The organism is Sphingomonas elodea ATCC 31461, assembly GCF_000226955.1.
In the GTDB taxonomy this organism is placed as follows: domain Bacteria; phylum Pseudomonadota; class Alphaproteobacteria; order Sphingomonadales; family Sphingomonadaceae; genus Sphingomonas; species Sphingomonas elodea.
Window position 1 is genome coordinate 1 of record NZ_AGFU01000025.1, and the last position, 57671, is coordinate 57671.

The 57671-nt window shown below is 66.4% G+C and carries 51 protein-coding genes and 1 tRNA gene (1 of these 52 running past the window's edge); 34 read left to right on the plus strand and 18 right to left on the minus strand.

The genetic code is table 11. The features are described 5' to 3' along the window. Positions 1 to 54 precede the first annotated feature (54 nt). Complete coding sequence (locus tag KK7_RS0108330) at positions 55 to 1512, minus strand: carbohydrate porin (protein ID WP_010544188.1); 1458 nt, start codon at positions 1510 to 1512, stop codon at positions 55 to 57. A gap of 98 nt (positions 1513 to 1610) precedes the next feature. Further along, positions 1611 to 2618, minus strand: coding sequence for a LacI family DNA-binding transcriptional regulator (locus KK7_RS0108335; RefSeq protein WP_010544189.1), 1008 nt, complete (start codon positions 2616 to 2618; stop codon positions 1611 to 1613). A 127-nt stretch (positions 2619 to 2745) separates the two neighbouring features. On the opposite strand from KK7_RS0108335, the gene KK7_RS0108340 reads away from it, so the two are divergent. The 9 genes from KK7_RS0108340 to KK7_RS0108380 are packed head-to-tail and all read left to right on the plus strand — an operon-like array spanning position 2746 to position 11412. After that, a complete protein-coding gene (locus KK7_RS0108340; protein ID WP_010544190.1) occupies positions 2746 to 3993 on the plus strand; it encodes an MFS transporter in 1248 nt (415 codons plus the stop codon). Further along, the gene (locus KK7_RS0108345; RefSeq protein ID WP_010544191.1) at positions 3990 to 5054 is read left to right on the plus strand and encodes a sugar phosphate isomerase/epimerase family protein; all 1065 of its coding nucleotides are present in this window, start codon (positions 3990 to 3992) and stop codon (positions 5052 to 5054) included. The genes KK7_RS0108340 and KK7_RS0108345 overlap by 4 nt, the downstream gene beginning before the upstream one ends. Then, positions 5051 to 6199 (plus strand): Gfo/Idh/MocA family protein, encoded by a 1149-nt coding sequence (locus KK7_RS0108350; RefSeq protein WP_010544192.1) that lies wholly within the window; start codon positions 5051 to 5053, stop codon positions 6197 to 6199. The genes KK7_RS0108345 and KK7_RS0108350 overlap by 4 nt, the downstream gene beginning before the upstream one ends. After that, the gene (locus KK7_RS0108355; protein ID WP_010544193.1) at positions 6196 to 6561 is read left to right on the plus strand and encodes a c-type cytochrome; all 366 of its coding nucleotides are present in this window, start codon (positions 6196 to 6198) and stop codon (positions 6559 to 6561) included. Before KK7_RS0108350 ends, KK7_RS0108355 begins: the two co-directional genes overlap by 4 nt. Then, complete coding sequence (locus KK7_RS0108360) at positions 6558 to 7463, plus strand: hydroxypyruvate isomerase family protein (RefSeq protein WP_010544194.1); 906 nt, start codon at positions 6558 to 6560, stop codon at positions 7461 to 7463. Before KK7_RS0108355 ends, KK7_RS0108360 begins: the two co-directional genes overlap by 4 nt. 14 nt (positions 7464 to 7477) lie before the next feature. Then, positions 7478 to 8305 carry a 3-keto-disaccharide hydrolase gene (locus KK7_RS0108365; RefSeq protein ID WP_010544195.1) on the plus strand — a complete coding sequence of 276 codons (828 nt, stop codon included), beginning with the start codon at positions 7478 to 7480 and terminating at the stop codon, positions 8303 to 8305. Beyond that, positions 8302 to 8865, plus strand: coding sequence for a gluconate 2-dehydrogenase subunit 3 family protein (locus tag KK7_RS0108370; protein WP_010544196.1), 564 nt, complete (start codon positions 8302 to 8304; stop codon positions 8863 to 8865). Before KK7_RS0108365 ends, KK7_RS0108370 begins: the two co-directional genes overlap by 4 nt. Continuing rightward, a complete protein-coding gene (locus KK7_RS0108375) occupies positions 8862 to 9707 on the plus strand; it encodes a sugar phosphate isomerase/epimerase family protein (protein WP_010544197.1) in 846 nt (281 codons plus the stop codon). Before KK7_RS0108370 ends, KK7_RS0108375 begins: the two co-directional genes overlap by 4 nt. Positions 9708 to 9738: 31 nt before the next feature. Further along, positions 9739 to 11412, plus strand: coding sequence for a GMC family oxidoreductase (locus KK7_RS0108380; protein WP_010544198.1), 1674 nt, complete (start codon positions 9739 to 9741; stop codon positions 11410 to 11412). Positions 11413 to 11427: 15 nt separating this feature from the next. Here KK7_RS0108380 and KK7_RS0108385 read toward each other — a convergent pair whose 3' ends face one another. After that, the gene (locus KK7_RS0108385) at positions 11428 to 13611 is read right to left on the minus strand and encodes a penicillin acylase family protein (RefSeq protein ID WP_010544199.1); all 2184 of its coding nucleotides are present in this window, start codon (positions 13609 to 13611) and stop codon (positions 11428 to 11430) included. 27 nt (positions 13612 to 13638) lie between these two features. On the opposite strand from KK7_RS0108385, the gene KK7_RS0108390 reads away from it, so the two are divergent. The 11 genes from KK7_RS0108390 (at position 13639) to KK7_RS0108445 (ending at position 29498) form a co-directional block, all read left to right on the plus strand. Then, positions 13639 to 14922, plus strand: coding sequence for a metal-dependent hydrolase family protein (locus KK7_RS0108390; RefSeq protein ID WP_010544200.1), 1284 nt, complete (start codon positions 13639 to 13641; stop codon positions 14920 to 14922). Beyond that, positions 14919 to 16628, plus strand: coding sequence for a GH39 family glycosyl hydrolase (locus KK7_RS0108395; protein ID WP_010544201.1), 1710 nt, complete (start codon positions 14919 to 14921; stop codon positions 16626 to 16628). Before KK7_RS0108390 ends, KK7_RS0108395 begins: the two co-directional genes overlap by 4 nt. Before the next feature lie 263 nt (positions 16629 to 16891). Beyond that, a complete protein-coding gene (locus tag KK7_RS0108400) occupies positions 16892 to 18967 on the plus strand; it encodes a multicopper oxidase family protein (RefSeq protein WP_051121288.1) in 2076 nt (691 codons plus the stop codon). Then, positions 18957 to 20963 carry a tyrosinase family protein gene (locus KK7_RS0108405; protein ID WP_010544203.1) on the plus strand — a complete coding sequence of 669 codons (2007 nt, stop codon included), beginning with the start codon at positions 18957 to 18959 and terminating at the stop codon, positions 20961 to 20963. The genes KK7_RS0108400 and KK7_RS0108405 overlap by 11 nt, the downstream gene beginning before the upstream one ends. Positions 20964 to 21002: 39 nt before the next feature. Further along, the gene (locus KK7_RS0108410; protein ID WP_010544204.1) at positions 21003 to 23648 is read left to right on the plus strand and encodes a LodA/GoxA family CTQ-dependent oxidase; all 2646 of its coding nucleotides are present in this window, start codon (positions 21003 to 21005) and stop codon (positions 23646 to 23648) included. After that, positions 23645 to 24061 carry a hypothetical protein gene (locus KK7_RS0108415; protein ID WP_010544205.1) on the plus strand — a complete coding sequence of 139 codons (417 nt, stop codon included), beginning with the start codon at positions 23645 to 23647 and terminating at the stop codon, positions 24059 to 24061. Before KK7_RS0108410 ends, KK7_RS0108415 begins: the two co-directional genes overlap by 4 nt. Then, entirely contained in the window at positions 24042 to 25139 is a 1098-nt protein-coding gene (locus KK7_RS0108420) for an NAD(P)/FAD-dependent oxidoreductase (protein WP_010544206.1), read from the plus strand. The genes KK7_RS0108415 and KK7_RS0108420 overlap by 20 nt, the downstream gene beginning before the upstream one ends. After that, the gene (locus KK7_RS0108425; RefSeq protein ID WP_010544207.1) at positions 25136 to 25780 is read left to right on the plus strand and encodes a DJ-1/PfpI family protein; all 645 of its coding nucleotides are present in this window, start codon (positions 25136 to 25138) and stop codon (positions 25778 to 25780) included. The genes KK7_RS0108420 and KK7_RS0108425 overlap by 4 nt, the downstream gene beginning before the upstream one ends. Continuing rightward, entirely contained in the window at positions 25777 to 26433 is a 657-nt protein-coding gene (locus tag KK7_RS0108430) for a copper chaperone (RefSeq protein ID WP_083836062.1), read from the plus strand. Before KK7_RS0108425 ends, KK7_RS0108430 begins: the two co-directional genes overlap by 4 nt. Before the next feature lie 719 nt (positions 26434 to 27152). Further along, positions 27153 to 29159, plus strand: a complete 2007-nt coding sequence (locus KK7_RS0108440) for a site-specific integrase (RefSeq protein ID WP_010544210.1) — start codon at positions 27153 to 27155, stop codon at positions 29157 to 29159. A gap of 99 nt (positions 29160 to 29258) precedes the next feature. Then, positions 29259 to 29498, plus strand: a complete 240-nt coding sequence (locus KK7_RS0108445; RefSeq protein ID WP_010544211.1) for a hypothetical protein — start codon at positions 29259 to 29261, stop codon at positions 29496 to 29498. 296 nt (positions 29499 to 29794) lie between these two features. Here the strand turns inward: KK7_RS0108445 and KK7_RS0108455 are convergent, their stop codons facing one another. The 4 genes from KK7_RS0108455 to KK7_RS0108470 form a co-directional block, all read right to left on the minus strand. Further along, positions 29795 to 32386, minus strand: coding sequence for a DEAD/DEAH box helicase (locus KK7_RS0108455; RefSeq protein WP_010544212.1), 2592 nt, complete (start codon positions 32384 to 32386; stop codon positions 29795 to 29797). Then, a complete protein-coding gene (locus KK7_RS0108460) occupies positions 32386 to 33891 on the minus strand; it encodes a site-specific DNA-methyltransferase (protein WP_010544213.1) in 1506 nt (501 codons plus the stop codon). The genes KK7_RS0108455 and KK7_RS0108460 overlap by 1 nt, the downstream gene beginning before the upstream one ends. Positions 33892 to 34166: 275 nt before the next feature. Beyond that, positions 34167 to 36368 (minus strand): plasmid recombination protein, encoded by a 2202-nt coding sequence (locus KK7_RS0108465; protein WP_083836063.1) that lies wholly within the window; start codon positions 36366 to 36368, stop codon positions 34167 to 34169. A gap of 123 nt (positions 36369 to 36491) precedes the next feature. Beyond that, positions 36492 to 37187, minus strand: a complete 696-nt coding sequence (locus KK7_RS0108470) for a DNA-binding protein (protein ID WP_010544215.1) — start codon at positions 37185 to 37187, stop codon at positions 36492 to 36494. A 545-nt stretch (positions 37188 to 37732) separates the two neighbouring features. Between KK7_RS0108470 and KK7_RS21515 the strand changes: the two genes are divergently transcribed. From KK7_RS21515 to KK7_RS0108490, 4 genes are all read left to right on the plus strand, one after another. Further along, the gene (locus tag KK7_RS21515) at positions 37733 to 38572 is read left to right on the plus strand and encodes a 3'-5' exonuclease family protein (protein WP_010544216.1); all 840 of its coding nucleotides are present in this window, start codon (positions 37733 to 37735) and stop codon (positions 38570 to 38572) included. 86 nt (positions 38573 to 38658) lie between these two features. Next, positions 38659 to 39303 (plus strand): hypothetical protein, encoded by a 645-nt coding sequence (locus KK7_RS0108480; protein ID WP_138983934.1) that lies wholly within the window; start codon positions 38659 to 38661, stop codon positions 39301 to 39303. A gap of 90 nt (positions 39304 to 39393) precedes the next feature. Beyond that, positions 39394 to 39933, plus strand: coding sequence for a hypothetical protein (locus KK7_RS0108485; RefSeq protein ID WP_010544218.1), 540 nt, complete (start codon positions 39394 to 39396; stop codon positions 39931 to 39933). A 72-nt stretch (positions 39934 to 40005) separates the two neighbouring features. Next, positions 40006 to 40719 (plus strand): MobA/MobL family protein, encoded by a 714-nt coding sequence (locus KK7_RS0108490; RefSeq protein WP_010544219.1) that lies wholly within the window; start codon positions 40006 to 40008, stop codon positions 40717 to 40719. 284 nt (positions 40720 to 41003) lie between these two features. On the opposite strand, the gene KK7_RS0108495 is transcribed toward KK7_RS0108490, so the two are convergent. Next, positions 41004 to 44783: a hypothetical protein gene (locus tag KK7_RS0108495; protein WP_029623093.1), complete on the minus strand. Its 3780-nt coding sequence runs from the start codon at positions 44781 to 44783 to the stop codon at positions 41004 to 41006. Between the two features lie 578 nt (positions 44784 to 45361). On the opposite strand from KK7_RS0108495, the gene KK7_RS20390 reads away from it, so the two are divergent. From KK7_RS20390 to KK7_RS22520, 3 genes are read left to right on the plus strand one after another with little or no spacing between them, the layout of a single operon-like run. Continuing rightward, entirely contained in the window at positions 45362 to 45574 is a 213-nt protein-coding gene (locus tag KK7_RS20390; protein WP_010544221.1) for a hypothetical protein, read from the plus strand. An 11-nt stretch (positions 45575 to 45585) separates the two neighbouring features. Further along, positions 45586 to 46044 (plus strand): hypothetical protein, encoded by a 459-nt coding sequence (locus KK7_RS0108505; RefSeq protein WP_010544222.1) that lies wholly within the window; start codon positions 45586 to 45588, stop codon positions 46042 to 46044. A 1-nt stretch (position 46045) separates the two neighbouring features. After that, complete coding sequence (locus tag KK7_RS22520) at positions 46046 to 46360, plus strand: hypothetical protein (RefSeq protein ID WP_138983935.1); 315 nt, start codon at positions 46046 to 46048, stop codon at positions 46358 to 46360. Here KK7_RS22520 and KK7_RS0108510 read toward each other — a convergent pair. The 3 genes from KK7_RS0108510 to KK7_RS0108520 form a co-directional block, all read right to left on the minus strand. Further along, on the minus strand, positions 46357 to 47001 hold the full coding sequence (locus KK7_RS0108510) for an SOS response-associated peptidase (RefSeq protein WP_029623095.1): 645 nt from the start codon (positions 46999 to 47001) through the stop codon (positions 46357 to 46359). The genes KK7_RS22520 and KK7_RS0108510 overlap by 4 nt on opposite strands. A 290-nt stretch (positions 47002 to 47291) precedes the next feature. Further along, a tRNA-Gln gene (locus tag KK7_RS0108515) sits at positions 47292 to 47366 on the minus strand. 23 nt (positions 47367 to 47389) lie between these two features. Then, positions 47390 to 48487, minus strand: coding sequence for a branched-chain amino acid aminotransferase (locus KK7_RS0108520; protein WP_010544224.1), 1098 nt, complete (start codon positions 48485 to 48487; stop codon positions 47390 to 47392). A 70-nt stretch (positions 48488 to 48557) separates the two neighbouring features. Here KK7_RS0108520 and KK7_RS0108525 point away from each other — a divergent pair, with 70 nt between their 5' ends. Continuing rightward, positions 48558 to 49043: a MarR family transcriptional regulator gene (locus KK7_RS0108525; RefSeq protein WP_010544225.1), complete on the plus strand. Its 486-nt coding sequence runs from the start codon at positions 48558 to 48560 to the stop codon at positions 49041 to 49043. A 128-nt stretch (positions 49044 to 49171) separates the two neighbouring features. Here the strand turns inward: KK7_RS0108525 and KK7_RS0108530 are convergent, their stop codons facing one another. The 5 genes from KK7_RS0108530 to KK7_RS0108550 all read right to left on the minus strand — a co-directional run bounded on the left by KK7_RS0108530 (position 49172) and on the right by KK7_RS0108550 (position 52151). After that, a complete protein-coding gene (locus tag KK7_RS0108530) occupies positions 49172 to 49789 on the minus strand; it encodes a hemerythrin domain-containing protein (RefSeq protein ID WP_010544226.1) in 618 nt (205 codons plus the stop codon). 72 nt (positions 49790 to 49861) lie between these two features. Beyond that, positions 49862 to 50665, minus strand: coding sequence for a pyrroline-5-carboxylate reductase (gene proC, locus KK7_RS0108535; protein ID WP_010544227.1), 804 nt, complete (start codon positions 50663 to 50665; stop codon positions 49862 to 49864). Between the two features lie 2 nt (positions 50666 to 50667). Further along, a complete protein-coding gene (locus KK7_RS0108540; protein ID WP_010544228.1) occupies positions 50668 to 51177 on the minus strand; it encodes a type III secretion system chaperone family protein in 510 nt (169 codons plus the stop codon). 112 nt (positions 51178 to 51289) lie between these two features. Next, complete coding sequence (locus KK7_RS0108545; protein ID WP_010544229.1) at positions 51290 to 51571, minus strand: accessory factor UbiK family protein; 282 nt, start codon at positions 51569 to 51571, stop codon at positions 51290 to 51292. 16 nt (positions 51572 to 51587) lie between these two features. Further along, the gene (locus tag KK7_RS0108550; RefSeq protein WP_010544230.1) at positions 51588 to 52151 is read right to left on the minus strand and encodes a TspO/MBR family protein; all 564 of its coding nucleotides are present in this window, start codon (positions 52149 to 52151) and stop codon (positions 51588 to 51590) included. Between the two features lie 97 nt (positions 52152 to 52248). Here KK7_RS0108550 and KK7_RS20395 point away from each other — a divergent pair, with 97 nt between their 5' ends. Then, a complete protein-coding gene (locus KK7_RS20395) occupies positions 52249 to 52710 on the plus strand; it encodes a hypothetical protein (protein WP_040598131.1) in 462 nt (153 codons plus the stop codon). 44 nt (positions 52711 to 52754) lie between these two features. Here the strand turns inward: KK7_RS20395 and KK7_RS22525 are convergent, their stop codons facing one another. Both KK7_RS22525 and KK7_RS0108565 read right to left on the minus strand, forming a co-directional pair. Next, complete coding sequence (locus KK7_RS22525) at positions 52755 to 53201, minus strand: hypothetical protein (RefSeq protein WP_138983936.1); 447 nt, start codon at positions 53199 to 53201, stop codon at positions 52755 to 52757. A gap of 247 nt (positions 53202 to 53448) precedes the next feature. Then, positions 53449 to 54186 carry a TlyA family RNA methyltransferase gene (locus tag KK7_RS0108565; protein ID WP_010544232.1) on the minus strand — a complete coding sequence of 246 codons (738 nt, stop codon included), beginning with the start codon at positions 54184 to 54186 and terminating at the stop codon, positions 53449 to 53451. 135 nt (positions 54187 to 54321) lie between these two features. Between KK7_RS0108565 and KK7_RS0108570 the strand changes: the two genes are divergently transcribed. The 5 genes from KK7_RS0108570 to dxs all read left to right on the plus strand — a co-directional run. Then, a complete protein-coding gene (locus KK7_RS0108570) occupies positions 54322 to 55044 on the plus strand; it encodes an RBBP9/YdeN family alpha/beta hydrolase (RefSeq protein ID WP_010544233.1) in 723 nt (240 codons plus the stop codon). Positions 55045 to 55249: 205 nt separating this feature from the next. Beyond that, positions 55250 to 56203, plus strand: coding sequence for an alpha/beta hydrolase (locus tag KK7_RS0108575; protein ID WP_010544234.1), 954 nt, complete (start codon positions 55250 to 55252; stop codon positions 56201 to 56203). A 58-nt stretch (positions 56204 to 56261) separates the two neighbouring features. Then, entirely contained in the window at positions 56262 to 56648 is a 387-nt protein-coding gene (locus tag KK7_RS0108580) for a MerC domain-containing protein (protein WP_051121289.1), read from the plus strand. Positions 56649 to 56701: 53 nt separating this feature from the next. Then, positions 56702 to 57160 carry a Fur family transcriptional regulator gene (locus tag KK7_RS0108585; protein WP_010544236.1) on the plus strand — a complete coding sequence of 153 codons (459 nt, stop codon included), beginning with the start codon at positions 56702 to 56704 and terminating at the stop codon, positions 57158 to 57160. 73 nt (positions 57161 to 57233) lie between these two features. Continuing rightward, on the plus strand, positions 57234 to 57671 hold the beginning of the coding sequence (gene dxs, locus KK7_RS0108590; RefSeq protein ID WP_010544237.1) for a 1-deoxy-D-xylulose-5-phosphate synthase. Its footprint extends 1488 nt past the window's final position; 438 of the gene's 1926 nt are visible here — the first part of the coding sequence; it begins with the start codon at positions 57234 to 57236; its stop codon lies beyond the right edge, outside the window.

The window sequence follows — 57671 nt, forward strand, 5'->3', positions numbered from 1 at the left end:
AGACACAGCCCCACCCCAACCCCTCCCCTGAAGGGGAGGGGCTTTAGCAGTACTCTACAACGTCACCGCGAACTTCAAGCCCAGCACGCCGACATCCTTGGCGTTCTTCACCCCGCCCGGCTGGTGGATCCACTGCACGTTCGGCTGCACCACCAGCCATTCGGTCGGCGAGACGCTGTAATAGAGTTCGGCCGCATATTCCGCATCGCGCGCCGGCCTGCCGGCGAGGCGATCGGCCGTCTCCATCCGCCCGTTGACGTTGGTCCGTGCGACCGCCAGCCCGATCACGTCGCCCGGCAGGCTCGGCGCCAGGCCCTTGTAGAACAGGCCCAGCGACACCTGGTTGTCGGTCAGCGTCGTAGCGCGATCGGCGACGGTGACGTTGGCGAACATGCTGAAGCCGGTCAGCGCGCGCCCGTCCTTCGAGCTGCCGGTCAGCTGCTGCTGCACGCTGGCGAACATGCCGTAGCGGCTGGAGCGCTGGAGCGGCGCGAGCCCGGTCACCGCACGCGGCCGGCGGTTGACGTCGCGCACCAGATCGTCGCCGTCCGCGGTCGAGATCCAGCCGCCCAGCTTGTACGAGCCGACCCCTCCCTGGTCGCCGCCACGCGTCCAGCCGATCTCCGCGGGCAGCAGGACGCCCGTCGCGCCCTTGAAATGGCCGATGAAGAAATCATTCTCCAGATTGCGCGGGTTCACCTCATAGGCGCCGCCCTGCACATAGACGCCGGGCGCCACGTCGACATGAACGTTCGCGCCCCATTGGCTGACCGGCCAGTTGTACCAATAATCGCCCGCCAGATTGCCCGGCTGCGCGCCGCAGAAGCTGAGGTTTTGGAAATGGCAGGAAAACACCGCGAAGTCCTCTCCGGGATTGGTGCGGCCCAGCTTCACTTCCACCTTGTCGCCCAGCTTCTGCTGCAGCCAGAACTGCGTCAGGCGGACCGTCTGGCCACGGCCATAGACTTCCTGCACCTGCTGGAGCGTATCGAGGCCCGCGGTGGTCGTCAGGTCGATGCCGCGTCGCCAGGTGACGGTGGTCTGGAGCGCCGCCCCGCCCCAGCCGACCAGCTTGTCGAGGTCGAGCAGCGCGCCGACATCGAACTGGCCGGTTTCGGCCACCAGGCGGCGATCCCCGCCGGTGAAATTATACGCGGTCTCCGATGCATAGCGCGCCGACAGGCCGATGCCGCGCGCGCCCAGCCGGGTGCGGATTTCCTGCCAGTCGCCGATCAGCCCCGGCGGCGGCGAACGCTGCGTGTCACCGGCCAGCGATGAGGGTGAGGGATCGCGCGGGTGCAGAAGATGGCTGCGGACGCGGCGCTGGGTATCGGCGCGCGGACCGGCGCCGGCATCCTGCCGGGTGGCATCGGGCTTGGGGGTGTCGATCTCGTCGGCAGGCGGCGGCGGCGCGCCGACATCGACCTGCTGGGCCAGCGCCGGCCCCGCCATCGCCATCGCCATGAATGCGAACAGGGCCGCCTGCCCCGCCCGCCAGTTTCCACGCTTCATCCCGGGCCCCTTTCGATTGCGGCGCATCAAAGGGCCGAGCGGCCATTTGGTTGCGCGCCACCGCAGATGCAGGTGCCGAGGGCGGATCGCGCGTCGTGTTACCGGGCGTTCGGCGCGGGGCCCGTGCTCGCCCGGCGGATCAGTTCGTGCGCCAGCGTCACCTGTTGCCCGGCCGGCTCCGCGCCGGCCAGGATACCGACCAGCAGTTCCACGGCACGTTGCCCGATCATGCCCTTCGGCTGGGCGATGGTGGTGAGCGCGGGGTGGAAGAAGCGCGCGAGGGGCAGATCGTCGAAGCCCATCACCGAAACGTCGCCGGGGCAGGACAGGCCCGCCATGCTCACCGCGCTCATCGCCCCCAGCGCCATCTCGTCGCTGAAGCAGAAGATCGCGGTGACGCCCTTCGCCAGCAGCGCCTGCGCGCCGCGATGCGCGGACTCCGCGCCGTAATCGCCCTCGTACAGCTCCAGGTGCGCCGCCATGCCGTGTCGCGCGACGGCGCGCACTGCGCCCGCGAGGCGATCGCGGCTGATCGGACTGATCGGCGGCCCGGTGATCACGCCGATCGCACGATGGCCGAGTTCGACGAGATGCGCGATCGCGTCGGCGCTGGCCGCCGCATTGTCGATATGCACGCTCGGCACGCCGAGTTCCGGGCTGTACTCGCAGCCGTTGACGATCGGCGCCGCCGCCCCCTGCCGCGCGACCAGCGCCTCCAGGCTGGCCGGCAGCCGGTGGCCGAGAAAGACCAGCCCGTCGACCTCGCGGCGCAACAGCATCTCGGCATATTGATCCTCCACCTCCGGATCGTGGCGCGTGTCGCCCAGCACCACGGCATAGCCGGCGTCGCGCGCCGCTTCCTCGGCGCCGCGGATGACGCTGGCGAAGAAGGGGTTGGAGATGTCCGGCACGGTCAGCAGGATCTTGGCGGCACGCAGCGTCCGCAGCGTCCGCGCGGCGACGTTCGGCCGATAGTCCAGCGCCTCGACGACCTCGAGTACGCGTCGCCGCGTCGCCTCCGCCACCCGCCCGGGCTGGCTGAGCACACGCGAGACCGTGGCGGTGGAAACGCCCGCGGCCGCGGCGACCTCGATAATCGTCGTCATGCAGATCTCTTTGTCGCTTGCGGCGAACCGTGTCGAGCCCCGACGATGTAATCCTTTACATCATTACTCCGTGTGCATAGGCTGCGATTCGAACGGCGGCAACGCCGCATCCAGGGAGAGGGCGCGCATGGTCGCTGCTGAAGGTTTCGTCGCGCAGGGCGCACAGCCAAGTTCGGGGTTGCTCACGGGACGCCTCAGCGCGCTGATGTTCCTGCAATTCTTCGTCTGGGGGGCGTGGAACGTCACGCTCGGCCTGGTGATGCAGACCGTCGGCCTCGGCAGCCTGATCGCCAACGCCTTTTCGGTAGGCCCGATCGCGTCGATCGTCGGATCCTTCCTGCTCGGCATGGCCGCGGCGCGGTTCCTCAGCCCCAAGATGCTGATGGTGGTGCTCCACCTCGTCGGCGGCGTGCTGCTGTTCGTGCTGCCGACGCTGCTCACGCCCGAGCACGGTGCCAGCTTCGTCTGGCTGCTGCTCGGCTACATGATCCTCTACATGCCCACCGTGGGCCTGGCGAACACGATCGCGCTGAAGAGCTTCGGCGAGCGCGTCGATCGCTTTCCCTTCGTCCGCGCCTTCGGCACGCTCGGCTGGATCGTGGCGGGGCTGATCGTCGGGTGGGCGGGCCTGTCCGCCAGCCCCCAGATCTTCCAGATCGCCGGCGTCGCCTCGATCGCGCTCGGCCTGTACAGCATCACCTTGCCCAACGTTCAGCCCGATGCGCCGCAGGGCAACAGCCTGATCGCCGAGGTGTTCTGCACCGAAGCCTTCGGCTTGATGCGCAACCGCTCGTTCCTGATCTTCATCCTCTGCGCGACACTGATCTCGATCCCGCTGGCGATGTATTATGCCTATGCCTCGCCCTATGTGGGTGCGGCGGGGATCGAGAATGTCGGCGGCACGCTGGCGATCGGCCAGATGTCCGAACTGGTCTTCATGTTCTCGATGCCCTGGCTCTATCGCCGCTTCGGGGTGAAGCCGCTGCTGCTCGTCGGCATGATCGCCTGGGCGCTGCGCTACGCGCTGTTCGCGATCGGCGACGGCGGCGCGGGGATCTGGGCGATCTATCTCGGCGTCGCGCTGCACGGCGTGTGCTACGATTTCTTCTTCGTCGCCGGCGCGATCTATACCGGCACGATCGCGACGCCCAAGGGCGTCAACGCCCAGGCGCAGGGCATGCTGACGCTGTTCACCTATGGCGTCGGCATGCTGCTCGGCTCGCAGATCGGCGGGCTGCTCTATGCCCAGCTGCCGGTCACGCCGACGATCGCCGACTGGCAGCATATGTGGTGGTACCCGGCCATCGCCGCAGCGGTGATCGCGCTGCTGTTCCAGTTCACCTTCAAGAACAACGCCAAGGAGGCACGCGCATGACCGCGATGCAGGGCCCCGGCATCTTCCTCGCCCAGTTTCTCGGCGACACCGCGCCGTTCGACACGCTGGACCATTTGGCCGAATGGGCCGCCGGGCTCGGCTATGTCGGCGTGCAGATCCCCTGCGACCCGCGCCTGATCGACCTGAAACAGGCGGCCGAGAGCCAGGCCTATTGCGACGATCTCCGTGCCCGGCTCGACAGGTTCGGCATCCAGCCGACCGAGCTTTCGACGCACCTGCAGGGCCAGCTGGTCGCGGTCCACCCGGCGTACGACACGCTGTTCGACGGCTTCGCGCCGGCCGCGCTCCACGGCAAGCCCGCCGAGCGCCAGGCCTGGGCGGTGGAGCAGGTGAAGCTCGCCGCCCGCGCCAGCGCCCGACTGGGGCTGAAGGCGCACGCCACCTTCTCGGGCGCGCTTGCCTGGCCCTATGTCTATCCCTGGCCGCAGCGCCCGGCGGGACTGGTCGAGGAGGCCTTCGCCGAACTCGCCCGCCGCTGGCTGCCGATCCTCGACGTGTTCGAGGAGGCCGGCGTCGACTGCGCCTATGAGATCCATCCCGGCGAGGACATCCATGACGGCGCGACGTGGGAGCGTTTCCTGGAAGCAGTGAACCACCACCCCCGCGCGCGCATTCTGTTCGATCCGTCGCATTATGTGCTGCAGCAGCTCGACTATCTCGACTTCATCGATCGCTATCACGAGCGGATTTCGTGCTTCCACGTGAAGGACGCCGAGTTCAACCCGACCGGGCGCAGTGGCGCCTATGGCGGATATGAGAGCTGGGTGAACCGCGCCGGCCGCTTCCGCTCGACCGGCGACGGCCAGGTCGATTTCGTCGGTATCTTCAGCAAGCTTGCCCAATATGGCTATCGCGGCTGGGCCGTGATCGAATGGGAATGCGCGCTGAAGAACAGCGAGGACGGCGCCCGCGAAGGCGCCCCGTTCATCCGCGACCATATCATCCGCGTCACGGGTCGCGCGTTCGACGATTTCGCGTCGAGCGGCGTCGACAAGGGCGCGATCCGCAGCGTGCTGGGATTGGGAAGCGCGGAGGCATGATCCGGCACCCGCTGAAACTCGGCATGGTCGGCGGCGGCGAAGGCGCGTTCATCGGCGCCGTGCACCGCATGGCCGCCGCGCTCGACGGCGACTGGCGGCTGGCCGCCGGCGCGTTCAGCACCGATGCGGGCAAGAACGCGCGCACCGGCGACCTGCTCGGGCTCGATCCGGCGCGGGTCTATGCGACCTATGACGCGCTGTTCGCGGGCGAAGCGGCGCGGCCCGAAGCGGAGCGCATCGACGCGGTGGCGATCGTCACCCCCAATCATCTTCACGCCCCCGTCGCGATCGCCGCGCTGAACGCCGGTTTCCACGTCTTCTGCGAAAAGCCGATGGCGATGAACGGCGACGAGGCCCGCGCCATCGCCGCCGCCGCGCGCGACAGCGGCAAGCGCTTCGCGCTCGCCTTCACCTATAGCGGCTATCCGCTGGTCGAGGAGGCGCGCGCCCGTGTCGCCCGCGGCGATTTCGGCGCGATCCGGCTGGTGCAGGTGGAATATATCCAGGGTTGGCTGAGCGCACCGCTGGACACCAAAGGCAACAAACAGGCCGAGTGGCGCACCGATCCGGCCCGTGCAGGCATCGGCGGCTGCCTCGGCGACATCGGCACCCATGCCTTCCATCTGGCCGAGCTGGTCTCCGGCCTGCGCGTGGAACGCCTGTCCGCCGAGCTTGCCACCCATGTCCCCGGCCGGCGACTGGATGACGACGTGAGCGCGCTGCTCCGCTTCGAGGGCGGTGCGCGTGGGGTCCTGAAGGCGACGCAGGTCGCCGCAGGCGAGGAAAACGGCCTGCGCCTGCGCATCCATGGCGAGCGCGGCGGGCTGGACTGGACGCAGATGGAGCCGAACACGCTCACCCTGCGCTGGATCGATCGCCCCGCGGAGATCCTTCGCGCGGGCGGGCCCGGCCTGGGGGCGAGCGCTACCCCCCTGCTCCGCACCCCGGCCGGGCATCCCGAAGGCTATATCGAGGCGTTCGCCAACCTCTATCGCGGCTTCGCGGCGCTGCTGCGCGGCGATGCCGAGGCCCAAGTGCCCGGCGTCGCGGATGGCCTGCGGACGATGGCGTTCGTCGAGGCGATGATCGCCAACGCCACCGGCGATCACAAATGGACCGACATTCCCAACGGAGAGCGTGCATGAAACTCTGGATGGCCCTTACCGCGACCGCGGCGCTGACGGCGTCCGCGCCTGCCTGGGCGCAGACGGCCGCGCCGCCGGCCTTCGCCGCGTGCAAGGCGTGCCACACCGTCGAAAAGGGCGGCAAGAACGGCGTCGGCCCCAATCTGAACGGCGTGGTCGGCCGGCCCGCCGCCTCGGCGCCCGGTTTCAGCTATTCGACCGCGCTGAAGAATGCGAAGCTGAGCTGGGATCCCACGACGCTCGACCAGTTCCTGACCGCGCCGATGAAGAAGGTGCCGGGCACCCGCATGCCGATCGGCATGGCCGATCCCGCCAAGCGCGCGCAGATCATCGCGTACCTCAAGGCGGTGGGCGGCAAATGAGCGTGTCGCGCCGCTCCGTGCTGGCCGGCGCCGCAGCAGCGCCGCTGATCGCCGCCTCCGCCGCGCGCGGCCAGTCGAACGCGGCGCGCTTCTCGCTTCATTTCGCGCCGCACGAGGGCAGCTTCGCCAGCCGCGGCAATCGGCTGGAGCAGATCGCCTTCGCCGCCGACCAGGGCTTCACCGCCTGGGAGGACAACGAGGCCGCGAGCCGCCCGATCGACGAGCAGGTGGCGATGGCCAAGGCGCTGTCCAGCCGCGGCATGAAGATGGGCGTGTTCGTCGCCGCCATGCCGAAATGGGCACAGTCCCGCCCGATCCTGGGTGCGAACGACGGCGCCGAGCGCGACGCGTTCCTGGCGGACATCCGTGCCTCGATCGACGTTGCCAAGCGGCTGAACGCCACGCGGGTAACGGTGGTCACCGGCTTCCTCGATCCCAAGGTGCCGCTGGACATCCAGACCGCGCGGGTGATCGACACGATGCGCCGCGCCGGCGACATCGTCGCACCGCACGGGTTCGCGCTGGTGATGGAGCCGCTCAACACCCGCACCAACCATCCGGGCGTCTACATGCAGAGCATCGCGCAAGGGTTTGCGGTGGCACGCGGGGCGAACAGCACAGGCGTCAAGGTCCTCGCCGATCTGTACCACGAGCAGATCCAGTCCGGGAACCTGATCCCGACGCTCGACATGTGCTGGAGCGAGATCGGCTATATCCAGTTCGGCGACAATCCGGGCCGCAAGGAGCCGGGCACGGGCGAGGTGAACTACGCCAATATCGTCCGCTGGCTGCGGGCGAAGAGTTATGCCGGCGTGATTGGCATGGAACACGGCAATTCGGTGGCCGGGCGCGCGGGCGAGGAGCGGCTGATCGCCGCCTATCGCACGATCGACGCCGGCTGAAGGGGAAGAGAGCGATGTCGAAACGCAGCACCCTGCTGCTCGCCGGCCTGGCGGCACTGGCTGCAACGCCCGCAGCCGCGCAGGAAAAACCGGGCTTCAAGGATACGCCGACGCTGCCGGGCGGGAACTGGCACGTCCATGACTCGGACCGCCCCGCCCCCGATGTCGTCACCCCCGCCGCCCGGCCCGGCGGCGCGCCGTCGGATGCGATCGTGCTGTTCGACGGCCGCTCGCTCGATGCCTGGACGGCGCAGCGCAAGGCCTGGCCGGTCGAGGGCGGCGTGCTCACCGTACCCAGCCGCGCCAGCAGCGGCGGCGAGAACGCGCTGATCACCAGGCAGAGCTTCGGCGACGTTCAGCTGCATCTCGAGTTCCGCTCGCCCACCCCGCCGACCAAGAACTCGCAGGATCGCGGCAACAGCGGCATCTGGTTCATGCAGCGCTACGAGATCCAGATCCTCGACGGCTATCAGAACCCCACCTATGCCGACGGCACGGTCGGTGCGGTCTATGGCTGGAAGCCGCCGCTCGCCAACGCCTCGCGCAAGCCCGGCGCGTGGCAGAGCTACGATATCGTCTTCGAACGCCCCCGCTTCGCCGCCGACGGCAAGCTGCTGCGCCCGGCCTATATCACCGCGTTCCTGAACGGCGTGCTGGTGCAGAACCATCAGGCGATGCTCGGGACCACCATCTGGCGCAAGGTGGCCAGCTACGAGGCGCATGCCGATGCGCTGCCGATCCAGCTGCAGGACCATGATTCACCCGTCTCGTTCCGCAACATCTGGGTGCGTCCGCTGCCGGAGCGCGCGATCGCCCAGGATCTTCCCGGAGAAGGCAAATGAGGATCGATCGCCGCGCCGCGCTCACCGGCGTGCTCGCCCTGTTCGGCACCAGCGTGTTCGCGCCGCTCGCCCGCGCCGCGCAGATGACGGCCGCACAGCTGATCCCCGATGGACCGCCCAGCGTCGCCGTGTTCAGCCCCGCCCAGCGCGCGCTGATGACCGCGCTCAGCGAGCGGGTGATCCCCACCACCGATACGCCGGGCGCGATCGCCGCGGGCGTGCCGGACTTCATCGAGAAGCTGCTCGCCGACTGGGCATCGCCCACGGATCGCGTGCCGATCCTCGCCGGACTCGACGCGCTCGAGGCACGGTCGCAGCAGGACCATAAGGTCGCCGCCGACAAGGCGACGCCCGAGCAGCAGGATGCGCTGCTCACCCTGGCGATGAACGGGGGCTTCCCCGGCGGCAAGACCTTCTTCGAGGCGTTCCGCCAGCTGGTGATCACCGGCTACTACACCTCGGAGATCGGCATCACCCAGGAACGCGAATATCTGCCGGTGCCGGGCGAGTATAACGGCGCCTTCCCCTATGCTCAGGTCAACAAGGTGTACAGCGCATGATGCTCGATCGTCGCACTCTGCTCGCCGGCGCGGGCAGCGCCACCACCCTTGCCGTGATGGGCCGCCTGGTGCCGGCCGCGCACGCCGCCCGGATCCAGGCGGTGGGCATCCAGCTCTACACCGTGCGCGACATCTTCCAGAAGGATCCCGCCGGCACGCTCGAGGCGATCGCGAAGATCGGCTATCGCGAGGTCGAGTTCGGCGGGGGCGGCTATGACAGCATGGACCCGGCGATGCTCCGCCGGGCCATGGAAAAGGCGGGCCTGCGCTGCCCCTCGCTGCACATCGGCTACGACGCGCTGCTCGGCCAGTTCGACAAGTCGGTGACGATGGCGCGCACGCTCGGCGCGCAGACCGTGGTGCTGCCCTACATGACCGACCAATATCGCACCGAAGCCGGCTGGAGCGGCGCGGTGCCGAACTTCACCAAGTTCGCCACGCAGCTCAAGCAGGCCGGCATCGGCTTCGCCTATCACAACCATGATTTCGAGTTCACCACCAAGCCCGGTGGCGTGAGCCTCTACGACCGACTGCTCAAGGAAACCGATCCCGCGCTGGTGAAGGTCGAGCTCGACCTCTACTGGGCGAAGCGCGCGGGCCAGGACCTCGCCGCGCTGATCGATCGCCTGAACACGCGCCTCTATTCGTATCACGTCAAGGACATGCGGGCCGATGGCAGCATGGCCGCGGTCGGCACCGGCACGATCGATTTCGCCGCGCTGTTCAAGCGCAGGGCGAGCGCGGGCGTGCGCCATTTCTACGTCGAGAACGATCAGGCGCCCGCGCCCTATCTTCCGGACATCACCACCAGCTTCAAGACGCTGCAGACGCTGCGCTTCTGACCAAATAACCATCCCTTGGAGAGGGAACATCATGGCTGCAACCAACAGGTTCGACGCGATCGTGATCGGCTCGGGCGTCAGCGGCGGATTTGCCGCGAAAGAACTCACCGAGAAGGGACTTCGCGTGCTGATGCTCGATCGCGGCCGCATGGTCGAGCATGGCGAGGACTATCCGTACGACGGTAAGCCCGCCTATGACGTGCCGGCGCGCAACGTCATGCCCAAGGGCCTGCAGGAGCGCGACTATTTCATCGCCAAGCGCGGCTATGTGCAGCCCAGCAACATGGGCTTCTACAACAACGATCGGCTGAACCCCTATGCCTTTGACGAGGGCAGCAAATTCTACTGGATCCGCCCCGGCGCGGTGGGCGGCAAATCGCTGATTTGGGGCCGCTGGAGCTTCCGCTGGAGCCCGCAGGATTTCGAGGCGAACCAGCGCGAGGGCGTCGATGGCGCCTGGCCGATCGGCTATGACGATCTCGCACCTTGGTACGCCCGCGTCGAGGACTATATCGGCGTCTCCGGCTCGCGGGAAAATCTGCCCTATCTGCCGGACAGCAATTTCCAGCCGCCGATGCCGATGAACGTCGCCGAGAAGTGGCTGAAGAGTCAGCTGGAAGCCAAGTTCCCGGGCCGCAAGCTGATCCACACCCGCCTGTCGAACATGACCGAGGACAAGCCCGACCAGGGCCGCACCAAGTGCCAGTTCCGCAACCAGTGCGGCAATGGCTGCTCGTTCGGCGCCTATTTCTCGACGCAAGCCGTCACCCTCCCCGCCGCCCGCGCCACCGGCAGGCTGACGCTCCAGTCGGACGCGGTGGTGACCAGCATCGAATATGATGCGGCGAAGAAGCGCGTCACCGGCGTGCGCTATGTCGATGCCAAGACCGGCCAGGCGCAGGTGGTGCAGGCGGACCTGGTGTTCCTCTGCGCCTCGGCGATGGGCTCGAACCAGATCCTGCTCAATTCGCGCGCGCCCGGCAGCGAGCGCAGCCATTTCGACAGCAGCGGCACGCTGGGCCGTTATGTGATGGATCACATCTTCCGCGTCGGCGTGGAGGGCGAGATCCCGGGCATGACCGACCTGATCGAATATGGCCGGCGCCCCGGCGGCGTCTATATCCCCCGCTTCCGCAACCTGGACGGCGAAGAGGGCGTGGGGTTCCGGCGCGGCTATGGCTATCAGGGCAGTGCGCGGCGCGAGCCTGCGGCGCCGGTCGGCTTCGGCGCCGCGATGAAGCACGGCATGCGCCGCTACGGGCCCTGGAAGTTCAGCATGGGCGCGTTCGGCGAATGCCTGCCCTACAAGGACAATCGTGTCTCGCTGCACCCGAGCAAGGTCGACCGCTTCGGGGTGCCGCTGATGCGCTTCGACGTGACCTTCCGCGAAAACGAGCTGCGGCTGATCGCCGACGCCCGCGTGCAGGGCGAGGCGATGCTGCGCGCGGCGGGCCTCCAGAACGTGAAGAGCAGCGAGGGCGACCATGTACCTGGCGACGCGATCCATGAAATGGGCGGCGCGCGGATGGGCGCGGATCCGCGGACCTCGGTGCTGGGCAGCTTCAGCCAGGCGCATGATGCGCCGAACCTGTACGTCACCGACGGCGCGCAGATGGCGTCGGCATCGTGCGTGAACCCCTCGCTCACCTTCATGGCACTGACGATGCGCGCCGCGGATCACGCGGTGAAGCAGCTCCGCGCCTGACGTACGCGAGCGTCGTTACCGGCCCGGCCGGTAGCGACGCTCGACATGCCCGGCGAGTTCGTCCGCGTAGAAATAGACCTTGCGCAGATCGCCGCTGGCATAGCGATCGATCTGGTCGGCAAAGTGCGGCGAGGCCGGTTCGCCGCTCTGCCCGCCGGCCATCACCGCGCGGGCGGAGACGCGCGGGCCGAACGACACCACCGCCACGAAGCTGTTGCCGCTGGTGCCGTAATAGCGCTTCGTGCCCGGCCAGGTCTTCGCCCCGAACGAGGCGAGGCTGCCCCATTGCGCCGAGGTGAACGGCACCGCCACCGAGGCTTTCGCATCGTCGAAATGCGGCTGGAGCGCATCGTCGAGCCGCTGGAAGCGGTTGATCTGCCCCCAGGGCGCGCGCCAGGTACCGAAGTCGCGCGTCAGCCGGTCGACCACTGCCGACAGCGCCGCGAGCCGCGTCGGGGCATCGACCTTTGCCGCGATAAAGTCCGGCACGTTCATCCGCTCGGCCTGCGCGAAGCTGCCCACCTCGCGCCACAGCTGGTCACCCCAGAACACCGCGAGGCTGGTGGCCACCGAGTCCGCGCTCCAGCGATGGTCCCATCCCGCCAGGACCGCCACGGGCTCGGCCAGCGCCGCCCGTCGCGGATCGCTTAGCGGCAACGCGCGCCATGCCGCCACCAGTTCCGGCACGAGCCTGGCGAAGGCGGGCAGATAGGGATCGAACGCTGCCGCGCGCAGCCGCTCGGCCGTCCAGCCGCGCTTGCCGGTGAGCAGCAGGTCCGCATGCACGCCGCGCGCGTTGCCGCCCACCTGGTCCATGTAGCGCGGATAGTCCCTGGCCCTGGGGCTGTCCGGCCCCGCAGCACTCCACGGCCAGTCATTGGTGTTGTGCGCCCAGCCGACCTTGGGGTTGAGCACGCTCGGCAGGCTGAGGAGCGTGTGCAGCCCCTTCCAGTCGGTCGCCGGATCGCTGCCGTCGACGGGCCGCGTATAGTCGAAGCGATCGTCGCGCACCGGCATGAACTGCGGCATCAGGAACGCGATCTCGCCCTTCGAATCCGCGAACAGCGTGTCGTTGGAGGAATTGGCCTTGCGCTCGGCGACCTGCAGATAGCCGGCGAGGTCGGTCGCCTTGGTGCGCAGGAAGCTCTGCTCCAGCGCCGGCACCGGCCGCCACATCAACGCGGTGGCGATCCAGCGCCCGTCCTTCGCCGCGACGATCGGCCCGTGATGCGTGCGCCAGGTGGTGAAGCGCCGCTCGCCCATCGTGCCGTCGGGCTTGCGATAGCGCAGCGTCACCACCCGCGCCGCCACCGGCCGCATCTCTTTGCCATAGCGATAGGCCCAGCCGGCGCCCGCCCGCACGATCCGCTCGGCAAAGGCATCGACATTGTCGACCGTGGAGGAAGTGTGCATCCACCCGGCCTTGGCATTGAAGCCCTGGTAGATGAAGAACTGGCCCCAGGTGCTCGCGCCGTACGCATTCAGCCCCGCATCGCTGGTCACCTGCGCCTCGGAGCGGAAGTAGAAGCTGGTATGCGGGTTGATCAGCAGCAGCGCGCGGCCATCCGCCGTCAATTTCGGCGCGATCGCGATGCCGTTGGAGCCGCTGGGCTCGCGCGGCACGCTGCCCTGCTCCTCGGGCGTGGGCGGCGTGGGGGTGCCATAGAAGGTCTTGAGATCGCTCAGCGAGATGCGTTCGATGTCGCCGCCGATGCTGCCCTCGGTGAAGCTCAGCGCCATCCACGGCTCGAAGCGCGTCAGCACCTTGGGCTTTACCTGCGGATGCGTCGCCAGATAGAAGTTCAGCCCGTCCGCCCAGGCCTGCATCAGCGCCTGCAGCCACGCCGGGCTGCGGGCATAGTCCTGTTTCAGCTGCTCCGGATCGACGAACAGCCGCTGGCGCAGATCGGCCCAGAGCGCGCCCTCGCCCTCCGCCTCGGCGGTGCGGCCCAGCGCGGTGAGATAATTCGCCTCGATCCGGGGGAAATCATCCTCGGCCTGGGCATAGATCATGCCGAACACCGCATCGGCATCGCTCTTGCCGCGGATATGGGGGATACCCCAATCGTCGCGGGTGATCGTCACGCGGTCTGCCTGCGCCCGCCAGCGGGTGCGCTCCGGATCCGGCGCGGCGGCGGTCGCGCCGAGCAAAGCCAACAGAAGCAACGGATTGCGCGTGCGCCCGATCAGCGTATCCATGGGCGCAGACTAGAAGAGGGGGAGCAGATGGCCAAGCACTGGTTGGCGGTCCTTGCCGCGCTGGCACTGGGCGCCACGGCGACGGCGCAGCAGGCAGAACCCGCCGCCTTCCTGCTCAAGCCCGCCGCGGTGTTCGACGGCCTCGACGGCGAGCGCCATGCCGGCTGGCAGGTGTTGGTGCGCGGCGACCGGATCGTCGCGGTGGGCCCCGACCTCCCTGTCCCGGCCAACGCCACCGTGATCCCGCTCGACGGGACCACGCTGATGCCCGGCATGATCGAGGGCCATGCCCACCTCTTCCTCCACCCCTATAACGAGACGAGCTGGAACGATCAGGTGCTGCACGAGTCCCTCGCGCTGCGAACCGCCCGCGCGGTGGCGCAGGCGCGCGCGACGCTGCACGCGGGCTTCACCAGCCTGCGCGATCTCGGCACCGAAGGCGCCGGCTACGCCGATGTCGGCCTGAAGGCGGCGATCGACCAGGGTATCGTCGAGGGACCGCGCCTGCAGGTGGCGACCCGCGCCATCGTCGCGCTCGGCGCCTATGGCCCCAAGGGCTTCGAGCCCGGCGTCGCGGTGCCGCAGGGCGCCGAGGAAGTCTCCGGCCCCGACCAGATGGTCGCCGCGGTGCGCCGCCAGATCGCCGCCGGAGCCGACTGGATCAAGCTGTACGCCGACTATCGCTGGCGCCCCGGCGAAGACAGCCGCGCGACGCTGAGCCTCGAAGAGATCAGGGCCGCAGTCGCCGCCGCGCACGATGCCGGCCGCCCGGTGGCGGTGCATGCCGCGACCGCCGAGGGGATGCGCCGCGCGATCGAGGCGGGCGTGGACACGATCGAGCATGGCTATGGCGGCACGCCCGCGATCTTCGCCGCGATGGCCGCGAAGAAGATCGCGCTGTGCCCGACACTCGCCGCCTCGGATGCCACCGCGCGCTACCGAGGCTGGAACGGCGCCGAGCCCGCGCCCGCCGCCGTGCGCATCAATCGCGAGAGCTTCCGCCTCGCGCTCAAGGCCGGCGTGCCGATCTGCATGGGCGGCGATGTCGGCGTCTACGCGCACGGCGACAATGCCCGAGAGATGGTGCTGCTCGCCGCCGCCGGCATGCGCCCGGCCGAGGTGCTGATCGCGGCAACCTCGGGCAACGCCCGCTGGTCCGGCCAAGCCGAGCGGCTGGGCGCGGTGAAGCCCGGCCTGCTGGCCGACCTCGTCGCCGTCGCCGGCGACCCCACGCGCGACATCGCGGCGGTGCGCACCGTACGGTTCGTGATGAAAGGCGGCCGGATCGTGCCGCTGGAGACCGCCAGGTGACGCGATTTTCCCGCACCCTCGCCGCTGCCGCGCTCCTGGTGCCCGGCATCGCCGCTGCGCAGCCAGATCCCGCGCCCATCCCCGTCACGATCGCGGTCGACGCCGCGCGCGATGAGGGCCCGGTCGAGTCGATCTGGCGCTTCTTCGGCGCCGACGAGCCAAATTACGCGACGATGAAGGACGGCCGCACGACGCTGGCGACGCTGGGCGCCCTCGCCCCGGACCAGGTCTATTTCCGCGCGCACAACCTGTTCACCTCGGGCGACGGCACCCCGGCGCTCAAATGGGGCTCGACCGGCATCTACCGCGAGGATGCGGAGGGACGCGCGATCTACGACTGGACGATCGTCGACCGCATCTTCGACACCTATCGGGCGCGCGGGGTGCGGCCCTATGTCGAACTGGGGTTCATGCCCGAAGCGATGTCGACAAGGCCCCAGCCCTATCAGCATGACTGGCGCCCGGGCAGCGGCGATCTGCGCACCGGCTGGGCCTATCCGCCGCGCGACTATGCCAAATGGGAAGCGCTGATCTTCGAATGGGTGCGCCACTGCATCGACCGCTATGGCCGCGCCGAAGTCGCCACCTGGTATTTCGAGACGTGGAACGAGGCGAACCTGCCGCAATATTACTGGGGCGGCACGCGCGAGGAGTTCTTCCGCCTCCACGATGCCGCCATTCGGGGGGTGCGGCGCGCCCTGCCCGAGGCACGGGTCGGCGGACCCGACAGCGCGGGCGCGGGCGATGACTTCCTCACCGCCTTTCTCGCCCATGTGCATGCGGCGGGCACGCCCACCGACTTCCTGTCCTTCCACGCCAAGGGCCAGCCGGTCGTCGTGCAGGACGCACAGGGCAGCCATGTCCGCATGGGCCTGAACACCCATTTGCGCGCCGCCGATCGCGAGTTCGCGCGGATCGCCGCCGATCCGGTCGGCCGCACCAAACCCATCATCATCGGCGAATCCGATCCCGAGGGCTGCGCCGCCTGCCAGGGCCCGGCCAATGCCTATCGCAACGGCACCATGTATTCGAGCTACACCGCTGCCACCTTTCCCCGCCTCCGCGCACTCGCCGCGCGACGCGGGCTGAAGCTGGAAGGCGTGCTGTCCTGGGCCTTTGAGTTCGAGGACCAGGCGCCCTTTGCCGGCTTCCGCCAGCTCACCTCGGGTGGGATCGACCTGCCGGTGATGAACCTGTTCAAGCTGTTCGCCAAAATGCACGGCCGCTACGTCCGCGCGGTATCGAATCGTCAGCTGCCGCTCGACACGGTTCTCGGCCAGGGCGTCCGCGCGGAGCCGGACATCGGCAGCGTCGCCAGCCTCGACGGGCAGACGCTGTCGATCCTCGTCTGGCACTATCATGACGACGATGTGGCCGGCGCGGATGCGGACGTGACGGTGAAGCTTGCCGGCCTGCCCCCTGCGCTCGCCCGCGGCGCGGCGCTGGTCCACTATCGAATCGATGCGGCCCATTCGAACGCCTTCGCCGCGTGGCAGGCCATGGGCGCGCCGATCGCGCCCACCAACGCGCAGCGGGCAACCCTGCTCAAGGCGGCAGCGCTGGCGACCGTCGAGGCGCCTCCCGAGCCCATCCGCGCCGGCAAGGCCGGCACCACGCTGCGCTTCCGCCTGCCGCGACAGGGCGTCTCCCTCCTCGTGCTGCGTCCCGCCGGCGCCCGGGATGCGCAGGCCAAGCAGCGACACTGAACTCCCGTCGGGGTGAGGATGCCCGCGCCTCCTCAGTTCCGTCGAGCTGCGACCAAGACCATCCATAAACTATTACAAAGCATGCCTCCCACCAATTTCGCGGGTACATTGCCTCCATATTGGTAGAACTGCGTCCTTTACGAAGACAATACAGAGCCCTTCCGAAATAATGTAATAGACAATCCTACACGACAGGTGCATGGTCGCTGCATAGGGAATCATCAGTCAACGAGGGGAGGCGTTGAATGGTTGTACGTCCGAATATGCTGCGCCGTATCAGCAAGTCTTTTGGCGGCAGTGCAGCGATCCTTCTTTCCGGTACGGCGGCAGCACAGATCACCAATCCGCCGGTATTGCAGGATGCGCGAACACCCGTCGCCAAGCCGGTCACGACAGCCCTTGCCATGGCACAGCCACTCGATGGCAATTCGCAGCCACCGCGCGGCGACCGGCTGCTCGACTTGACGATCGTCTATACCGACAGCCAGCTCTACAACCCGACGACCGGGCTGTACGACAAGGTTCACCTGCGCAGCTACACCGGCAAGGGGGTCGATCCCAAGGCGCCGTTCGTCTCGCCGACGATCGAGGCGATTCCGGGCGACACCGTTCGCGTGCTGCTCAACAACCAGCTACCGCAGGGAGCGCAACCCGGCGATCCGGGCTGCACGGCCAAGGGCGTGATGCCGGATACGCCGCACTGCTTCAACGGCACCAATCTGCACACGCACGGCCTGTGGGTGAACCCGGCGGGCAACGGCGACAACGTGCTGTTGTCGATCAATCCGCAGACCAAGTTCACCTATGAGTATAACATCCCGTCGGACCATCCTTCGGGCACCTTCTGGTATCACACCCACCGCCACGGCTCGACGGCGCTGCAGGTATCGAGCGGGATGGCCGGCGCACTGATCATCCGCGGCAGCCGCCTGCCCAGCATGAGCGCGCATGGCGATATCGACACGCTGATCCCCACCACCGCAATTCCCGAGCGGGTGTTGGTGATGCAGCAGATACAATATGCCTGCCGCGGCCCCGCGCCGAAGCCCGGCGAGCTGGGCAAGATCAAGGTGGACCAGAAGACCGGCCATTGGATCTGCGATCCCGGCGATGTGGGCGGGATCGAGAGCTATGATCAGTTCGGGCCCGGCAGCTGGCCCGCCTCCGGCCGCTACACCTCCCTCAACGGCAAGGTGTTCAATCCCGACGATCCGATGAAGGCCACCCAGGGGCAGATCGAACGCTGGCGGATGATCCATGCGGGCGTGCGCGACACGATCGGCCTGCAGTTCGTGCCGGTCCGCCAGGGCCGGCTGAAGACGGGGTCGAAGGTACCCAAGGACGCGAAGACCGGCGCCAAGTTCATCAAGGAAAGCTGCGGCGGCACGCCGGTGCCCTACACGCTGATCGCCGCCGACGGCCTGACCATGGACCAGGCCCAGACGACCAGCCTCGCCACCTTCCAGCCCGGCTACCGCTTCGACGCGCTGGTGGTGTTCCCGGAGGCGGGGCGCTACTGCGTGCTCGATACCCAGGCGCCCAAATCGGGCGTGGTCAACGCGCTCGACGTCGGCACCCAGCTGCTGGCGGTGGTCGATGTCGCGCCGGGCACGGCGGTCAAGGACGTGAAGTCCTATGTCACCGACAAGCTGGTTTCGCTCGCCGACCAGACGATGCCCGGCGAGGTGAAGGCGGCGGTGGTCGAGGACCTGAAGGCCGGGATGCGCTTGCGCCGGTTCACCCCGCACCCGGACATCACCGATGCGGAGGTCGCGGGCAACGGCACGCAGGAACTCACCTTCTTCATCGACACATCGACGCCGGACACCAAGTTCGAAGTCGGCAACACGCTGCAGACCAAGGACGTCCGGCCCTATGACCCCAATCGGATCGATCGCAAGCTGCCGCTGGGCAAGGCGCAGGAATGGACGATGCAGTCGCACTTCGTCAGCCACCCCTTCCACATTCACGTCAATCCGTTCCAGATCGTGTCGATCCTCGATCCGAACGGTAAGGATGTGAGCGCGCCGGGGGCGGTCGACGATGCCGGCGGCAGTCCACCCGATCCGCAATATGCCGGGTTGAAAGGCGTGTGGAAGGACACGCTGTGGATCAAGAGCCTGTTGCCGAACAGCAATCTACCGGCGGGCTTTTCGGGCCTCTACACGATCAAGGTCCGTACCCGGTACGAGCGCTATATCGGCGAATTCGTCCTCCACTGTCACATCCTCGACCATGAGGACCAGGGGATGATGCAGAATGTCGCGGTCGTCCTGCCCGATCAGGTCGGCAGCACCGATGCGGCGACCGGCGCAGGCGGAATGCACCATGGCCACTGAGGCACCGGAAGCCCCGGCCGAGGCAGCGGCGGCGCCCTTCACCTGGGCGGACGTACGGGCGATCCTGGCGGCTGCCGGCGGCAGCTTCGGGCCGGGCGACATCCTGGGCGGCAGCCTGGCGGCCTTTCTCGGCGCCCGGCTGCACGGCATGCCGCTGATCGAGCCTGACGGCACCAGCTGCTGCGGCAAGGCGCAGGCGGGCGGGCGCGGCGATCGCTCGGCGCTGGTGCGGGGGCTGCGCGGCCAGCCCCCGTTCGACGGCACCCAGTTCCCGCGGCTGCCCTGGGGCGGCGCACCGGTCGCGGCGGAGGACATCGCCCGGATCGCCGCCTGGATCGACGAAGGCTGCCCCGCCGGCGTGGTGGAGACGACGGCGCTGGCGGGCGAAGTGAGCGTCGCCGTCGAGGCGCACGTCGCGGTGACCGGACTTCCGGGCCCGATCTTCACGCCCGTTTCCGATCCGGCAGCGTGGCGCCATGCCAAGGGCGAGTTGCGCCAGCGGATGGACGTGGACGCGCTGGACGAGGGGCAGAAGGAACGGCTGCGCTGCGCCTTTCGCGAGCTGTACGGGCTCAACAAATGGCCCGGCGACGCACGCAGCTACAACAATCTGGCGCTGATTCACCAGAACCACTGCCAGCATGGCTGGGAGCGTTTCCTGCCCTGGCACCGTGTCTATCTGTACGAGTTCGAGCAGGCGCTGCAGGATTTCTGCCCGGACGTGACGCTGCCCTGGTGGGACTTCCCCGCCCCCCGTTACAAGCCCGAGGATCCTGCCAACGGCGCGATCCTGCCGGATGCGTTCAAGGCATTCCTAACCGAAGGCTCGGTCGCGTTCCTGCGCGACAACGGCTTCCCGGCCGCAATCGAGACGCTGGTCGGGCAGCTCTGGGCCAATCCCACACAGATCTATGCTGCCGTCACCGCCGCCTGCGGGGCCGAGTATATCACCGGCACCTATCGCCAGCGGCTGATCGACGCACTGCTCGAGGCCAATGCGCTCTGGTATCCGCTGCGCTATTCCGGCGAGTTCGGATCGGGCACGATCAACACCGTCATCCACTATCATTACCCGACGCAAGGCGATCTCGACGAGATCTCCAGCCTGCGGACGTTCCGCGATTTCGGCGGCGGCAGCCTGTATGTCGACAGCTTCGGGTTCCTTGACCAGAACCCGCACAACACGATGCATATCTGGACCGGGGGCATGAACCCGGCCTTCAAAAGCGCAGCGCCGGCCGATCGCAACGCCGCCGTGCGCGTCGCCGGGCGCAAGTTCCACCAGCGCGACGACCTGTACAGCGAACCCCAGTTCGGCGACATGTTCAGCAACCTGACGGCGAGCTACGATCCGATCTTCTGGCCGATCCACGCCAATATCGATCGACTTTGGTGGCGCTGGCAGCAGGACCATCCCGACGGTCTGCCCGCCGACCTGGATTCCGCGCTGACGCCGTGGAGCTATGCGGTGCGCGACACGCTCGACATGTATCGCTTCGGCTATGAATATGTCCGCGGCGGATCGCTGATGCCGGTGGGGCTGGGCAATCCGGTCGGCCGGTTCGTCTCCGCCGCAATTCCCGTCCCGCCGCCGGAACGGGGGTTTCGCACCGCCGAGGTACGCCTGCACCGGGTGCCGCAGCTACCACGCTCCTGCTTCATCCGCGTCTTCCTCAACACCCCCGATGCCGATGCGCAGACACCGCTCACCGTCGATGGCTATGCCGGCTATGCGGCGGTGTTCGGACACGGAGAATGCTATGGCGGACCCGGGCATTGCGAACTGCCACCAGCGGAGAACCGCAAGTTCGACCTGCGCGGTCGCAGCATGAACACGCCGCGCAACCACCGGATCGACGTGACCCGCGCGGCGCGACGGCTGATCGCCAAGGGCGCGAGCCAGCTGACGGTGAGCCTGGTGGTGATCGGCGCGTCCTACGAGGAGGATCGCGAGCTGCTGCGGCTCGACGGCGTGTCGCTCACCTTTCTCGACTGAACCAAAGGCAGCGCCGCAGGGCGCGCGGGGGGGAATATCATGTCCGATCTGTCGGTGTACCGCATCCACCCGGCCGTGGGGATAGCGCGCCTCGGCGACAGTCCCGACGGCTTCTACATCGCACCGGAGAAACCGGGGCAGCTGCCGATCGACTGCGACGCCGACGGCAACGGCTTCGGCGACAAGCCGATCACCCACTTCAAAGACGCGCAGGGGCGGATCAAGCGGCAGGCGGCGCGCTTCCAGATCTTTACCTATGATGCGACAAATCCCGAAGGGCGTCCGCTCAAGATCGGGGACCAGGTCGAGGGCGGCGGCAATTCGGGCAAGCTGATCGATATCCAGTGGCGTGTGCACCTCGCCAACAAGAAGGCGGCGTGGTTCGCCTTTGACGGGCTTCAGGGCGAGGCGGGCTATCCCGAGGATGCGCCGCTGCGCAACCCGAAGATCACCGATCCGGTCGAGCGGCAGAAACTGATCATCGATGCCGGCCCACAGGCGGTGGATTGCACCGAGCGGCGCAAGGCGCAGTTCGGCCGCACCACCAACCGCGCCTATGCGACCACCTTCCCGCCCATCGGCATGGCGCCGAACGACATCGATACGCTGGGCGACCTGCTGACCGACAATGACGGGCGACTGCTGGTGCTGGGCGGTCACGGCAATAGCGGTTCGTTCCTCAAGGGCTTCGGCCATCCGCGCATCGATACCTACGCCAATAGCGACGGCTGGTTCGACGACATCTCCGACGGCCCGGTGATGGCACGGCTGGTGATGATGGACGAGCGCACCCAGTCGCCTCGCTATATCGATGTGGAGTATCCGGCCTGGGTGCTGGTCGGCTATCCGCGCTACGCCCCCGAGATCCTCGACATGATCACGCTGGACGACGTGGTCGAGGACATGTCGATCCGCGAATTCGCCCACCGCACGGACATGTACGGCACCGCCGGCACCTTCGCCGCACCCCAGAAGATCGATCCGACGGACACCAAGGCGCTGCTCCACTGGAAGGCGGGACCGCTGCAGTGGAACCCGGACTATCGGCCCTGGTTCTGGCGCGACGTCTGGCCGATCCTGTTCCGCGCCGACGAATTCTCCTATCTGACGGCAATCCTCGCCTCGTCCAACTATCCTCACAACCAGGGCAGCCGCGGCAGCTTCGATCCCTACCGCCTGTGCATCCCGCCCCGCATCGCCCCCGCGGCACTCGCGCGCAAACAGGCCCGGGCGCGGGACACGCACGTCAGCGGCGGGCTGCTCGCCGCGGCGGTGGAGCCGAACCTCATGCTGCTGGACGCGACCGCTGCGCCCGGTGCCGCCGATGCGGCGCTGGTCGACACGACAGCGGCCGAGCTGAAGTCGGCGGCGGCGGCGTTCGTCCAGGCGGTATGCCCGCCCGAGGCTGACGAAGCGCCTGCCGCCTACGCCGTCCGCTGGCACCAGGTTCACGCCGACAACGAGGCCGCGCCCGACCCGGGCTATGCCACGGCGAAGGATGCACTGGACGCGGCAGTAGCCAGCATCATCGCCCGCATCGCCGCCGCCTCGGCACCACCCAAGGTACGGCTCGCCGCCATCCGCGCCTCGTCGCGGCAGGAGCCGAAAGCGCCCGACCGCACCACCGATCCGGACGAGCCGATCGCCGCGGCGCTCCGCCGCATCGTCGGCGAGTTCCGCAGCGGCGCGCTGCTGGACCGCGCGCTCGACACCGCAACCGCCGAAGCGACCACCGATCCCGGCCGCCCCTATCGCCAGTATCTGTTCGACCTGCTCCGCAAGCCCGGCGAGGAGAACCTGTTCCAGCTGGATGCCAACCCCGCCACGCGCACCTATCACCTGCCGCTGATGCCGCTGCTGGCGGGCGACAATCCGATCACCAACAAGACCGTGTCGAAGTTCCTTCGCCTCACCGACACCCAATTGTTCCTGCTGCGACAATGGGCAGCAGGCATCTTCATCGACGAGGTGGAGGAAGGCTTCGCGCCGCCGATCGACCCCTGGCTGCCCTATGCCAGCTGGAACGTGCCCGGCGGTCGCGGCCTCGACCGGGGGGTTCTGGCGAACGGCCTGGGGGGCGCCTTCTGCCCGGGCGGCGAAGTGACCTGGATCATCCGGAACCCGGCGATCTGGCGCGAACCCTATCGGATCAAGGCCGATCCCGAATGGTACAGCTTCACCCTCACCGCCGCGCAGGAAAGCTTCAACCGCTGGGGGCTGGGCCTGGGAGAGGAAAGCTATGTCGCCTATGCCTCCGATCCCCTTTCGCAGAAGAGCAACTTCGCGACCGGGTTCCAGCCGGGCGACCTGACCAAGCTTTCCGGGCTGCCCTGGCAGGCCGATTTCAACGAATGCTCCACCCAGACGATCGACGTCACCTACGAGGCGTGGAACGTGCTCGAACCCGACAGCGTCGGCGATACGCTGATGGCGCAGGAACAGCGCGTGTGGGAGACGCTGTGGTGGCCGGCCCACCGTCCGATGCAGGTCTATTACCCCGTCGGCACGGATGTGCAGCTGCGCGCCTGGGCACGCGGCATTCCGCAGACTCTGGCGGGCGACCTGAAGATGGTGACCGAATGGTCCAAGCTGGGCTTCGTCAGGCGCAATCCGCAGGTGGATACGAACCAGCCATCGCCAAACGCGAAATATATCTGTGTCGAATATTCGGGGGACATCGCATGACCAATCCGTTCGTCGGCAGCTGGACCTATCGCAGCTTTCTCAACGATGCCGATATCAGCAAGGCCGCCAACGACCTGCTGTTCGGCGAAGGCACCCTGGTGATCGAGGAGAAATCGACCGCCAAGCTCGGCGGCACCATCGGCGGCCCGGGCTGGTCGCTCGATCTGCGGGGCAGCTTTGCCTATGGCGCACCGATGCAGCTGCGCTTCCAGGGCAAGGGCGTCGTCTCCGGGGAAGAGTGGATCTACGACTATATCGGCTGGCTGGTGCCGGTCTGGCCGAACAGCACCGATCGGCTGGAAGTGCCGGCGATCGTCGGTTCGGTGATCCGCACCATCCCGCATTCCGGCTCGGGCGGCGGCACCAACCCGGCGGGCGTGGTAGCATCCTTCTATGCCGTGCGTGCGCACTGACATTGCCATCATCGGCGGCGGCCCCGCCGGCAGTGCCGCCGCGCTGACGCTGCGCCAGCACGCGCCGGGGCTGGAGGTGCTGATGCTGGAGGCGGGGCACCAGAATCGACCGACGCTGGGTGAAGTGCTGCCGGCAGTGGCACAGGGGCTGCTCCGCCAGATCGGCGTCTGGCCGCGCTTCCAGGCGGCGGGCTTCCTGCCCGGGCGAGCGCTGGCATCCGCCTGGAGCACGCCCTGGATCGACGAGCGACACAGCCTGTTCTCGGCGCAAGGCACCGGCTGGCACCTCGACCGCCCCGTATTCGACCGGCTGCTGACCGATGCCGCAGCGGATGCCGGCACGATCGTGCGACGAGGCACGCCGGTGCGAACGGTCAGCCGTGCGGGCGAGAACTGGCGCCTGGATGTGCGGGAGGGCACGATCGAGGCGCGCTTCGTGCTGTGGGCGACCGGGCGACACTGGGGGCTGGCGCGCAACTTCCAGGCGACGCTGCACCTTTATGATCGGCTTGCTGCCTTCGCCCGTTTCTTCGATGCCGCCCCCGGCGAAGGCCGGATGACGATCGAGGCGCGCCCGGAAGGATGGTGGTACACCGCCGACCTGCCCGGCGCGCGGCGGGTAGTGGCATGCCTCACCGATGCGGATCTCGGCCGCAGCCTGCGCGGCAACGGCGGCTGGTACGCCGCGCTGGCGGAAACGCGTCATATCCGCGTGGGACTCGGCGACGATGCCAGGGAAACGGCCCAGCTGGTCCGCTCCGCCGCCACCGCCTTGCTGCGGCCATCGAGCGGTCCGGGCTGGATCGCGGCGGGCGACACGCTGTTTGCCGCGGACCCGCTCTCCTCGCGCGGGATCACGCACGCGCTGCGCTCCGGCATTCTCGCTGCCTATGCCGCATCGGACATGCTGGCCGGCGAGGCAGAGCGCGCGGCCGATCGCTACGCGCGGATCGCCGCGCACGGCATTGCCGGCTATGCCGAGGCGCTGGGCGCGCATTATGCCGCCGCCGCGCAATGGGATACGCCCTTCTGGCAGCGGCGAGCGCCGCCACCGCCGATGCACCAGGCCGCGCAATGACGCGGATCCTCCTGCCCGTATATGATCAGGTCGACATGCTCGACGTGGCGGGGCCCATGGAGATGTTCGGCTGGGCCGGGATCACGGTGGATCTGGTCGCCGAACAGGCAGGCATGGTGCGCTTTCGCGACGCGTTTCCCTTCGCGGTGGACAAGAGCTTCGCGGATGTCGCCGGCCAGCGCTACGATGCGCTCTGGGTGCCGGGCGGCGAGCCGGCGATTCTCCGCCGGCTGCTGTCCGATCCGCCGCGAACCTATTGCGATTTCCTGGCGGCGCAGGCGGCACGGTGCGACTGGGTATGCTCTGTCTGCGAGGGTGCATTGCTTCTGGCGGGCGCCGGCCTGCTCGACGGCTATCGCGCGACCACCCACTGGGCCTTCCGCAACTGCCTCAAGGCCTATCCGGCGGTTACCGTGGTTCCCGGCCATCCGCGCTTCGTGCAGGATCGCAACCGGCTGACCGGCGGCGGCATATCGGCCGGGCTGGACGAGGCGCTCGAACTGATTCGCCTCCTCCTAGGCCAGGCCGCAGCGGAGGAGGTACAGCGGACCACGCAATATTACCCCAGGCCGCCGGTGCGCGCGCGGCTGCCCAAGGCTCCGCCCTGCCCGCTGCCGCCCGCTACGGGCACCCCCGGATGACCCCGCCCTTGCTGCGTGGCGCACTTTGCGGGCTGGGTGTGATCGCCTGGGTGGTGCTGCTGGCCGGCGACGTCCTGCCCGTGGCGCCCGGCTGGTGCGGCGGCGGCGGCGGCTCCGGCCTGGCCATGCTGCCGCAGCAGGTCGAGGCGATACTGCGCAGGACGCCACCGCGGGACCTGTTGCTCGGCACCGGGCTGATGCTCGCGGCGATGATGGTGCCGCTGGTCCTGGAACCGCTGGAGCAGGTGCGCCGCCGCGGCGGATCGGCAATGCTGTTCCTGACGGGCTACTGCACCCTGTGGCTGCCAGCGATCCTGCTGCTGGGCCTCTGCTCAACACTTCTGCGGCTGGCAACGCTCGACCGTCCGATGCTGGGCCTCGCGGTGGCCGGAGGGGTGGCGCTGCTGTGGCATACCAGCCCCCTGCGCGCGCGCTGCCTGCTCGCCTGCCGGTGCGGTCCCGACCGGGGAAGCTTCCGTGCCGGGACCCGTCAGGCGCTTGGCTGCATCGGCGCCTGTGCGGCGGCGATGACCCTGCCGCCCTTGTTCGGGCAGGCGCATCTGGCGGCGATGGCGGTGGTTACGCTGCTGCTGTGGCATGAGCGCCGGGCACGGATCGGCTTGCCCTCGAAAGTGCCGGTCGGCGTACGCTGAAAGGTGGGCGGGGGACACCGGAGGTGGAGCTGGTTAAGAACGCAGGCCCCGACGGCGGGGACATGCGACCCCGCGCTGCGCGGCGCGTCTGCGATCAACTCGGCCGAATGCTGATGCCCGCCACGATGGCACCGCCGTCCAGCGGCTTGAATTGCGGGACGAGGCGCCCCCCACTGCTTTTCACCGCACAGCTCCGCACTCTGGCCGTCTGTATGCCGCTGACGCAGCTGCGGTGCGGGATGGCGGAAGACGCAGAGCGCGAGGATGGCCGCGACCGCTCAAACTCTCGGTCTCTCCACTGCGACGGTGAAGCGGTATTGCGCAGCCGCGTGAAGGCTCAACTCCTTCCTAGCGGCGCCACCTCCTCGTAGGCAGGGTACAACAGCTGCATGCACGCCTCCCCGTACCTCAAGGGAATACCGATGGGTGCAACCTCAGGCGCCCCGATACTGGCGTCACTTTGGCTGACGTCACGATTCGGCGGGTAGCCAATCAGCCTGTAGTGGAAGTCCCAAAAGCGCACCACAACCCTGCCCCACAGGAGCAGAATTTTTGGGATAAATCTTTGAAAAAATGATTCCAGAAACTGGCTGGGGCGGGAGGAGCCCCAGCCAGAAATGATCCAAGCATTTGATAAAAACGGGTTTCTTGCAACCCCGCCCCGCCAATGCACCACAACAGGGTGCCACGGCAGGGTACCACGGCAGGAAACCAGGCGCATGTCCCGCATCCAGAACGTCACCCGCAAGCACGGAACCTATTACTACCGTCGCCTGATACGTTTAGGGGGCGATAAACCTTTCAGGATACGCTTCTCGCTTCGAACCACATGCCGGAAGCGGGCCGGTCAGCTGGCGCCGGCCTTGACGTTGATCTGCGAGCGCATTGCCATGGACATGATCGCCAATCGCGGCAGGGATGACCTCACAGCGGAACAACGCGCCGAGATCTTTCGCCGACAGGTGCTGATCGAGCGTGACCGCCTGGCGGTGATGCACGCCCAGCTCCACATCCTGCCAGTCGAGGATCACGAGGATACCGAGAAGGCACTCGCCTTGCGCTTGGATGCGGGCGAGCTGGCTGCGATGGACGGCGCGATACGAGGCAAGATCGAGGACTTCCTGGTCACCCACATCGACCCCGAGGCGGCCGACGAGCCGATCGTGGTCATGGCGTGGTCAGACCTGGCTGCATCGATAGAACATGAGGGCACGGAAGACGCAGCGGTAGCTAGGCTCGCCGACATTGGTGTCGAGCAATCCAAGCTGCGTGCAGCTATGGCCGGGAAGGTCGTCAACCAGGCGCGGATACAAGCCATTCGCGAGTTCCGCGATGCGCTGACCACCCCCGGCGCAGCCTACCCGCCGGTGCCGATTACCGGATATCAACCGTCTTCGCCCGCCCAGCCAGCAACGCCCATGAATCATCCTGCGCCACAGCCGGTTACGACAGGTCCGTTCGCACTCATGACGCCGACGGAAGCCGTCGAGAAGTTCTTCGCGCACAATCCGCGAACCGGCGGCGTGGACGGCACAGCCCGCCGCAAAGGCGGCGACCCATGGACCGAGAAGACGCGCGAACAGTTCAAGCTGCCCGCCCTTCTGCTCGAGCAGGTGATGGACGGCAGGCCGCTAGCGACCGTCACCCACGACGACCTAGTCCAGCTCAACGACTGCTTCGCGAAGCTGCATGGCCCTTCGTTCCGAAAGTCACCCACGCATCGTACCATGACGATCCACGAGATCGTCGAGGAAACGGAAGCGCGCGTTCGCGAGGGCGAGAAGGCAATTGTACGGTCCGCTAAGTCCAAGGACGAAGCGGGTCCGCCAAAAATCCCTGCCGGCGCTCTGACCAGGGACCAGCTGGGCCTCGGCCTTAGCACGACCAACCGCCATTGGGGCTTCCTGCGTCAGCTGACGACCTGGTTTGCCAAGCACCAGCCGCTGGGCGCGCTGGACTACAGCGCTTTCGTCGAGAACGATCACCGCGATGCACGCGGGCAGCGGGACGCCTACACCGAAGAACAAGGCAGAATGCTGTTCAGCCTTCCGCCTTGGACGGGATCGAAATCACTGGCGCGCCGCATGCAACCCGGCAACCTACTCGTACACAGTGCCTGGTATTTCGTACCAATGATCGGATGGTACACGGGAATGCGGCGCGAGGAGATCTGCGGCCTTATGCTGGACGACATTGGTGAGGTCGACGGCGATTGGCAGTTCAACGTCCGCACGACTCAGATCAGACGGCTCAAGACCAGCACCTCGGCACGCAGGCTGCCCTTTGCGGGAGAGCTGGTACGTCTCGGGCTCCCCGACTATGTGCGCGCGCTCAGAGACGCTGGCGAAGTGATGCTGTTCCCGGAGCTGCAGGCCGAAAGCGGCAAAGGCACCATGGGCGACCGATATTACAAGACCATCTGGACCAAGATCGCAGCCGCCTTGCCTTTCCTTAGGGCCGGTCAGGCGACACACTCGTTCCGGCACACGGTGATCGACAGCATGAAGGCAGCTGGCATCCCCGCCGAAGTCCGAGCGGACTTCGCGGGCCACAAGCTATCGAGTGAAACCGAAGGGCGCTATTCGAAGGCGCACATGGAGTTGCTGCGGAACGCGGCGAAAGCGATTCCCGAGGTGACTCGGCACCTTCATCCATTTCCGGCGCAGCTATTGCCCGCCGGTATGCGCGCTCCGTGCGGCGCTAGAAGCCCTAAAAAGCGGGCGTGATCGGAACCGCTTCTCAATTCGTTAATTCGCCACCGCCAGAACGTACCCATAGGTAACCCACCGCTGCGACAAGGCGCCTCGATACAGCGGAACTGATGCATGAACGAGACTGACATCAAGGAAATCAAGCGCATCTCAGAAGCGATGGCAGCGGCAAGTGGTGGCGGCGGCTTCAGCACCAGCGAGCGCATCGCCGGTGCACTGGTCAACAATCGCCTCGACTGGTTGCCCGCCGGTCTCGAGGACGAGCATATTGTCGACCTGCTAAATCGCCTCGGCCGTGATTGGACGCTGGCCGTGATGGAGGTGCGCTCCCGAGATTTCAACGGGCGCTGGTGAGCTTCCTTAACCCAAGCACTCCATCAAAGCTCGGGAGGCTCCACGGGCCAAGGGTCATCCTTCTTGGCCATGCGGCCAAGGAAATAGCCACGGCTCCATCCAGCCCTGTAGCCCACCCGGTGTGCGAACCAGAGAGCACCGCCGGCAGCGATCAGAAACATCAGGTTGTGGTATTCTCGAAGCATCATTTCTCCTTCTGCACAGCCAAAGTAACGGCACGCGACGGCAAATTCCTCACGACGCCCGCGGCGACCGCGGCCTCCATTTCCAGCGACTGAATTGAATTCGCTATAGATTTACGTTGCTACCGCTGCGTCTATCTGCCGCGCCACCGTTCCGCCACGATCCAGCTCCGCCCAAAGGAACACCACGCTGCCCCCACTGACCTCCTGCAGCCGCGCCCCGATGTTCTTCTTCTCGCGGCTGTCGGCATTGTCGGTGCGATCGGCGCCCTTGTACTCGACGATCAGCTTTCGCCCATCGGCCAGCTCGGCGACGAAGTCCGGGTAGAACATGTCGGTCGACGTCGGCAGCGCATAGGACCACGGCGTGCGATCCACGTTGCGAACCCAGCGGTGCACGGCGGCATGATCATCGATCTGCACCGCTGCCATCCACTCCTCGCCGCCATGCTTCAGGTCACCGACCTGCGAGAACAGGTGCTTCCGCGGGCGCCAGGGCCCCGCATAGGGCGTGCGCGGATCGTAGCCAGCCTTCGAGAAGCTGAAGCCATTCTCGCCAAGCGCCAGAACCGGCGCAATGTCGGTCATCAGCAGCTGCACGCCCCGTACACCTGCCTCGCGACGAAGCTGCGCCACCCGCGCGACGATTGCCCGGCGCAGCGCATATTTGCCGCGCACCAGCTGTGGCAGCGGGATCCGCTCCACCACGCCTTCCACGACGCGACGGCAATATTCGAGGAAGATCGGTTGGGCGACGTCGCGCTGCCGCGTCGTCCGATCCAGCCAGCGGGAGAGCGCCGCAACGTCCCAGTCCGTGGCGTCGTCCAGCGCCAATTCGGCGGCGGCATCGATTCGCGAATAGACGACATGGTCACCTTCGATGTCCATCTCGAACGTGTCGGGACGATCGGTAAGCGCGAAGCCCGGAAGGCTTGTGTCGACCTGCCGAAGATCCCAGCCGCCCACATCGACCAACGTCTCCGGGAACACGATCTCCAGCTGGCCATCTCGCTCGATCGCCAGCTGCGGCAAGGTCAGCACCTCGCCCTGCTCAGCAGGCGATAGCGTCTCGACGCGGCGCGCGATGAACGCCTCGACGGCCGTCATTGGCGCCACCTCCGGCGTGGTGATCGCGGCCGCCACATCACGCAGCACTTGGTCTGGCGCATCGCGGTCGAACGTAATGGCCACGCCGCCTGCACCATCGTCGGCGATGCGAGTCGCGGAGAGCATTTCCTGCGTCCAACTGCTCTGGTCGGGCCGGTCCTGTACCCGCAGCACGGGCAGCTCCAGCGGCGTGAACAGCGGCTGGTTCTCGTTCCACTCGAACGATTCGGGCTGCTCGACGATGGCCTCCAACGCCGTGCGCTCGTCAAAGCCCATGTCGATGAGGCGGTCCTTCAGCCCTTCGGCAGCAAGGAAGAAGTCGCGCTCGGACACATGGGCATAGGCGCGGTTCAGCTCTTCGGACGAGCGGCGCGTAGCGAACGGCATCCGCAGCACGCGCCCCAGCAGCTGCTCCACGGCACCGCGACTGCGGATGCTCGTGAGCGAACAGAACACATAGGCGAAGGAGCAGTCCCAGCCTTCCTTCAGCGCGTCGACCGTAATGACGTGCTCGATCGTGCATGCCGGATCGAACAGGTCGATGCCGTCCAGTTCGCGCTGATCGCCCGTCGCCACGGCGATCCTGTTCTCGGGAATGCGGCAATCCTCGATCAGGTGACGCTTGACCACGTCGACCGTGGCCTCGGCACCCTCGCGCGCGGGCTGCGCCTGATACAAGGCAATCGGCCGGATACCGCCACCGTCCTTTGCGGCGATGCCCTCCAGCCAGGCGCGGTTGTCGACCGCATGGGCAATCGCCGCCTGCCAGCTGCCATGATGCGACAGGTGGATCGGCAGCTTGATCATGTCCGCCGCCTTCAATTCGGCGGCCGTGGCCGAGACGATCACGTTCGACCGCACCGGCGTGGCGGTAAACTCCACGACAGCCGCCGGCGCAAGGCGGCCAAAGGTCTCGCCGGACAAGGTCGAGGTGAAGTTGTGCGCCTCGTCGACGATGACGAGCGGCCGATGCAGCTTCATCAGGTTGGCGAAGCTGGCGATCGGCTTGCCGCGACGCGGCCCCTCGGCATGCCGCGCTACATCAGCGCCGGCCGGCAGCGTGGCGAAGTGCGGCTCGAGCTCCTCGTCGTCGAGATAGACGTTGCGGTCCTCCGCATTGCGAACGCGGAATGCCTGCACCGTCGAGACGATCACCGTCGCGGCATCGGCCATGTCCTGCGGGCGCAGCTGCCGACGCTCGTCGATGCCATAGACACGCACCGCGCCGCCGAATGTCGCCTCCAGCGCCTGCCGATACGGGTGGCCGACCTTCTTCAGCGCGCCCAGCGTCTGCTCGGCAATCGTCGTCGAGGTCACCAGCCAGAGCACCACCGGATAGCGCCGGCCGAGATAGGTGTCGCGCGCGACACCGACGGCGTGGGACGCCAGCAGCGTCTTGCCGCCGCCCGTCGGCAGGCGCAGGCAGCAATAGGGCACGTCCGGCAAACCGGCGAGTGGCCGATAGCCCGCGCCATAGGCACCAGGCTCGCCCACCGCGCAGGCGGCAGCATAGGCCTGGGCGTGATCCCGGATCGACGCCTTATCAAGGAACGTCCGCAGCGCATCGAGCGCGCGCCGCTGATATGCCTTCAGTTCCATCAGCGCGCCCTCACATCATAGGGCGTCTGCTTGAACGTCACGCCCGCCTCCGCCAGTCGCGCCGCGCCCAGCTTGCACCACTCGCCATAGATGGTCATCGGGCCGACCCAGCCGCTGTCCGCGCGCAGCTTTGCCAGCAGCGCCGCGGTCAACACATTGCCGCCGCTGACGGACCGATCGCCGAGAATGCCGTTGTACAGCAGGCAATAGGCCATGCCGTCATGCACTCCAAGGATCGGGGTATCGGCGGCACCAGTGAACGGCGCACCGGTTTCGCTGAACCAGACGTGGGCAGCGAGCGTCGTGAAGCGAATACCGTCGGTGATATGACCATCGGCATCGAATACCGGCGCGCCGAGGCGATAGAAGCGATAGCCGCCCCCGCCCGTCCAGCCGACGGCCTCGGAAATGCCGCCTTGCTCACCGGCGATCACCTTGTCGAGGCGCGGCTTGCAGTGGGTCTCGGCATGGTCTCCCATCTCGATACCGATCCAGCGACGACCCATCTTGTGCGCGACCGCCGCCGTGGTGCCAGAACCGAGGAAGCTGTCGAGCACGAGGTCGCCGGGGTTGCTGGCGATGTGAAGGACGCGCTGCATCAGCCGCTCCGGCTTCGGCGTCCCGAACACATCCTCGCTGTTGAGGGCGACCACCTCCTTCTTGGCTTCCTGCGTGTGACCCACGTCTGCGTGCTGCCAGATCGTCTGCGGCACTCGGCCGCCCTTGACCTCCGATAGAAACCTTTTCAGGCGCGGCACCCCATTGCCGTCCTTCCCCCACCAAATTCGATTATCAGCTTTCAGCTCTTCAAGCTTAGTCGCAGAAAATCGCCAGTACATGCCGGGCGGCGGTCCTGGGATCACTCGTCCAGAGGGCGTAGTCACAGGGTACGTGCCTGCACCATAGAAGTTTCTTGCTGAGAAATCGCCTGACGTCCAAGGCCCACGAGGATCGTTGTCGGGATTCTTGTACATCGAATCCTGCTTCTCGGAACGAGCAAGCTCGTTTGGCCTCCAAGCGTCAGCATTTTTCGCGTATACAGTGATGTAGTCGTGGTCCTCGGAGAAATATTGTGCAGAATTCTTCACCGAGAACATTTTATGCCAAATCACATTCGTGATAAAGTTACGGCGTCCGAACACCTCGTCCATAACAACCTTGAGATAATGGCCCTCATTGTCGTCGATCGACACCCAGATACTGCCATTCTCAGCGAGGAGATCGCGCAGCAGCACCAGGCGGGGATAGATCATCGCCAGCCACTGGCTGTGCTCCAGATTGTCGTCATAATGGTCGAAGGCCGACCGTGTATTGTACGGCGGATCGATGTAGATGCACTTCACTGCGCCTTTGTAGTAGGGCAGCAGCGCCTTCAGCGCGTCGAGATTGTCGCCCTGGATGAGCATGTTGCCGGCAGCGGCATCACCGCCGTCCAACGCGGGCACGCCTTCCAGCAACCGATACGGCACCCCCGCCGCCGCGCGCACGTCCGCCTCGCGCGTCATCCAATCCAGTATCGGCACCTAGCCCCCACGCATCCAGTAACTTCCCAGCCGCTGTAGCGCTTCGGCGACCGAACGAACAAGCCTTGGGGTCACGTGAGGAAGATTGCAGTCGCTGGTGCATAGAATCATTTCGCATCCAGCGCTCGGACGGAGGAGGTCACTGCGAACGACGGAACATTTGCGCGGTCGGACTGGCGTTTACCGCCGTAAACGCCAGCCCGTTGGCCTTGAACACGCGTGTCACGGGCGGGTCGGCAATGAGTCTGGGGACACCCTTACCGACCCTGTTCCTTAACCCGCATGGCAGCGATACGATTGGCGCGGCCTGCGATGCTCCGATGCTCGGTTGCGGCAGAATTCACCTCCTCCTGCCGTTCGGCCGGGAGCAACGATCGGGCTCGGGCAATAGCAGCATGCAGATCATCGACATCCTGATCGAGCTGCAGGATTCTTTCGGCGGCTTCTGCTCGATCCCTGAACATCTTGTCGATCATGCGGAGCAAATTGGCTGCCCAGGGCGGCGGGCGATTGACGATGGTTCGAGCGATGTCGGCCGGCGCCTTCGCATCCTTCCTGAGGCGGAAATATCCCTCCTCCTCGCGAAAGCTGCCGACCAGCGTGCCATCCGACGCTCCGGTGATAACTGCCAGCCAAGCTTGCTGGTCGGCGTCGCGGCGATCAAGCTCCGCTCTCCTGGCCTCAGCAGCAGACAGCTGCTGGCCCGTTTCACGCTCCCGTTTGACCAGCGCCACCTCGCGCTTCTCCGCCTCCTTCTGACGTTCATCAAGCCTTCGAAGGGCCTCCGTGTGGCGCTGATCGATTGCCGCCCTTCGCCTATCGAACTCGGCAGCGTTGGCCGCCTGTCGTTGCGCAAGTTCCGCCGCCGCCGCTTCTCGTACCGCCAACTCCGTCTCTCGGGCTTTCACCCGCCGCTCACGACCTAGCACATCCGCAGCTAGTTGCCGGATGCGTTGAAGCGCGAGCGCCAGGTGATGACCGATCCTTTTGGCACTCGTTGTCCATGTGCCAGTATATATGGCGTACTCATCCCGCGTCATGCGTTCGGTCGACATGCTGAAGGCGCTGCCTTTCGGCTTCAATTCCAGTCCGTTGCTGTCATCAGCCCCCCGAGCGAGCAGGTCGATCTCAGCACGTTGCCGTTCACGCTCAGCGATGAGCTCAGCCCGATCTCGCGCTATGGCACTTCGAGCGCTAAACAGCTCCGCACGTTCGTGTTCAGCGGCTCTTGCCGCTTCCCGTGCGCTGTTCGCCTCCGCTTCCGCCCGTCGCTGAAGCTCGCTCGCTTCGTGTCGCATCCTCTCTGCTTGCATGGTGGCCGCAGATAGCAGCTCGCGCTCCGCTTCAAGTTGACGGCGCTGCTCCTCCACGCCTTTCTGCTGAGCTTCGACAGCCGCGCGTGAGATGGAGGCGCTTTCCATCGCCCTGTATGCCTCCTCGAGCAGAGCCGCCGAGTGCTTCGCCTGCGAGATTGCCTCTGCAGCCGCCTCATCAGCGGCGGTACGTACCGCATTCGCGGCGGCGACATCTATTTTCGACTTCTCGACAGCCTCTTCGGCGTAACGCTTCAAAGCTTCTGCCTCCTTGTGGAGTCGCTTGATCAGCTTGCGATACTCAGCGGGTCTTAGCGAACGCCGCGGCCGAGGCGTGCCATCTGCCGTTTTGCCTCGCGCGAGCATGACAGCCGACACGGTCAATTCGTCACCGAGATCGATCTCCGTGTCATCGCGCTGCGTCTCGCCGCGCTCTAGCCCAAGATGCTTCACCGCATCATGGTATCGATCCTGCTCTTCCCCGAAGCGCTCCCTCTTCCCGCCAAGCACGTCGTGATATGACAAGGTCCACTTTCGGACCGCCTCAGCCCGACGCCGCTCGTAGGCCGCCAGTTTTTCGGGATCTCTGGGCCTCGCGCCCCGCGGCATAGCTGCCTTCTCCACCACGGGCACAGCCACGAAGTGTATGTGCCAGACCTCCTCGTCGAGGTGGAGCTTCGCGGCTAACAAACCGCGCCCGAACTTCTGCTTCGCCCATTCGACGTTGGCGGCTAGCCACTGCCGCTTATCCTGATCACTGGCATTATCGAACCAGCCTCCGCTAGCCGTGGTGACGGCCTCCACCGCCAGTACCTTACCGGAGCACGAATCTTTATCTATCGCCAGCTCCTCCATGAGAGCGTGCGCACTTGCGACAAAGTCATCGCTGCCATTCTCCAATAACTCCACCGGAGGTGGAGCATCCTTGCGTATGTTTTCACCAGAAATCGCTCTGGTGTTATGCTGGCACACTCTCGCCAGGACGGTGAACGAACTAATTTTGGCAAAGCGCATGATAGCATATGGCTTGCCAGCAGCAGTTTTTTTTGACATGATTGAACTCGACCAAGCGGGCATAATTTGCCCATTTAATAAATGGGTGGACTCACTCCGGGCATTTGCTTCGCAATTGCCCCCGTGAGCCATGGGGCGAGCCCCCTGGACCCCCGAGCAGCCCTCAACGAAGTTTCGGGCTGCACGCCGCTCAGCAGAGCGGCGCGAGGGCAAGGGACAGCGGCCGGAAGCTGCTGCGGCAGCTTCCAGCCATGCTCATCGCGGATCAGCGCGATGTACCGGATCGTGCCCTTCGAAGAGCTGGGGCTCGATGCGCAGCATCGAGCCTCCCGCGCTCTCGCCGCCTTCACTGCGCTCCACGGCGCGAACATCGGCGGGCACAGATCGCTCTTCGAACGAGCACCCATTCACCTCAGCAGGTGAAATAGCGTCAGGTCCGACAACCTGGCCGGCTGGCAGGCGTCCAAGGCGCTCCATTGCGGCCTCGAGCGCGGCGATCTGCCCCTTCAGCCCGGCTTCGGTGATGCGCGCGGCGTCAAGCTTCACACGCAGCTCGTCGTTCTCGGCAGTCGTCGCATCACGCTCTGCCTCCAGCGCCTCGTTGAGCCGGTAAGCCTCATCGCGTTCGGCACGCACCCGCTCGAGCTCGATTGCGACGCCAGCAGCGGCTGTGCGCTCCTCCTTGCGGACTAGTTCCGCCCGCTCGTCCGCGGCGGCTTGCACGGCCGCGACGACGCGCGCGATTGACTCCGCAGTCAGGTCTATCACTGGTGCGGGGTTTACCTCCGCAAGCCACCGGTCGAGGTGGCCCTGAATTGTGGTAAGACTTCCAGTCCCCGTCTCCTCCCGTACCGCCGCTGCCGATATTTTCTCAGGCTTAAGCCCCATAGCCACCAAAGCATTTGCAACTGTGACTGTGGTCTCGTACTGAATACCTCTCTTCTTTCTCATTTCGATAACTCCGAGAAGCGTACATACATACGATTACGTACGTACATACAGTTTTGTCGATTCATTCGCTATTGACAGCTTCTGAACCGGCAGCCAGCTTTGACCGCACAACGCTTCTGGGATGATAGAACTATATTTCCAAATCGCTCAGAATTATCTGGGATTGTGTTGCATAAATGCAACTATTAATGCGTGTTTACGACACTCATCGAATTTTTTCGTGAGAAGTCGGAGCGATGATCCATCTATACATCTAACATTACTTACAATAACGTGGAGACATCATGATCTGTGGATTCATGATGAATATACCCGTTCTCCTCCCGTCGGATGGCCGCCATGCGGCACAACCGGGCGTGCCAAGACGTCCGCGCGGTTGACGGGCCACACAGGGGGCGCCGTGTATCGCCGTTCTTTGAGTGTTCCCTGCGAGCCGTGACGGCTCTTCGATCGATTGAAGTGAGTGGAAAAAGGCAGCGCTCGCTGCAGCTCGCGATCGGTCCGCGTCCGCCATCCGGCGGCGCGTCCCCATGTGAGAGAAGACCATGCGCAAAGCGCCATATACTCAACGCACCGAATACAACCCGCACCATGTCGTCGCCTACGACATCGAGACCATCGTCGAGGACGAACCGGCAGACGGCTCCTTCCCGCCATGGCCACGCCACAAGCCTGTTGCCGCGTCCTTCCTGTGCGCCCGTTGGACACCGGCGGGCTACCAGTTCGCCATCGACGCGCTGGTCTGCGAGCCCGGCGAGGAGGCTGACTTCTACGAACAGGTCGACCGGCTGCTGCCGGTCAATGCCACGGGTATCACGTACAACGGCCGGGGCTTCGACAATCGCGTCCTCGCGCTCGGCGCTATGCGTCACCTGCCGGGGGCATCGCTGCAAGGCCTGTCCCGGCAAGCGCGCGCCGGGCGGTACGACGGCACGCACTGCGATCTGGCCGACGCATTTTCCGGCATGGGGGCAACGCGGCCGGTCGCCATGGCTGAGATCTGCGCCGCCCTCGGCATCCCGGCGAAGCTCAGCACCGATGGTTCGCAGGTCGGCACCCTTTGGCGTTCAGGCCAGCGTCGCAAGGTACTCGAATATGTGATGCAGGACTGCGTCTGCACCCTGCTCGCCTGGTACCACTATATCGCGTTCGAGAAGAGCGACGACCGGCTGTGGTATCTGCCGATGGCGGATCTGGCAGCATGGATCGAAGCCGATCCGAACCTCGCGCACCTGATGCCGTTCGTCGACTGCCGGCCGGTGAAGCTGGCACGCCAATGGGCGCCCGCGCTGCGAGCCTCCGCCGCGCTCGAAGATGCCGAGCTTCGCCTGAACCAGCAGCGCGACGAAGCCGCCTTTGCGAGCAGCGACACCGATCCGTTCTGATCGGCCGCGCTTCCACCCTTCCATCCCATCGTCCGCACGTCGCCGCCCGCGGCGGCGCGTGCGCGCACGCCTACGAAAGATCTTTCATGACCACGCCTACCGTTACCACCTGTGTTTCGCTCACCATGTCCCACGTACCCGTTCCCGCGTCTGCAGAGGGAGCGCATCCGGAGGGACGCCACCTCGTCGGTCTCGGCATCCTCGTTGCGCAGCGCGACTTGAGGCGAGGTTGGCGCTTCGAACTGCACGGCCACGCGCTATCCGCCGGCACGCCGGAGGAGGCGCTGCTCGAATGGGCAGCCGACCGGCTTCCCGGCAACGCCACCTTCATTGGCTGGCAGGTGGATCACGGCATGATGCCGATGCTGCTGGACGCCGCAGCGACGGCGAAGCCGGAGATCGCCCAGCACTTCCTCGTGCGGCTGCACCGGCTCCTGTCCGGCGGGGTGGTCGATCTGGCCGTGCCTCGCGGCGGGGCGGCTGCGTCGCCCTTTGCCGATGTCGCGGCGGAGATGGCGATTTCCGCGCCACGCATGGATCTGCCGTCCATCTTCTCGGCCTGGGCAACAGGCCGCTCCGAGCAGCACCGGGCCGACCTTGAGGCACAGGCCCTGGCGCTGTGGCGGGTGTTCACCCGCGACGCGGGGATGGCCGGCCTGTCGGCCGAGGCAGCGACAGAGGACTGGCTGCGCCGCGGCAAGACCGAAGGCTTCGTCTGCGCGACCAGATGAACCGGGACAGAGCATCGGAAGAACGGCGTCCGCCGTGGAGTGGAAAAACGCCTGTCGGCCTGCAGGGCCTTATCAACATTGGAGAAGTGAATGACCGACCTACCCCCGTATCTGGCGATCGCACAGAACTGGACCTTCGCGCTGCGCGTGCTGATGGGATATCCGCGGCAGGCGCCGCCGTTCCACACCATCGGGTGGTGCGCGACGGGATGCACCGGTTCGCTGCAGGAGCCCCAGCTGACGCGCGTTGCCGCCGAACTGCAGCGCGACATGGTGCAGATCGTGATGCCGGCGAACGACGAAGCGCCGCGCGAGCTCGCGCTTGCGGTCCGCGAAGGCATGAACATCCGCTTCCGGGGCCGATTGCGGCTCTATGCCGCCAGCGACAATGCCCGGGTCGAACTGCTGGCCAGCGATCGCCGCTGGTTCATCGGCCCGCGTCACGTCCTGACCAGCGCCAAGCTGCCGCCAAGCCACCGGCGTGATGCAGGCGAGCGCATCGCCCTGCGGCGCTGGCGTCAGGTCTTCGAGCAGCAGCAGTCGCTGCGGCTGGAGGGCAATCTGCTCGTGCCTGCGGGCAGCGGCATCGCCGACAGCCAGCGGTTGGACGACCTGAAGATCGCCTGCTGATCCGCTCCCCCAATTGCCCCCCCCTGCAACGCCGCCCTGCTTCGGGCGGCGTTGCCGTTTCTGGAGACCAACATGACCGACATCACCACCCCGCTCCTCCGTCAGGAGGATGTAGACATCGCCCGCCGCGCCTGGACCAGCTATAGGCGGGAACGACGGCCTGCCTCCGGCCTGCAGTTCAACATCCGGCCGATCAGCGAGGCATGGCGCATCGCTGGCCGCTCACCCGCCTACCGAACCGCAGTGGCCAACGTCGCCTATATCTGGCGCGACAGCGGCCCCGTCGACCAATTCGGCCCCATGCCGCGCGCCTTCAGCGAGCGTCGCTGCGAACTACGGGGGTCGGGTCTGTTGCTGCCAGCCAAGGCGCCCGTCTGGGCGACCGAAGGTTACACCATCTGGCAGGAAGCCGACGCTGCGGCAGAGGCGACGGACGACTTCACCGAGGTTTCGGCCTGGCACGTGGTGATGGAGATCCCCACGGCACTACCATCGAAGAACTGGAAAAGGCTGGCGACCAGCTTCGTCGAGCGGGAGCTTGTGGCCAAGGGGGCGGTCGTGGCCTGGGCGATCCATGCCATGGAGGGCGATGCGGACGACTGGATCATCGCGCCGCACGTCCATCTCGTCGTGACGGCCAGATATTGGCGGCGAGGCGAGAGGCATGGGAAGCGCCATCCTGGGTGGCTCCCGTCATGGCAGGCACACCGAAGGCTCGAGCTTAGCTGGCGGAGGCACTGCGCGCTCGCCGTTGACGCCATGAAAGTGGGCTGGCGGCTGGATTAGGCGTCCGTCCGCCGGCAGGGCGAAGGCGCCGAGCAGACGAGTTCTGGATCCGCGCCTTTGCGTGGATGCAAGCGACAGCAGCCGTTTCGACCAAACCTCGTCGTTCAATTCAATCGCCCTGGACGTCCGCTTCTGACAGAAGCTGCGAATCAAAAGTCCGACAGCGGCCAGTCAGCTTTTTGCCCCATATTTCTCATTCGTACTGCTTCGAAGTTGCTCGCAAGCTGCCCTTCGTTGAAACAAACGGGTGGCGCAGCGTTGTTTAACATTGTCGCTCTTGCTCCTTATTCGAAGAGGCTGTCGTCGGCGCCCTCGCGCTCGTCCCACCGCACGATGTTCGCCTCGAGGCGCTCGGACGCCTCCGCGGCCCACGCGCGCACCGCGTCGCTCTCGTGAGTCGTCATGGCGGCCACCAGCGGCCTCCGGCGGACAAAGCCCAGCGCGAATGACCCGCTTCCGCCGCCAGAGAAGAAGCGGTGCTCGTACGTGCGCAGCACGGCCACTTTGTCCGGGCTCAGCGCCAAGAGCTCAAGGGCGATCGACGACCATTCGAGGCTGGAGCTATCGGCGTGCTTCGTGCTGTACGGGATGAAGTTGGCTAGCTTAACCGCGCGCGTTGCCGGATCCTTGCGGACCCAGTCGAACATGGCCGTCGTGTCGATCTCGATATCCTTAGGCTCGAAGTCCTCGTCGTTGCGGCGCCAACCACCGAAGAAGCCACCGATCAAATGGTCGTTGTCGGACTTGTTGACGATCTCGTCGAGAACGACCCGAGGATGGAGCCGCATGAGCGTGGAAGAGATCGGGCCGACGTTCGGATAGCAGTATGGCTTGTCCTGGGCGGCGATCACCATGGCGCGGCAAACGAGCCTCGCGGCCTCATCGGCGCCGTCTCCGTGCAGTGCGACCTTGGCGATGACGTCGATGCCGTGATCCTGTCGCGCGAAGTCGTCCGAGTAAATTTCCGGCTGGGCCAGAAGGTCGCGTCCAAGATCTACGAGCTTCTTGTCGACTTCCAGTCCGTCCCTCCGGTCGCCGTAGATGCGCATGTGTAGCACCTGCAGCGCCGGAAGCGCTCCTCCCTCATGATCGAACAGTTCCCGTAGGAACCGCGCCAGCGCCGGAGCGGGAATGGTCTTAGTGACCCCGCCGGCCATCAGAAGCGCGAACCGGTCCGGCGCGACCCCGCCGTCCTTCAGCGCGGTCCGGAAGCGTTCGATGGCTGCCTCGTCCAGCGGCACAGCCGTGTGGAGCTCGACGAGATGCTGGCAGAGCAAGGGGTCCTTAACGATTTCGTCCAGCTTGCCGGACACCCAGTCGGGGCTGTGGAACCTGGAGCCTTGCAACACTCCGTCGAGGATCGACGGATCACGCTCTTTCGGCCCGTGCGCCTTGAACGCCCCGTATGCATGACGCCACAGCGCTTCCGGATCTCGCGTCGCACGTGCCAAACCGACGCCGAACTGCCTTGCGCTGTTGAAGCCTCCTCGGTGCGTCGCAAGCGCGAGGTAGGGACCTAGCTCGGTCCCTTCTCGGACCAAGCACTTTCCTGCGGCACGAGAGAGCAGCCCGACGTTGCGGGTGGGGGACTTTTCGCGCCCGCTGGGATGCCAGTGTCTCCACGGTTCACCGAGCACAAAGGCTTCGAAGAGGTCGTGGACCGTCCGAGGGCGCATATCCTGCTCGAGACGAATGAGGGCGCCCCTGTCGGCCTTGTCGTCGCGCCGTTCCTGGGAGTAGAGCGCGTCGTTCACGTTGCGCCAGCCTTCCTCCCAGAACCCGTTGCCGCGAACCTCCCGCATCGCTTCCATGGCGAGATCCGCGAAGTCGGCAGAAACGTGTTCGCGGAAGTGTTGCGCGATCACCTGACGCGCCCTCTCGGCAGGTACGTCCTCGCCGCGGGACACTGCGACGAGACGGTCGTACGCGGCTTTGAACCAAGGCTTGTAGCCGTCCCCATTGTAGGGCCGCCATTCGCTTAGGAGGGAGCGCGCGCCAAACTCGAGGTCCAATGACGAGCTGAAGTGCTTCGAATCCATCATGTGGTCCAGCGCCTCTACGCCGAGCGACCGGACCCTCTCGTCTTTGCTAGCAAGCATCGCATCCAGGGTCGAAAGCCGTTGCGCCTGATTGGCGTGCGTGAAGGAGAGGATCGGCCAAAACCGTTCGAGAAGATGGTTGCGCGCGCGCAGTTCCTCGCGGACGTCGCCATCTGCGAGCGTGAATTCCGTCAGGACGTACACGACGCGTTGGAAGAAGCGGGCGTCGTGCGCGATCTGCACAAGCAACTGCGTGTAGTCGCGGCGCCGCTCGTTCGCCTCGACCAGGTCCTCCCGGTCCGCGCCGGCTAGCCCGCGCTCAATTGCCGCGAGCGCGGCCTCCGGGTTGCACGGCGCGAGGTGCACGAAGGCGCCGCCGTGCACGTCGTCGAGGACACCGGGGCGACCCAGCGGCCCGCCTTCTTCCAGGAGGAGCCGCGCGATCTCCGCGGCCTCCGGGACGTCGTGCAGCTGACCGATCCGGCGGGCGAAGGACGCGAAGAGACGGCGGGGGCCGGAGAGGAATTCATCGATCAGCGATGCCGGATCGCTCTGGCGGACTAAGGGGGCCGCCAGCATGTTAGCGAGCGGTTGCGGCATCACGGCGCGTTGAGGTCCGCGCTTCTGCACGATTCCCCAATCGAGAAAGCGCGCGACGGCCCGGTGGAACTTGGCCGGCGTCGTCTCCGCGATCCCGGCAAGCGTAGCGTACTCGGCGACATGCGTGCCATGGTCCTTCACGTAGAACGCATAGACCAGTGATGCGACCGCGGCACATAGCCGTGCATCCTCGTCAGCGCCCTCGCGTTCGACCTGGAATAGGCGGTCCAGGAGATCGGCGTCGTTCAGCTTGGAGAGGTCGACGCCCGGCCGGCTCGCTTCTGCGATCTTCAGGGCGATACGGGCGTTGCCGCCGGAGAACTTGGCGAGGTGGTCTCGCTCGGCTCGGCTGAGGTGGGAAAAACGCTGCTCGAGGAGGTCGACGAGGACGGTCTCGCTGTTATCAGTCAGCGATACGAGCAGCCCGGCGGTGCCTTCACCGTTGACGTCGTAGTCGATCGTCAGGAGGCTGGCTTGGCTCGTTTCGCGCTTGACAAGCTGCGCCAGTTGCCCGTGTAGCCGCTGCGAGCAGTTGTCGACAACGATGATTGCGGGAGAGTGGCTGGACGCGAGTTGCTCCGTCAGCATGGCGGGGCTGACATCTGGGTTGAGCCCCGCGTCGGCGTAGATCGCTGAGGAGGGCGGCAGTTCGGTACCACCCTGCACGCGTGCATCGAACAACGCCTCGGCGAAGCGGGTCTTGCCCATCCCCGAGAGCCCGATCAGCCTGACTGCGTTTCCCGGCACCGCAAGATGCGCCCGGATGCGCGATATCGCTTCGACGACGGGAACGAATGTCCCGCCGACCTTTGCGCGGCTTGTGTCGTCGAGGACGTACCGACCGCCGGCTTCGGCGGCTCTCGACCAGTTCCCGTGGGGCTCCCAGCCGCCACGCGGCCGCCCGAGCTTCCCAAGCAGCCACGCGGCGATGCCGACGTGACCATTCGTCCATCGCGCGATCCTGTCCGCGCCATAGAAATCGAGCACGATGCGGTCGTTGTTCGGCACGTCCGCGACCGCCTCGCGCATAGCGACGATCCGCGCGTCGTAGGCCGATGCCGACGGATCGTCGGTTGAAAAGATGATGTAGGAACCGCGCCTCCTGGCGAGCTCCGTGAAGATCGACCGCGGCTGGCCGTTGGGCCGCATCTCCTTGGCGATCTTGGCAGGACCCATGGCCTCGGCCTTGGATTGGAAAATGATCGTGCGGCGGGGCAACCAGCCCTTCGGTTTGGGATCACCGGCCCAAGCGATGGACGCGTCTACGCCGCCATCCCCAGCGGTTTGGTTGCCCCCGACTGAAATCCCGGTCGCCGTGATGCCACGCGCCTTGGCCTCCGTGTCCAGCAGATGACGCAGCAGCTCTCGCAGGTCCTCATCGGAAAGGCCGGCGACCATCTCCTTGGTGATGTCGAAGGGGCCCAAGGTTAGCGCTCCCGGCTCTGCGAGCGTGGGGCATCGTCAAATAATTCCAACAGAGTCACCGGAATTGGAGGCGCCAAATCCACGAGATGCGAAAAACGTGCGACTATTGGGAGCTGCGAGAAAGCCATAAGAGCTTTGTGCCAGTAGGAGAAAATGACCGCAATATATCGTTTGCGCAGGACCTGCATAATTGATCCGACATCCGGAAATTAGGTTCCTCGAACTGAAAGCGGACTGACAGCAACCGGCCCATTTGCCGCCGCGCTACTTGTCCAGAAAACGTTCGGTGAGTGGCAGGTTTTAGCGATGCACCTGCCGTTGAACCCGCCCCTGCGGGAACGGCGGGATTGTCCAGTTCAGGCCAGCAGCACATTTTGTCGGCCGCTCCGCAAGACGGCCGAGCCTTCGAAGTCTGGTAGCGGCGCGGATCGATTGACGCGCCTCACCAGACATGGACGGGACGCCGCGTACCCTTGCACCGACCTTTCGAACTCCGTGTCCCTTGCATAATGTTCTTTTTTTGTTCTAGTTGATCCTTGCCGCTCCGGCGGCGATTCGACAGCAATGGGAGCTTCAGCGTGGAGCACGATCTTCAGCTGCGCGCGGCTGCGCGCGCGATCTACGATGCCTGCTATCCGAGCGAGGAATGGGCACCGCTCGGCTTCAACGAGGCCGAACGCTATGCCACCGTTCAATATCGCCAGGCCGTCGGCGCTGCGCAGCAGGCACGCTTGGTGCTGCTGGACAAAGCGGTACAGCCGGGCTTGTTTCCGGAACAGGCGGGCGCCTGAACTGCTGCGCCGTGGATGCGATCGAGCGAACCAACTGGCTGGCGCATCGCTGGCCGGTCGAGCTGGAAACCTTCCCGTATGGCGAATGGACCATCCATGTCGGCAAGGTCGAAGGTCACCGCGTGGTGCAGACCCACTCGCAGACCCAATACGAGGCTTGGGTAGCCGAACAGCGACCACTATGCTTGGCCCGCTTCATCGCCGCACGCCGGGAGCTGCATCCCGCCGTGGTGCTCGTAGTCGCCGGCAACTACCGCCTAGGACGGGTACCGCCGGAGCTGTGGTGCGGCTATGACACGACATTGCTGATCGACATGCCGGCCGCAACGCTGCTGTCCGCCAAGGTCCGCGCGATGTTTCCGGCTTGGCCGGGCGCGCTGTTGCGGGTCGTCCCTCAGGCGCAGCTGCCGTCCCTGGACCTACAGCGCGCGCCGGAAGCCGCAGGTCCCAGGCTGCGGCTCGTCGGCTGACGTGGCGCGCTACGACGCCGACGGCGGTCAGGTCCCGCGCACGCTGTTCGAGGCCGCCGCCTTTCATCGGACCCTTCGGGCTCAATGCCGCGCTTGCGGCAACGAGGCCGTGTTCCATGCCGCCGCCCTATGGTGGTTGTTCCAGCGGCGACAATGGCCCGACCGTCTGAACGATGCCGGCGCTCGCCTGCGCTGCTCGCGATGCGGACGAAGGGGAACGACGCTTGAGCTCACGCGCGACCCACCGACGATCGTTGATCTGCCGCTGCCCAGCGACGTAGCCTGGCGCCGCGCCGTCAGCCGGTTCCGCGCCTAGAAGAGCGAAGGCACCGCCTCCGCCGCCTTGCGCTTCACCCAAGGCTCGCTCGTGCGCTCGGTGACGATCAGCGCATCGGGGAAGCATCGCTCCTGCAGGGCGATGATGTCGTCGAAGCTGCCATGGAGCCAGCGCTCATGCTCGTCGCGGTGGAGCAGCACCGGCATGCGGTCATGTACCGGGCGGATCGCCTCGTTGCAGTCGGTCATTACGCCGGAATAGACCGGCCCCCATTCCGCGCTGTCCCGCCACAAGCCGGCCCAGGCGAAGATCGGTTCGTCCTTCACCCTGAACCAGGTACGGGTCTTGGCACCCTTGGCGCCTTCGGCCTCGGCAAAGCCGGTCAGCGGGATCAGGCAGCGCCACTCCGGCTTGCGCGCCAGGCCCACCCACATCGGCTTGCGCAGATCGGCGATGTTGTTCACGGGCTTCGGCTTCGCCGTGGGGCTCATCGTCTTCAGCCGCAGGGGAAAGCCCCAGACCATCGACTGGACGAGGCGCTGCCCTTCGGCGGCACGAACCACCATCCCGGGGTAGCCGGGGTATACCTCGTCACCCGCATTTGACCCAGCGACGTGCGCGGCGTCAAAGTGAGCGGCCACTTCGGCCACCGAGCGACGAAGGGTGTAAAGGTTACACATAACCTATTTCTAGCCGACGGCCTCGACCCGCAGCAACGTCGACGACGTGAGTTGCTGGCCCTCCAGACCTGCGCATCCTGGCCGAGCAGCTGCGGCGCAGCCGGGCTACGCAGCCATGCAGTTTCCTGTGGATAAGCCGGCCATTGCAGGATGGGGGCTTGCGCCTCGAATCCGGTCGAATCATGGTGTCGAAATCAACGCCACAACAGGGTACCACGGCAGGGTACCACGACGAATTTACCCGAAGAGAAACTCGTTATTTCTCAATAACTTGGGCCAGAAAAATGTACTGGCTGGGGCGGGAGGATTCGAACCTCCGAATGACGGTACCAAAAACCGTTGCCTTACCACTTGGCGACGCCCCAACGGGAAGCGGGCTTATAGAGCCTCAGAAGAGACGTTCAAGCCATCCGTGCGGGTCTTCCACCGTTCCGCGCTGGATTCCGACCAGCTGCTCGCGCAGCTGCTCGGTCAGCAGGCCGGGCCCGCCATTGCCGATCTGGAACTCGAAGCCGGTGCCGCGCACCGCGCCGATCGGCGTCACCACCGCGGCGGTGCCGCAGGCGAAGGCCTCGCGCAGGCGGCCGCTCTTGGCATCCTCGCGCCACTGGTCGATCGAATAGCGTTCCTCGCGCACCTCGACGCCGGCGCCGCGCGCCAGCGTGATCAGCGATTCGCGGGTGATGCCCGGCAGGATCGTCCCCGAAAGCGGCGGGGTGGAAATCGAGCCGTCGTCGAACACGAAGAACACGTTCATCCCGCCGAGTTCCTCGACATAGCGGTTCTCGACCGCATCGAGGAACACCACCTGATCGCAGCCCTGGCGGATCGCCTCGGCCTGGGCGACCAGGCTGCCGGCATAGTTGCCGCCGCACTTGGCAGCCCCCGTGCCGCCCGGCGCCGCGCGGGTATAGTGATCGGACACCCACAGCGTCACCGACGGCGCGCCGCCCTTGAAATAGGCGCCCGCCGGCGAGGCGATGACGAGGTAGAGATATTCGCTCGCCGGCTTGACCCCGAGGAAGGTCTCGCTCGCGAACATGAAGGGGCGCAGATACAGCGAGGCGCCCTCGCCTTCCGGGATCCAGTCGCGATCGGCCCGCACCAGCGCGCGGATCGAGGCGAGGAACAGTTCCTCCGGCAGCGGGGCCATCGCCATGCGCTCGGCCGATTCACGGAAGCGGCGGGCATTTTCCTCCGGGCGGAAGAGTGCTGCGCCGCCATCGGGCAGGCGATAGGCCTTGAGGCCCTCGAAGATTTCCTGTGCATAATGGAGCACGGCGCAGGCCGGATCGATCTGAAGCGGCGCATAGGGCTGGATGCGCGCATCGTGCCAGCCCTTGTCCACCGAATAGCGGATCACCGCCATGTGATCGGTGAAGGTCTTGCCGAAGCCGGGGTTGGCGAGGATCGCCGCGCGCGTATCGCGGTCACGCGGGTTGGTGTGGGCTTCGAATTCGAAATCCAGGATCGTCGCGTCTTCCATCACTCGGTCTTTCTCGTCCCCAGGAGCCTCGGGTTGCGCAGGACTAGGCGCGGTGGCAGAAACGGTCAACATGGCTGCCCCAATTCCTGCGTCCCCCCTCTTCCTGCGCGAACCCGAGATCCGGCGCGGCATCGAATTGCTCTATTTCGGCTATTCGCACCTCACCCGCTCGATCGACGACGGGCTGGCGCGCCAGGGGCTGGGCCGGGCGCACCACCGCGCGCTCTATTTCATCGCCCGCAAGCCGGACCTGACGGTGAGCGAGCTGCTCTCGCTGCTGGCGATCACCAAACAGTCGCTGGGCCGGGTGCTGGGCGAGCTGGCGGAGCGCGGGCTGGTCGAGACGCGCGCCGGCACGCGCGACCGGCGCCAGCGGCTGCTGCGGCTTACCGAGGCGGGCGCGGCGCTGGAGTCGGAGCTGTTCGAGGCGCTGCGCGAAAAAATGGCCGGCGCTTATTCAAGCGCCGGCCAGGGAGCCGTCGGGGGATTCTGGGCCGTGCTCGAAGGGCTGATGCCCGAGGATGAACGCGGCCGGGTGGCGACGCTGGGGCGCTGAGCGCCCGGCATTCCTGAATGCCGTCGTCCCGGCGGAAGCCGGAATCCAGACGCCACGCGCTCAGGGCAAGAACCGAGACGGAGGCTCCAATGGATTCCGGCTTTCGCCGGAATGACGGAAAGGGTCGTTCAGGCGACCTTGAAGCCTTCCTTGTTCATCGCGAGCGTGATCGCCTTGTTCTTTTCCTCGCTCAGCTGGGCGCGGAGTTCGGGGAACAGCTCGTCCTCTTCCTCACGGATGTGCTTTTCCAGCGCAGCGCGGAACTCCTTCACCTTTTCCAGCCACCTGGGCGAGGTGCTCGGCATGTTTTCCAGTTCGTAGAGGAACTGCTTCACATAGCCATGCTCGGCATTGAGCTCGTCCGCCTGCTCGGTCTTGCCCGCTTCGCGAAGCGCCGGATAGATTACGTTCTCTTCTTCGATCGCATGCTTCACCAGCGCGTGCTTGATGTGCGCGAGCAGCATGTTGCGGCGGATCGTCGCCTTGTCGTCGGTCGCCTCGAGCGTGTCGAACGCCTTGAGCACCGCCTTGTGTTCGGCCTTGAGCGCATCGTCCCAATTGCCGGCGAGCGCGCTGGGCGCCTGCACCGCCGCCTTGCGGCCGAGCATCGCGAGCAGGCCCAGCGCCGCGCCACCCGCAACCGCGCCGGCGATCACGCCGACGCTGGTACCGGTGTTGGGCTTCGCCGTGTCCTTGGCCGTGGTCTTCGTCGTGCGCTTGGGTTCGCGTTCGGTCGTCGTAGCCATGTCAGCCTCCGTCGATACTTGAGATCGGAGGCTTAACCGCTCGGAATAGCACGCGTTCCGTAGATGAACGCGCTATTTGCGCGCTTCGGCGGCCATTTCGGCATTGCGCCGCGCCGAGGCGGCCAGCGTCTCGCCCAGCAGCGCCTTCAGCGCGTCGTCGCGATCGAGCACATTCAGCCCCTCGCGCGTCGAGCCGCCCGGGCTGGCGACGCGATCAGCGAGCACCGCAGGGCTCTCGCTCGCCGCCGCCGCCATCAGGCCGGAGCCTTCGACCGTGGCGAGTGCCAGCCGCTGTGCCTGATCGGCCGGCAGACCCAGCGCCGCGCCGGCTTCGGCCAGCGCGTCGACGAAGCGGAACACGAAACCGGGGCCGCAGCCTGCAAGGGCGGTCAACGCGTCGAGCATGGTTTCGCTCGGCACCCATTCGACCAGTCCGAGCGGCCGCATCAGCGTCTCGGCGGCAGCCCGCGCTGCGGCATCGTCGCTCGGCGTGGTAAGACCGACGACGCCCTTGCCGATCGCGACCGGCAGATTGGGCATGGCGCGCACCACGGTCTTCGCGCCCAGCGCCTGCGCGAGCGTCGCGACTTCCACGCCCGCTAGGATCGAAACGAGCAGCGGCACGCCTGCCACCGCCGGAGCGAGCACCGGCGCGACGCTATGGAGTTGCTGAGGCTTCACCGCGAGCACGACCGCCGTGGGCCGCTCGCCCTCCGGCGGCGCGGTCACATGCCGCACACCTTCCGGAATCGCCGGGCTGCCCGGATCGATGACGGTGATCGCGGACGCGTCGATCCCGGCGCCAGCCCAGCGACGGAGCATCGCCCCGCCCATATTGCCGGCCCCGACCAGCCAGATGCGATCGAGCAATGCCATGGTTACGCCTCGCCCTGGGTCTCGATCAGCGCGGCGGCGATCGCCTCGCTCGGGGTCTTTCCGCCCCACAGCACGAACTGGAACACGGGATAGAAGCGCTCGCACTCGTCGATCGCGCTTTCCACCAGCAGCTCGGCCTGGGCCAGCGTGAGCGACGCGCCCTCGTCGCCGTCGATCAGCGCGGCGTGGCGGAACAGCAGGATGCCGGTCGACGACCAGAGCTCGAAATGGCCGATCCACAGCTGTTCGTTGACCAGCCCGATCGTCTCGTAGACCAGCCCGCGCCGCTCCTCGGGCACGCGCACGTCGGGAAAGCCCATGAACTGGAGCACGCCGTCATCCTCGCGCCAGATCGCGCGGAGTTCGTACTGGGTCCAGCTGCCCTTGACCTTGGCGACGATCTCGTCGTCCTCGCGCTCATGCGTCCAGCCGTGCGCGGCGAAATAGGTTTCGAGCATATCGATGGGCGCGGCGGCGTCGCGGTCGAACTCCGCTTCGTCTAGCATGCCCATTCCGCCCCCGATCGTGTAGCCATGCCCGCTCCTGCCAAGCACGCGGACGGGGCACAAGCTTGCGCCTGCGCCCCGCCACCGAAAGCTGTGGACAAGGAAAGACCGGCCAGCGTCACGCGTTCCCTTGCGGCGCGTCGATCGGTGCGGCGCCGCCGAGCTTGGCTTCGAGCGCATCGAGGCGCGCCTTCAGCGCATCGGCCTCGTCGCGCGCGGCCGCGGCCATCGCCTTCACCGCCTCGAACTCGTCGCGGGCGACGAAGTCGAGCCCGCCGATCCATTCGCGCGCGCGCTCGCGGGCGCCAGCCTCGGCCTCGCGCGCCACGCCGGCGAAGGTGCCGGCGGCACCGTTCACCATCTTCACCAGATCATCGAACAGGCGGTTGTCGGTCTGCATGTCAAATCTATCCCACTCAAAGCGTGTGAACGGCGATGTGGGCGCTCGCGGGCGCCAGCGCAATCTTTTCCGCATCCGGATTGAGGTCGCGGACCTGCGAAAACAGCACGCTCGCGAAGCAGACCCAGGCCAGATAGGGGAGCAGCATCAGCCCGGCGAGCGCGCGGACGCGCCAGAAGGCGAGCATCGTCACCGCCACCAGCACCGCAAGGGCCACGATCACGATCAGCGCGAGATCGAGCTTGTGAAAGCGGAAGAAGATCGGCGACCAGGCGAGGTTGACCGCCAGCTGCACCACGAACAGCGTGAGCGCCGCCGAACGCCCCCGTGCCCCGCGGGCGCTGATCACCAGCGCGAGCGCAAGGCCCATCAGGATGTAGAGGATCGTCCACACGATCGGAAAGGCGATGTTGGGCGGCTGGATGGCCGGCTTGGCCAGCGCCATGAACCAGGGGTTCTGGTCACCGGCGGGCGCCACCATCGCCGATCCGAAGCCGAGCAGCACGATCAGCGGCACCGTCACCGTCGCCGTTTTCCAGAAACCACGGCGCAGCTGCGCCTTCGATGCCAGTGCGTTCACCCCAATCCCCACCCAGTGCAACCCCGATGATTACGCCGACGCCTACGCCATCATCGCATCGGTTGAAAGCCACGCTTTGGTGCTGTCTATTGCGAATATGAAGGCACCCACGCTCGCGATCGTCTCGACATTCCCCATCCTGCTCTCGGCCAGCGCCTCAATCGGCGCCCCAGGGCGCTCCGCAGCTGGAGCGATCGACGGGGTCTACAAGAACCTTCAATATGTCGAGGAATCGGGCGATCTTCTTGGAATGGCCGTGGAGATCCACACCCAGCCGCGCCCGACCATTCGCGTGACACTGTGCGAAGGCGGCTGCTTCGGCGGCAAGGTCTGGCCGCTGACTGTCGAGGGATCGACGATTGCCTTCGCCACCTGCGAGGCGATGCGCGACGAAAAGGGGCGTCCGGCAGGCTGCCAGCCGATCCGCTATACGGGACAGTTTGGCGCCGAGCGTCGGCTGGTGATTTCATCTCAGGGCGACGCGGGCAACACAACCGTGCTGAAGTGGGTCCAGCACCCGAAACCGGGGGAAGTAGAGGCTCTGGCAAAGGCACATTGACAACGCATCGGCGCTCTCCAAGCCGAGCCAACCGCCCCCAAGCATCAGAACCAGCGCCCGTCTGCCAGACAACTTGGGCCAACGCCCCAACGGGTTCGCTTCTTGGCGCCGACACCGCGCAAAACGAACGAGCAGGTCCGCAGATTCGCCGCAGCGGCAACGAAGACGGGCCGATCCCGGACGAGCCGATCTGCGGTTGTCACCAGCGTGAACACAGCCTCGGCATCGCCGGCTGCAACGACCTGGTATCGGTTCTGGACGACCAGCCGCACCTCTGCACTTTCACGTTCCTCGCAGATCGGCCGGGGCGCGCCTAGGAACTGAATCTCCCCCACCTTGTTGCAGGGCGACGGCGATGGAGCGTCTTCCTCATCTACGGTGTTATGGCCATAATAGAGGCTGATAGCGGGAACGAAGTCGGGCTCAAAAGCTCGGCTACTCGATGGATAGCCTGCGCCTCCGCACTGGGCAGGAGGCGTCAGGAAAAGCACCGTCCCATGATCAGAGCCGAGCCAGCCCGGGGGCAAAGGACAATAGGTAAGGCCGGTGGGCACCGTGAAGGTCAGCCCATAATTGGTAGTCGCGTATATCGCCGGCGGAATCCGAGGCGGCTGCGCACGCTGCGCCGAGGCAGGTGTCGCCAAGAGCTGGGCGGTCCATACCAAAGCCACCAACGGGCACCGCAAGATATCATGGTACATGTGCGTACCGTCTCATGCGCACAGTGATTTGCCAACGTCAGGCTTGTCGCACCGCGCCGATCAGGAATTCCACATTGCCCTCCGGCCCGGTGATCGGGCTGCGGGTCACGCCCAGCACCTGCCAGCCCTTGCCTTCCAGCCAGGCGGCCACCTCGGCGCAGACCCGATCGTGCACGGCCGAATCGCGCACCACACCGCCCTTGCCGACTTCCTCGCGCCCTGCCTCGAACTGCGGCTTGATCAGCGCCGCCAGCCTTGCCCCCGGCCCGGTAAAGCCCAGGGGTACGTCCAGTACCTTTGCGAGGCCGATGAAGCTGGCGTCGCACACCACCAGGTCGATCGGCTCCGGGATATGCGATGGCGTCAGGATGCGGGCACTGGTCTGTTCGTGGACCACCACGCGCTCGTCCTGCCGCAGCTTCCAGGCGAGCTGGTTGGTGCCGCTGTCCACTGCATAGACGCGGGCCGCGCCGTTCGTCAGCAGCACGTCGGTGAAGCCGCCGGTCGAGGAGCCGACATCGATCGCCACGGCGCCGGTCACGTCCCAGCCAAAATGCTCGAGCGCATGAGCGAGCTTGATGCCCCCGCGCGAGACCCAGGGATGGTCGCGCCCACGCACCTCGATCGCGGCATCCTCGGCGAGCATCTGGCCCGCCTTCTCGATCTTGCGCTCGCCGCTGAAGGCGAGCCCGGCCATGATGAGCGCCTGTGCCCGTGTGCGACTCTCGGCGAGCCCGCGGTCGACGAGCAGTTGATCGGCGCGAAGCTTTGCCATGCCCGCCCTTTAGGCGCGGGCCACGCCTCGGCGCAACCGCTCCTCCGTTCGACGCAGGTTTATTGCCCACCTATCTGATAGGGATTACATCAGAGGTCCGGCCAGTCCCTCCACGGACACAAGGAGAGGAACGCAATGACGATCTTTTCGCCGATCGATGATCGCTCGCCGATCATCCTCACCGTCCCCGGCCTCGGCGGCTCCGGGCCGTCGCACTGGCAGACGCTGTGGGAACAGTCCCGCCCGGACACCCACCGGGTCGAACTGGGCATGTGGGACACGCCCCATCGCAATGCCTGGGTGACGAAGCTCGATCAGGCCATCCGGCAGGCGCAGGCGCCGGTGGTGCTCGCCGCGCACAGCCTGGGCTGCCTGGCGGTCGCCTGGTGGGCAGCGCTGGCGGGGCAGACCTTCGGCACGCCGGTGGCCGGCGCGCTGCTCGTGGCACCCGCCGATGTCGACCGCGACTCAGCGCCGCCGGAGCTTCACGCCTTCCGCCCGACGCCAACGACGGCGCTTCCCTTCCCAAGCCTGGTGGTGGCGAGCAGCGACGATCCCTGGATCAGCGTCCAGCGCGCCGAGGATCTTGCGCGCGGCTGGGGCAGCCTGTTCGTCGACGCAGGGCCCCAGGGGCATCTCAACGCTGCCAGCGGTATCGGCTGGTGGGAGGAGGGCCAGGCATTGCTCGACCGGCTGCTCGACACTGCGGCGGAGCGTTCGGGTGCCGTGCGGACCACCGCCGACGCCCGCTCGCTGCTCGCCGTCCACGCGACCGAGGCAGCACAGGCGCACTATCTGGGCGAAAGCAGCACACAGTGGGCAGGAAACACGTCCAGATCTACCGAAGCACGCTGGTAAAATGAGGGAGGATAACCTATAGTAATGGACATGGGCATGGCCGGGTGACGTACCCTAGAGCGTCATCCGGCCTACCCTTCCAGATGCGGCGGGAACTTGCGGGTTTCGTACGGCTATTGCAAATCCTGGACTTGCAATTGTTGCAAGTGCAATGCATCCCTTTGACATGACCGGACTGGATAGACGGGGCGTCCTCGCCGTCGGAATGGCTGCCTCCCTGCTTCCCGAGGCCGCGCGCGCGGCCATGCATACAGCCAACGTGCCCGCACCCACCGGCAGTATCCAGCTCTGGCCAGGCGATCCGCCCGGCCTGCGCGACGTCGCCCTGACCGACCACAGCATCGACCGCACCGTGCCCGGCGGCCCGCGGGACCGCGCCTATGATCGCGTTCGCATGCCGCGACTCGACCTGTTCCCCGCTACAAACCCCAATGGCGCGGCGGTGCTGATCACGCCCGGGGGCGGCTATGCCCGGGTGGTGATCGACAAGGAAGGCTATGAACTCGCCGCGTGGCTGCAGGCGCGCGGCGTCAGCGCCTTCGTGCTGTTCTACCGCCTGCCGGCTCAGGGCTGGGCAGATCCCGCCAACACGCCGCTCGCCGATGCCCAGCGCGCCATCCGCCTGATCCGCGCCCGTGCAGAGGCATGGCGAATCGATCCCGCCCGAATAGCCACGATCGGCTTTTCCGCCGGCGGTCATCTCTGCGCGGACGGCTGCACCCGGTTCGACACCCGGACCTATGCCCCCGTCGACGCCGCCGATGCACACTCCGCCCGCCCGATGCTGGCGGCGCCGATCTACCCGGTCGTCTCGATGGACCCGGCGATCGCCCATGCCGGATCGCGCACCAACCTGCTCGGCCCCGCTCCCGATGCCGCCGCCATGGCCGAACACTCGCCCGACCGGCAGGTCCGCGCCGATACCCCGCCCTGTTTCCTCGTTCATGCTGAAGACGACGCCACCGTGCCGGTGGAGAACAGCCTGCGCTTCCGCGCGGCGCTGAAGGCGGCCGGAGTGCCGGTGGAAACGCACCTGTTCGAACGCGGCGGACACGGCTTCGGCCTGCGCGGCGCCGCGCGACTGCCCGCCGCCGCCTGGCCGGAGTTGTGGCACCGCTGGGCCGCCGGCCACGGCCTGTTCGATGCGGGACGCCGTTAACGTCGATTTTGCCGGATGATATGTTGTACCGCCGCGCCTGCGGGTCTATATGCCGTCCATGTCGCTTACCACTCCTGTGGCCCGCTGGTGGGCCAGCCTGGATGGCGCCTTTGATCGCATCGCGATCGGGATCAGCGGCCTGTGCCTTATTCACTGCATCGCGACGACGGTGCTCCTGACGCTTCTGTCCACCGCCGGCGGCCTGCTGAATCCGCATATCCATGAATATGGACTGGCGCTGGCGATCGGCTTCGGCGTTTATGCGCTCGGCCGCGGCATCCTGCATCACGGCTATATGGCGCCCGCGGTCGTCGGCGCGTTCGGGTTGGGAATCATGAGTGGCGCCCTGTCGCTGCCGCATGGTGGCTTCGAGACGTTCTGGACGCTGGTCGGCGTATCGCTGGTCGCGCTGGGCCACGACCTGAATCGGCGCGCCACCTATTGACCGGGTGGCGGGCACAGCTTGCCGGAACCCGCGGCACCGCCTAAATCATTTTCATGTCCGCGCATCATCATCACGAACACCACGGGGCCGATCTCACCAGGGCGGCCCGCACCCGGCTCGAGGAGGCGGGCGAGCAGTGGACCGCGATGCGCGAGCGCGTGTTCGAGGCGCTTGCCGGCTTCGACAAGCCCGCCTCGGCCTATGACATCGCCGAAGCCGTTTCCAAGGCGGAGGGGCGTCGAGTGGCGGCGAACAGCGTCTATCGCATCCTGGACCTGTTCGTCGGCTCGAACCTTGCGCGGCGGGTGGAAAGCGCCAACGCCTATGTCGCCAATGCTCACCCGGAATGCCTGCACGACTGCATCTTCCTGGTGTGCGACAGCTGCGGCCAGACCACCCATATCGATGATGATGCGATCACCAAGAACGTACGCTCGGCGGCGAAACATGCGGGTTTCTCGCCGGTTCGTCCGGTAATCGAGGTGCGCGGCAAATGCGGCAACTGCGACTGAGCGGACCGGGCCTGCACGGCGCATGCACCATTTGACCGTTCGACTTGGGCCTAACACTGCGCTAACAAACGTCATGGCTGACCTACCCAAGACGCCGCTGCTCGACACGGTCGACACGCCGCAGGACCTCCGGAAGCTCGCCCCCGCCCAGCTGCGCCAGCTGGCCGACGAGCTTCGCGCCGAAACCATCAGTGCGGTGGGCTCCACCGGCGGACATCTCGGCTCCGGCCTCGGCGTCGTCGAGCTGACGGTGGCGATCCATTATGTGTTCAACACCCCCGACGACCGGCTGATCTGGGACGTCGGGCATCAATGCTACCCGCACAAGATCCTGACCGGCCGGCGGAATCGCATCCGCACGATCCGCCAGGGCGGCGGCCTTTCCGGCTTCACCAAGCGCAGCGAGAGCGAATTCGACCCGTTCGGCGCGGCCCACTCGTCGACCTCGATCTCGGCGGCGCTGGGATTCGCGACGGCGAACAAGCTGAAGGGCGCGCCGGGCAAGGCGATC

Bases quoted from the DNA above. Each gene is read 5' to 3' on its own strand.
- KK7_RS0108330 (WP_010544188.1), bottom strand. From the start codon at position 1,512: ATGAAGCGTGGAAACTGGCGGGCGGGGCAGGCGGCCCTGTTCGCATTC.
- KK7_RS0108335 (WP_010544189.1), bottom strand. From the start codon at position 2,618: ATGACGACGATTATCGAGGTCGCCGCGGCCGCGGGCGTTTCCACCGCC.
- KK7_RS0108340 (WP_010544190.1), top strand. From the start codon at position 2,746: ATGGTCGCTGCTGAAGGTTTCGTCGCGCAGGGCGCACAGCCAAGTTCG.
- KK7_RS0108345 (WP_010544191.1), top strand. From the start codon at position 3,990: ATGACCGCGATGCAGGGCCCCGGCATCTTCCTCGCCCAGTTTCTCGGC.
- KK7_RS0108350 (WP_010544192.1), top strand. From the start codon at position 5,051: ATGATCCGGCACCCGCTGAAACTCGGCATGGTCGGCGGCGGCGAAGGC.
- KK7_RS0108355 (WP_010544193.1), top strand. From the start codon at position 6,196: ATGAAACTCTGGATGGCCCTTACCGCGACCGCGGCGCTGACGGCGTCC.
- KK7_RS0108360 (WP_010544194.1), top strand. From the start codon at position 6,558: ATGAGCGTGTCGCGCCGCTCCGTGCTGGCCGGCGCCGCAGCAGCGCCG.
- KK7_RS0108365 (WP_010544195.1), top strand. From the start codon at position 7,478: ATGTCGAAACGCAGCACCCTGCTGCTCGCCGGCCTGGCGGCACTGGCT.
- KK7_RS0108370 (WP_010544196.1), top strand. From the start codon at position 8,302: ATGAGGATCGATCGCCGCGCCGCGCTCACCGGCGTGCTCGCCCTGTTC.
- KK7_RS0108375 (WP_010544197.1), top strand. From the start codon at position 8,862: ATGATGCTCGATCGTCGCACTCTGCTCGCCGGCGCGGGCAGCGCCACC.
- KK7_RS0108380 (WP_010544198.1), top strand. From the start codon at position 9,739: ATGGCTGCAACCAACAGGTTCGACGCGATCGTGATCGGCTCGGGCGTC.
- KK7_RS0108385 (WP_010544199.1), bottom strand. From the start codon at position 13,611: ATGGATACGCTGATCGGGCGCACGCGCAATCCGTTGCTTCTGTTGGCT.
- KK7_RS0108390 (WP_010544200.1), top strand. From the start codon at position 13,639: ATGGCCAAGCACTGGTTGGCGGTCCTTGCCGCGCTGGCACTGGGCGCC.
- KK7_RS0108400 (WP_051121288.1), top strand. From the start codon at position 16,892: ATGCTGCGCCGTATCAGCAAGTCTTTTGGCGGCAGTGCAGCGATCCTT.
- KK7_RS0108405 (WP_010544203.1), top strand. From the start codon at position 18,957: ATGGCCACTGAGGCACCGGAAGCCCCGGCCGAGGCAGCGGCGGCGCCC.
- KK7_RS0108410 (WP_010544204.1), top strand. From the start codon at position 21,003: ATGTCCGATCTGTCGGTGTACCGCATCCACCCGGCCGTGGGGATAGCG.
- KK7_RS0108415 (WP_010544205.1), top strand. From the start codon at position 23,645: ATGACCAATCCGTTCGTCGGCAGCTGGACCTATCGCAGCTTTCTCAAC.
- KK7_RS0108420 (WP_010544206.1), top strand. From the start codon at position 24,042: ATGCCGTGCGTGCGCACTGACATTGCCATCATCGGCGGCGGCCCCGCC.
- KK7_RS0108425 (WP_010544207.1), top strand. From the start codon at position 25,136: ATGACGCGGATCCTCCTGCCCGTATATGATCAGGTCGACATGCTCGAC.
- KK7_RS0108430 (WP_083836062.1), top strand. From the start codon at position 25,777: ATGACCCCGCCCTTGCTGCGTGGCGCACTTTGCGGGCTGGGTGTGATC.
- KK7_RS0108440 (WP_010544210.1), top strand. From the start codon at position 27,153: ATGTCCCGCATCCAGAACGTCACCCGCAAGCACGGAACCTATTACTAC.
- KK7_RS0108445 (WP_010544211.1), top strand. From the start codon at position 29,259: ATGAACGAGACTGACATCAAGGAAATCAAGCGCATCTCAGAAGCGATG.
- KK7_RS0108455 (WP_010544212.1), bottom strand. From the start codon at position 32,386: ATGGAACTGAAGGCATATCAGCGGCGCGCGCTCGATGCGCTGCGGACG.
- KK7_RS0108460 (WP_010544213.1), bottom strand. From the start codon at position 33,891: ATGACGCGCGAGGCGGACGTGCGCGCGGCGGCGGGGGTGCCGTATCGG.
- KK7_RS0108465 (WP_083836063.1), bottom strand. From the start codon at position 36,368: ATGGCTCACGGGGGCAATTGCGAAGCAAATGCCCGGAGTGAGTCCACC.
- KK7_RS0108470 (WP_010544215.1), bottom strand. From the start codon at position 37,187: ATGAGAAAGAAGAGAGGTATTCAGTACGAGACCACAGTCACAGTTGCA.
- KK7_RS21515 (WP_010544216.1), top strand. From the start codon at position 37,733: ATGCGCAAAGCGCCATATACTCAACGCACCGAATACAACCCGCACCAT.
- KK7_RS0108480 (WP_138983934.1), top strand. From the start codon at position 38,659: ATGACCACGCCTACCGTTACCACCTGTGTTTCGCTCACCATGTCCCAC.
- KK7_RS0108485 (WP_010544218.1), top strand. From the start codon at position 39,394: ATGACCGACCTACCCCCGTATCTGGCGATCGCACAGAACTGGACCTTC.
- KK7_RS0108490 (WP_010544219.1), top strand. From the start codon at position 40,006: ATGACCGACATCACCACCCCGCTCCTCCGTCAGGAGGATGTAGACATC.
- KK7_RS0108510 (WP_029623095.1), bottom strand. From the start codon at position 47,001: ATGTGTAACCTTTACACCCTTCGTCGCTCGGTGGCCGAAGTGGCCGCT.
- KK7_RS0108520 (WP_010544224.1), bottom strand. From the start codon at position 48,487: ATGGAAGACGCGACGATCCTGGATTTCGAATTCGAAGCCCACACCAAC.
- KK7_RS0108525 (WP_010544225.1), top strand. From the start codon at position 48,558: ATGGCTGCCCCAATTCCTGCGTCCCCCCTCTTCCTGCGCGAACCCGAG.
- KK7_RS0108530 (WP_010544226.1), bottom strand. From the start codon at position 49,789: ATGGCTACGACGACCGAACGCGAACCCAAGCGCACGACGAAGACCACG.
- proC (WP_010544227.1), bottom strand. From the start codon at position 50,665: ATGGCATTGCTCGATCGCATCTGGCTGGTCGGGGCCGGCAATATGGGC.
- KK7_RS0108540 (WP_010544228.1), bottom strand. From the start codon at position 51,177: ATGGGCATGCTAGACGAAGCGGAGTTCGACCGCGACGCCGCCGCGCCC.
- KK7_RS0108545 (WP_010544229.1), bottom strand. From the start codon at position 51,571: ATGCAGACCGACAACCGCCTGTTCGATGATCTGGTGAAGATGGTGAAC.
- KK7_RS20395 (WP_040598131.1), top strand. From the start codon at position 52,249: ATGAAGGCACCCACGCTCGCGATCGTCTCGACATTCCCCATCCTGCTC.
- KK7_RS0108565 (WP_010544232.1), bottom strand. From the start codon at position 54,186: ATGGCAAAGCTTCGCGCCGATCAACTGCTCGTCGACCGCGGGCTCGCC.
- KK7_RS0108570 (WP_010544233.1), top strand. From the start codon at position 54,322: ATGACGATCTTTTCGCCGATCGATGATCGCTCGCCGATCATCCTCACC.
- KK7_RS0108575 (WP_010544234.1), top strand. From the start codon at position 55,250: ATGGCTGCCTCCCTGCTTCCCGAGGCCGCGCGCGCGGCCATGCATACA.
- KK7_RS0108580 (WP_051121289.1), top strand. From the start codon at position 56,262: ATGTCGCTTACCACTCCTGTGGCCCGCTGGTGGGCCAGCCTGGATGGC.
- KK7_RS0108585 (WP_010544236.1), top strand. From the start codon at position 56,702: ATGTCCGCGCATCATCATCACGAACACCACGGGGCCGATCTCACCAGG.